The sequence below is a fragment of the Agrobacterium sp. rho-13.3 genome (genome assembly GCF_033957765.2).
Taxonomy (GTDB): domain Bacteria; phylum Pseudomonadota; class Alphaproteobacteria; order Rhizobiales; family Rhizobiaceae; genus Agrobacterium.
Genome location: NZ_CP192777.1, coordinates 57,672 through 114,629, shown reverse-complemented (window position 1 = coordinate 114,629; position 56,958 = coordinate 57,672). Strand labels below are relative to the sequence as shown.

Below are 56,958 nucleotides of genomic sequence, written 5' to 3'. Positions count from 1 at the left end.
TTCAGGCCCAGCTTGCCGAAGCGGGTATCAATATGCAGATGCAGGTGGTTGACCATCCGACCTATCACGAGCAGATCCGCAAGGATCTAAGCGACGTGGTGTTCTATGGCGCTGCGCGCTATCCAGTGGCCGACAGCTATCTGAGCCAGTTCTACCACTCGGATGCGTCGGTCGGCAAACCGACTGCGGTAACGAACTTCGCCCATTGTGACGCGGCTGATGCGGATATTGCGGCCGCTCGGAAAGCCACGACGGACGCTGAGCGTCTGAAACTCTGGTCGGCTGCCCAAAACAAGATCTACGATCAGGTTTGCAGCGTTCCTCTCTTCAGCCTGATGCAAGTCTGGGTTCACAGCAAGGCCCTGAACTACGGTTACGAGCTGAAGGGCTCGCTCAACCTTGCTCCGCCCATCACTGAACAGACGACCCTCAGTCGCTGAGCGGTTTCCCCGCCTTGCCCCGACTAAGGCAAATCGAATGTCGCAATTGGTCGGGGTACTTCTTCTTACAATGCGATCTTCGGCGTCTTTGCCGCGTTATGTATTTCTTCAACGAAGTCAGCGACGAGATGCCTGTTTCTGGCGCGGACGGGGTGGATAAGTACGTAGTCAAAATCGATGACGGGCGAAAACGGGCGCGGTGTAATCCGGCCGGCGACATGCTCCAGCGCTAGCGGGTCGGCCACCGTTACGCCCAATCCCGCCGCGACTAGCTCCGCGACATTCGGGGCGGTCGTCGCCTCGATGGCGACATTCGGCTTCAGCCCGAACTTTTCAAAGGCGGCATCGACCTTGTGACGCATTGTTCCGGTCGACGCGAATGCGATGAACGGTTCGTCCTTGAGATCGATCGGAGACAGCTCGGACTTCTCCGAAAGCCTGTGTCCTGGCGGCAGTGCCACCACGGCCGGCGGACATTTTACCTGCTCGACCTGAACCGACGAGTGTTCGAGGCCGCTGATTACAAGAGCCAAATCGAGACGACGAAGCAGGACAGCTTCCGTCAAAAACTGGGAGCTGCGCGCTTCAATGGAAATAAAGACATCCGGATGTCGCTCCTTAAAACACGCAATCACTCGCGTAATGAACGGTCCTGACAAAGCCGGCATAGCGCCGATCAGCAGGTGCCCATGTTCCTCACGCCGGATTGCATCCACCGCGCGCGCTAACTGGTGGACACCGCCGAAGATGCGTTCGACTTCTTCGTATAGACGCATTCCACGGCCTGTTGGCACGAGCCGGCCACTCTCTCGCTCAAATAGCTGCAGCCCGGTATCGGCCTCGAGATCCTGGATAAGCTTGCTCGCGGCCGGCTGCGAGATGTGCAGCACGTCGGCCGCACGGCTCACCGTGCCGGCTTCCACGACAGCCATGAGCGCCTCAAGTTGCCTTAAGCTTGGATCTCTCATCAGCTATAACCTTTACGAATACGCTATCGAACTAAACGACTTTGACTTTCTATCCTTGTTTCCTAATCTCGACAATAACGAATGGAGATAAAGGTGGACGCAGAAGTTATCGTTATTGGGGGAGCCGTCGTAGGTGCCGCGCTTGCCTATGGATTTGCCAAACAGGGACGCCGAGTGGTTGTCCTTGACGGGGAAGACCAGGACATGCGCGCAGCACGGGCCAATTTTGGGCTGGTCTGGGTTCAGGGAAAGGGATCGAACGCCCCAGCTTACCATCAACTGAGCCGGCAAAGTGCAGACCTTTGGCCAGTCTTTCTTCGCGAGCTCACCGAAATGATCGAGATGCGAGTCGATTATTCTCGCCCCGGCGGCATGACTTATTGTTTGAGCGACGCTGAATATGAAGCTCGCGAGGCGCTGAACAAGCGGACACACAACTACGTGCCGCAGAACGACACGCGGATGGTCGATCGCCGCGAACTCGAACGAATGATGCCGACAGTCGCCTTCGGTCCAGAGGTCGTTGGAGCCAGCTTTTGCGAGGCCGACGGCCATGTGAACCCTTTACAGCTTCTCGCCGCTCTCCAGCGAGGTATCGCGGCTGCGGGTGGAAAGATTATTTTTCGTAACACAGTCTCATCGATCAAACCGGGCGCGAATGGTTTCACCGTGACGGCAGCGCTTGGCACCTACACGGCGCCACGCGTCGTGGTTGCCGCCGGACTGGCAACGCCCTCTCTGACGGACCCTCTCGGCTTCAAGATCCCCTTGAGATCAGAGCGCGGTCAGCTTCTCGTCACCGAACGGCTTGAACCCTTCCTGCCTTATCCCGGGAGTGGACTGAGACAAACGGCAGACGGCACCGTCATGATCGGCGCGACGAAGGAAGATGCGGCCGATCGCGGTGTGACGGTTGCTTCCGCGACAAAACTGGCCCTTCGTGCGACGAGAATAATTCCAGCGCTGGCATCGGCGCGTCTGGTCCGCCAATGGAGCGGCTTTCGCGTCATGCCACCCGACGGTTCACCAATCTATGCCGAATCCGCGGACTACCCCGGCCTCCTTGCGGCGGCTTGTCATTCCGGCGTGACGTTAGCAGCGGCTCACGCCGCGATTGTGGCACCTGCGATGCTTGAGGGAAGGCTGTCGACAGACCTTCCCGCTTTTTCAAATGGAAGATTCGATGTTCAAAAGTGTGCTTGAGCGGCCAGGCAAGCCGTCTGATATGACGGTGCTCGTCAATGGTGTGGAGACGCCCGCCTGGGATGGCGAGACCGTCGCCAGCGTGCTGTTACGCGTCCCGAACGCGGGGCGCAGGTCTCCCGTCAGCGGGAAGCCGAGGCTTCCTTATTGTCAGATGGGGGTATGCTTCGAGTGTCTGGCGATCGTGGACGGCATCTCGTCCACGCAGGGCTGTCTGGTTCCCGTTCGTCCGGGGATGCAAATTGAAAGCCAGCGCGGCCCACGGGAGATTTCGCGATGAGCTACGATGTCGCAATCGTCGGGGCAGGCCCGGCCGGTATGAGTGCCGCGATACGTCTGCGCGAGCTCGGCGCTTCCGTGGTTGTCATTGATGAACAACCCTCACCGGGGGGCCAGATTTTCCGAGGGGTCGAGCGGAATGTCTCAAGTCCGCTTTTTCCCGCGCTTGGCACGGATTATAAAAAAGGACAGGCGCTCACGGCCGCCTTCCGCTCCTCTGGAGCTGAATACTTCGCGTTGACACAGGTCTGGCAGATCGAGGACAGCTGGAATCTGTTTCTGACGTCGGAGGGCAAAGCACGGCGTATCACCGCTCGCGCGGTATTGCTTGCCAACGGCGCGCAGGAACGGCCGGTACCATTCGCAGGCTGGACGCTGCCGGGCGTGATGACGGTCGGAGCCGCCCAAATCCTTCTTAAGTCCGGTGGGATGTTGCCCGAAGGCAAGGTCTGGATTGCCGGAGCGGGGCCATTACCGCTTCTTTATGCGACCCAGCTCCTCAGCCTCGGCGGACGAATTGCCGGCTATCTCGATACCTCGGCATCGCCGAGATTGTCGGCGCTGAGCCGGTTGCCCCGAGCCTGGCGTGATTTCGGCAGTTTGCTCAAGGGACTGCGCTGGCTTCGCGACGTGAAACGCAGCGGCATGATGGTGCGAGGTTTCTCGGACCTGCGGGCGGAGGGCGACCAGCGTCTCGAACATCTCACATGGGAGACAGGGGGAAAACGTCATCGCGTCGAAGCCGACGTGCTGCTGGTTCACGAGGGCGTCGTGCCGCGTATCCATGAGACGCTGGCGCTGGACTGTGCACATCAATGGAATGACGAGCAAGGATATCTGGCGGCGAAGCTCGACCGATGGGGAGAAACCAGCCGTGAAGGTCTTTTCGTTGCAGGTGACGCGGGCGGTATAGGCGGCTGGCTGGCCGCGACCATATCCGGAGAGATTGCGGCGCTCGGCATTGCCGGCCGGCTTGGAATCTCGTCCGAGACCGACAAGCTTCGCCAGCGGGCGCATCTCGATCAACGTCGTGACAGGGCCATCGCATTGCGGCCGTTCCTCGATGCTGTGTATCCGCCTCCGCGAAACCGCCTCGCCGATGAGGTTGTGGCGTGTCGGTGCGAAGAAATCACCGTCGGCGCCATCCGCGCTGCCGCCCGCAACAGCCCTGCCGATCCGAGCGCGGTCAAGGCTGCGACACGCTGCGGAATGGGCCCCTGCCAGGGACGCCAGTGTGGCTACACGGTTCAGGCGCTGCTGGCGGAGGTCCATGACCTTCCGATCGGAGACGTGAATTTCTTCCATATCCGTCCGCCGCTCAAGCCGATCACTCTTGGCGAAATCGCTTCGCTGGAAAACGCGGAGGGCGCGACATGAATGCCGACGTTCTGATCATAGGAGGCGGCCTTCACGGCCTTTCAGCTGCTCTGCAAGCAGCACGTCGAGGTGTATCTGTGCAACTCGTCGAGCGGCATTTCCTCGGACGCCATGCTTCTGGGGCAACTGCCGCCGGCGTGCGCGCACTCGGGCGAGATATGGCGGAACTGCCTCTCAGCCTCGAGGCAACTGAAAACTGGCATAACATGAAAGATCTCGTCGGCGACGACTGCGGTTTCGTCGCCTGCGGCCAGTTGCAGGTTGCCGAAGACGAACATGCGCTGAGCAAGATCGAGATGCGCGTCAAGCGGCTTCAGGCCATGGGCCATGTCCATGAGCAGCTTGTGGATCCCCACGAGATGCGAAGCCTCCTGCCTGGTATATCTGCCCATTGCCTGGGCGGGGCATGGGTGTCGAGCGACGGGTCGGCAGACCCGCATCGAACCATCCGGGCCTTTCGGGATGCGGCCATCGAGGCCGGCGTGAAGATCACCGAAGAATGCCTCGTGACCGCCTTGGCTCGATCCGCAACGGGTTGGCGTGTCCAGACCACGCGTGGGATATTCGAGGTCAAACTCGTCGTCAATGCGGCAGGCGCCTGGGCAGACCATGTTTCGGCTCTCGCGGGAGATTCCCTACAGCACGCGATCCGCACCTCGATGATGATCGTGACCGAACGCACCGCCCCCAAGATCAAACCCGTCGTCGGCTCGTTCGGCAAGAAGCTTTCATTGAAACAGACATCCCAGGGAACGCTTCTCATCGGTGGAGGGTCGCAAGGCAAGCTTGCCGCGGACAGGCAATCAGCAACTGTTGACGTCGTCGCGCTGGCGGCATCGGTTCAAGCGGCGGTCCGGGTGTTCCCCGAACTGCAGGGAGTACGGATCGTCAGGACCTGGGTGGGTATGGAGGCAATGACTTCCGACCACCGTCCGGTCATCGGATTTTCGCAAAAAATCGAGGGCCTGATCCATGTCTTCGGCTTTTCCGGACATGGGTTTCAGCTTGTACCGTCCGTTGGGCGGGTTGTCGCCGACCTGATCTGTCAGGGTCATACAAACCACAATCTGGACGCCTTCTGCGCAAGCCGCGTCTCCATCGAAAGGGTTGCCGCATGATAGGCTATGCGATCCGAAGACTCCTCCTCGCGATCCCGACATTGATTGCGATGCTCACCATGGTTTTTGTTCTGGTGCGCCTGGTGCCCGGCGACGCCGCCGTTGCCATGCTCGGTGACCGTGCCAGCGGCGCCGCTCTCCAGGCGTTGCGAACACAGCTCGGCCTCGACCAGCCCATCGGTGTTCAATACCTGCACTTCATCTCGGACATGCTGACCGGAAAATTCGGCACGTCGATGGTGAGCGGCCGCACGGTGCTTGAAGAGGTGGCGCTGGTCCTGCCCTATACACTCGAACTCGCCGCAGCCGCGATGATCATCGGGACGTTGCTCGGAGTACCACTAGGAGTGATAGCTGCCGTTCGCCGCGATCAATGGCCGGACTATCTCAGCCGCATCCTGTCGCTCGTTGGCTTGTCCTTCCCGGGGTTCGTCTCCGCGATCCTGATGCTCCTGGCTTTCGCGGTTTGGCTACAGTGGCTGCCGGTGATGAGCCGCGCTACCAGCGACCCGGTCGATCATCTTCGTAACCTCTTGCTTCCCGCGCTGAACCTCGGGCTGATCATGACGGCTTACATCGCACGAGTCACCCGCTCCTCCATGTTGGACGTCATGGGCGAAGACTATATCCGCACCGCCCGCGCCAAGGGTGTCCGCACACGAAACCTCATTCTCCGGCACGCCCTTGGCAACGCCCTCATTCCGATCGTAACGGTTGTAGGTCTGTATTTCGGCACCCTGATAGGCAATTCGGTTCTGACCGAGATCGTCTTCACCCGCCCCGGCCTTGGCAAGCTCATCCTGGGCGCGCTGCAGTCTCGTGACTACACGATGCTCCAGGGACTGATGGTCGTTTTTGCAACCTTCGTCATCATCGTGAATACGATCACCGATCTCATTTACGCCCTCGTGGATCCCAGAGTGAGTCTTGCCCAATGACCGACGTCACTGTTTCTCAAGCCGCGCCCGAGCGGCAACCAAACCCGGTCCTGAAGGCATTCCGTCGAAACCGCTTTTCGTGGATCGGCATTGGCCTTCTGACCTTGATTATTTTGCTCGCCGTTTTCGCGCCGCTTATCGCGCCATACGATCCCTTGAAGCAGAATATTCTTCATCGACTGACCCCGCCGTCCGCGGAGTTCTGGCTCGGAACCGACAGCTACGGCCGGGATGTCCTTTCCCGCCTTCTTTACGGAGCGCGTATCTCGCTATCCATCGGATTCCTTTCCGTCATGATTGCCATGGTGGTCGGATCTGCCCTTGGGATTCTGGCGGGCTATATCGGCGGGATATTCGATCAGATTGTGATGGGTATCGTCGACGTGATGCTGTCGTTTCCCACCCTTCTGCTAGGTTTGATGGTCGCCGCGATGCTCGGTGCCAGCTTCGAAAATCTCATTATCGCGATCGCCATCACGGAGACTGCTCCGTTCGCTCGTGTCGCGCGGGCGCCGACAATTGCCATGAAACGACGGGACTTTGTCGAGGCGGGCCGGTCGCTCGGCTTTTCGCCGCTCCGGATTATGGGCGTTCATATCCTCCCGAACATCCTGTCGGACATTGTGGTCGTCGCGTCGCTCTGGATGGCCTCCGCCATTCGAACGGAGGCGTCGCTGGCCTTCATCGGCCTTGGCGTCCTTCCGCCGACCGCTACATGGGGCGGCATGATCCGCGAGGGTTTCGAAAACATCCTGAGCGGATGGTGGCTCGTGGTGTTTCCTTCGCTTGCCATTCTCCTGACCGTACTCGCCCTCAACATACTTGGTGACGCGCTCCGTGACGCGATCGATCCGAAAACAAGGAGCGCGCAATGACCTTTGCAATTGCAGAAACCGTCACTGGCCGAACACCGCCATCCTTGGCCCCGATTCTCTCTGTCCAGGACCTCACAACCTCGTTCAAGGTCGAAAATGGCTGGAAGGATGTCATTCGGAATATCTCGTTCGATATCGCACCGCGCGAGACAGTCGCGATCGTCGGAGAGTCCGGATCCGGCAAATCCGTCACTTCGCTTTCCATCATGAGGCTTCTGGCGGCACGATCGAGCCGAGTAGAAGGAAAGGTCATGCTTTCCGGAAGGAATCTCCTCTCGCTTCCGGAAGAGGAGATGCGTCAGGTCCGCGGCAACGAAATCTCTATGATCTTTCAGGAGCCGATGACCTCGCTCAACCCGATCATCCCGATCGGCAAGCAGATCGCGGAGGCGCTCACTGTCCATAAGGCAATTTCCACGGCTGAAGCGAAGGGCGAAGTCCTGAGATTGCTCGAGAAGGTTCGGATTCCCAACGCCAAGGGCCGGTACGACGAATACCCGCATCAGTTCTCGGGGGGCATGCGTCAGCGCGTTATGATCGCCATGGCGCTGGCCTCTAAACCCAAGCTGCTGATCGCCGACGAGCCTACCACGGCGTTGGATGTGACCATCCAAGGCCAGATTCTTGATCTCATCAAAACCTTGCAGGAAGAGGAAGGGACGTCGGTCCTCTTCATCACCCACGATATGGGTGTCGTTGCGGAAGTGGCGGACAGAACGATCGTCATGTTCCGCGGAGACGCCGTGGAAACGGGACCGACTGGCGACATCTTCCATCGAGGAAAACATCCTTACACGCGTGCGCTGCTTTCGGCTGTACCGCGGCTTGGCTCTATGGCGGACCGGAAGCTGCCGTTGAGGTTCCCGATCGTCGACAACAAGACTGGAGAAGAGCAGCCGCTCGCTGAGGTGAACGATACTGTCGCCCGGCACAAGGCGCCGATCCTCGATGTCAAAGACCTGACTATGCGATTCAATATCCGCTCTGGCCTCTTCAGCCGAAAAGCAGGTGCGGTGCACGCGGTAGAGAAGGTCTCCTTCAACCTCTTCCAGGGTGAAACCCTTTCGTTGGTCGGAGAATCGGGGTGTGGCAAATCGACGACCGGTCGATCAATCACACGTCTGGTGACGCCGACCGGCGGAAACGTCGTCATTGATGGTCACGACGTCATGAAGCTCGATCATGCCTCGCTTCGCAAAATGCGTCGCTCGATACAGATGGTGTTTCAGGATCCGTACGCCTCGCTCAATCCGCGACTGAGCATCGACAGCGCTCTCGTGGAGCCATTCATTCAGCATCGGCTGGGAACGGCCTCGCAAGCCCGCGACAAGGCCGCCGCACTGATGGAAAAAGTTGGGCTGTCGCCCGACATGATGCGGCGCTTTCCCCACGAGTTTTCTGGCGGCCAGCGTCAGCGCATCGCCATTGCCCGCGCGCTCATGCTGGATCCCAAAATCATCGTTGCCGACGAGGCGGTTTCCGCGCTCGACGTGTCCATCAAAGCGCAGGTTTGTAACCTGTTGCTTGACCTGCAACAGAGCCTCAACCTCGCCTTCCTGTTCATCTCCCACGATATGGCGGTCGTCGAGCGTGTGAGTCATCGCGTGGCGGTCATGTATCTGGGCGAGATCGTCGAAATCGGCCCGCGCGCGGCCGTATTTGAAAATCCGCAGCATCCTTACACCAGAAAGCTTATGGCGGCGGTGCCTGTCCCGGATCCTGCCCGACGCAGGATCCGGCGGGGCATCGCAGGTGACGAGCTAAAGAGCCCAGTTCGACCGATCGGGTATGAGCCGCCTCCAAGGCAATATCGTGAAGTGTCGGAAGGGCATTTGGTCAGGATCGATGAGACGAACTGATATGACCTGCCCATCGAAGGGTGCGTCAACACCATGAAATCCGAGACACAGACCGACCACGGGATATCGTGGTCGGTCTGTGGTCAGAAAGGTCTTTTTTATCCAATGAAGGTATCAATCGCCGGGGCAGGCGCAATCGCCATGGGGTATGCCGCGTTTCTGCAGCAGCGTGGCCATGAGGTCACTGTTTGGTCTCCCTCGGGCCAAAGGACGAAAGCGCTTGCCGAAGGTGCCCCGTTGAAAGTCACCGGTGCGATCACCGGAGAATTTCGCCCGAATGTTTGCCGTGATGCTAAAGAATTGGCTGAGAGCGACGTCATTGTCCTGGCCCTACCTGCTTACGGCCATCGCTTCGTTCTCGACAGCGTGATCCCTCACCTTGAGCAACGACATACGGTCATAATCAGTGCACACCTCTCGTTCTCGGCTCTTTATCTTTCGAAGAAAATGGCAGAGCGCGGAATTGTGATCCCCGTAATTGTTTGGAACACGACCGTTCTGACATCCAAAGCCCAATCTCCGACCGAAATAAAGGTTGGGGCTATTCGTAACAAAGTCGACATCTCGACAGTCCCCGCATCGCTTGCTTCCCCCTCCCAAAAGACATGTGTGGAGCTGTTCGGCGATCGCTTTGTCGTCAAGGACGACATCCTCACGATCGTTCTGAGCAACATCAACCCTGAAAGTCATCTTGCAACGGCTCTTTGCAATCTCACCCGCATAGAGCGAGGTGAGCCCTGGGGGCAGCGCACAAATGTGACTCCAACGGTCGGCAGGCTTGTCGAAGCTCTCGATCGGGAACGCCTGATGATTGCAGAAGCGTTCGGAAAACCAGTCCCGTCCATCCTGGACCATTTTTCGAAGTCCTTCGGTCTCGCTGCGGGAAGCGTTGCGGAAATTTCCGCCATTCTTGTAGAGCGCGGCAATGATCCAATGGGACCGAAAGATATCGACACTCGGTATGTGCTTGAAGACGTTCCGTTCGGTCTCATTCCTGCGCTTAAACTTGCAGAAATGGCTAATGTCGACGCACCTTTGCACAAAAGCGGCGTCGAAATTCTGAGTGCCTGCTATGGCCGGAACTTTATTGACGACAACGACCTGCTCGGCGAGCTCGATCTCAGGGACGCCGAAGCGATGCAAGATCTGATTGTGAAAGGCTACGAGCCGTTGACGCATACCAGCGGTAGAGAACCCTGAACGCCGACCCCGAAAGCAAGATCGATCCCGAACGGGTGCCTCGGTTTCCGCGATTGGCGGACCACGAGAGACCGAAACCCGAGCGCCCAGCTATAATTGGTGAGCCTGAAACCGATGACTAGAGTTCCACAACCTTTGAGGTCGATTGACTGTCGGTGATTATAGCAAAGGGCGAGATACCGACAACGCTCAAAGGAGATAGAGAATGCAGCACTGGCTGGACAAGCTGACCGATCTCGCCGCAATCGAGGGCGACGAATGCATCCTGAAGACTGGGCTCTCCGACTTCGCCGAGCATTTCGGCTTCTCAGGTTATGCCTATCTCCATGTCCAGCACAGGCATATCACTGCGGTGAGCAATTATCATCTTGAGTGGCAGTCGGTCTATTTCGACAAGAAGTTCGACGCGCTCGACCCGGTGATCAAACGCGCAAGATCCAAGAAACACGTCTTCGCCTGGTCCGGTGAGCGGGAAAGGCCGACCCTATCGAAGGAGGAACGCTCCTTCTACGCCCATGCGGCCGATTTTGGCATCCGCTCCGGCATCACTATTCCGATCAAGACTGCCAACGGCTCGATGTCGATGTTCACCCTGGCATCGGAAAAGCCGGCCGTCGATCTCGATCGGGAGATAGATGCAGTTGCAGCAGCGGCGACTGTCGGCCAGATCCATGCCCGCATTTCATTCCTTCGCACCACGCCCAGTGCCGAGGATGCCGTATGGCTCGATCCCAAGGAAGCGACCTATCTGAGATGGATCGCCGTCGGCAAGACGATGGAAGAAATCGCCGACGTGGAAGGGATCAAATACAACAGCGTCCGCGTCAAGCTTCGCGAAGCCATGAAGCGCTTCGACGTTAGGAGCAAGGCTCATCTAACCGCGCTCGCAATCCGAAGAAAACTGATCTGAACCCTTGGCGATTTCTAACCAGCTCAGTTCACAACGATTTTCGGAATAAATCCGAGAATGCTGATTAGCGTGCTTACGGCGCTCATCTGCGCATGCATCTCGATGCTCGCTTCGATGTAGCGGATATGCTGAGGACCGCCAGCTTCTTTTCCCGTTTTGTAGGCTTCAGGAAGCGCCTGAAACAGTTCGTCAGCTTTCTCCACCAAATGCCGGTGCGTCCGGATAGCATCAATCGTGATGGTTTCCAACTCCGCCGGAGGTAGTCCGCGCGTCAGCCCGACCAGCGGGCGAAGCTCAACCTTTTTCGTCAATGTTGCATCTTTCGATTCCATTCGTGACCTAACCCTGGTTTTGTCCGCGGTGCGCCCCCGCTGACGTTGAACCCTGTGAACCCTTGCCCGGGGGTTAGAATCCGAGATGAATCGGCCCTGCGACCTTTAGCCGGAGCCTGGACATACGTCACAGGCCCCCGGACACAAGGTCAGAGGGTTCCTGGCGCCATTCCGGTCAGCGCCAACCGTTCATCTGCGGATTCTAAGCCGCAATGCAGCACGTACTGCATGCCCCTCTTATAAGAAAAATTTCAGAACGACGCCAGTGAGGATCGAAATCGCCGTGGTGCAAATCTTCACGTGCGATCTTCTGCTAAAGGCATCCTAGACCATGCCACGCTCTTATGGGACAAACCTGTTCCATCCTTAGGACAAGAGATGGACATTCCTTCTCATCTGAACTGGACATTGACTGCGGTTGAAGAAACACACCATTTCGCCGGGCTCTACTGCCGCATACACAGTCTTGCCGCCGCAGCGCCGGCTGGTGAAACGCGGGCGGGCGTGAATTATCGCGATGGCCCAAGGCAAACGTTCAACGCTAAGTGACCGGGACCAACATTTGTGCTAATGTGGGTTTGTGACAATATCAGGAGCTTGTTGTATGAGCCGACTGACAATCGATATTACCGACCAGCAGCATCAAGATCTGAAGGCAACTGCCGCTTTACAGGGAAAAACGATCAAGCAATATGCGCTCGAACGCCTGTTTCCCGGGGACGCGGATGGTGAAGTGGCATGGCAGCAGTTGAAATCGCTGCTGAGCGATCGCATCGGTGAAAGTCTGGCGGGAAAAGTGTCCACCCGTAGCGTAAGCGAGGTTCTTGACGAGGAACTGGCTAAGGATAGCCGCGGTTGACCACAACCTATGTTCTGGCGAATGGCGCGGAAACCGACATGCGCGAAATTATCCGATACACGCGCAAGCAGTGGAGCGATGCGCAGGTGCGCCGCTATATTACCAAGCTAGAGCAAGGTTTTGTCGCACTTGCCTCGGGACAACCACCTTTCAGGGACGTGGGCGTGCTTTACCCCACGCTACGCATGGCACATTGCGAACACCATTATGTGTTCTGCCTGCCGCGCGACAACGCGCCCGCGCTGATTGTCGGGATTTTCCACGAGCGCATGGACCTGATGACGAGGTTGAGCGAAAGACTGGGTGTGACCACCACATAAAATCCAGGGCCAATCCTATGGTTTGCGAGCGCCAATCCCCGACAGATCGATGCGAATGCCGGCACTGTTCGGATCGGACGGAGCATCGTCCTGTTTTGCTCGTTCGACGTCGTCACCGGCCGGAGCCTCAATGCTGGCCGGCTCAGTTCCGTCCTTTTTCACAGGCCCTGGATCGGCAAGTTTCATCTTACCGGGATCCTCCGCCCGAAACACCGCCGTTCCCTCGAAATATCCCGTCTGCCAGGCGATGATCGCATCGTCGAACACTTGCGGTAGAACATCTTTCTCGGTCGGGTTACCATACCACTTGGTGACGATCCGATAGACCTTCGCGAAAAGCGCCGTGCCCATGCGAATGTCCTCGCAAGCATCGACCAGGTCCGGCTTCATCTGGCCCGCCTCCACGATGCCGAGCCCGGCGGGATATTGTGTGATCCCGACGCGAACGGTATTGCGACCGACGTTGTTTCTGATAAGCACCAACGCCTCCTCCGCTGTCTTCGGCCTGGGCACCAGTATGACGCGGTTTCCGGAGCGGACCGTGACCGCGAGCGGGTCCGATGCCCCTGCTTGTTTGATGAACTTTTCGACAATCGCCGGCTTCAGGCCGGGATCGCTGCATTCCTTGATGAGGGCGGCATCGACCATCGCAAACAATTCCTTATCTGTTGAAAGCCGTGACGACGGGCAGTCCGAACAGCTTCGCCCAAGCGATCACGCTCGCGTTCTGAATGGCGACGATCGACGTTCCCGCGGTCCACCATCCGTTGCCCGGGGCAACGAGCGCGGTCGGGGAATGCAGCATCGACTGCAGGACCGGCCAAAGGAGGAGCTGTTCGTAGCAGATCAGCGCGGCGAGCTTCTGGCCGTCGCTTTCCACAACTGGATTACCGAAGAGGTTGGCGCGGGCTCCACCGCCCTGCCCGGTCCATGCCCGCCATGGCTGCCACATGGACACCGGGACCGGCATGCGTTGGCGATAGAGAATTCGTGCTTCGTCAGCCGAAATTGCCACCAAGACATTGTCGTAGCCGCCCGGATCGATGACATCAGCGCCGGCGATCACAGTGAGTGCCGAGCCTCGCAAGCCTTGGCTCCAGAGCTTTGCCAAGGTCGGCGTCCAGAAGCCCAGTGCACTTTCGGGAAGAACGATGAACCGGGTTTTCTCTCCCACATCCGTTAGCACCGTTGCGATCAGGTCACGGTGATAGTCTAGCGAGCCGTCTCGTCCGAGGCGCTCGCCCTGTTCGAGGTCGACGCCCTTCCATCCCTCGGGTATATCAGGTGATGTCCATGTAGCGGCGGACCAGAGCCACAATCCTCCCAGGACGATGGCGGTTGCTGGCCAATATCGCGATGTCATCATCGCGAGGCCGGCTGTCATCGCGACCAGCCCCCACCATCCCCATCCCGGAAAGAGCACACCAGTAGCGGTGAGCGGATGTGCCCAGCCGGTGATGCCGAAGGGCGGCAGTCCCATGAGCATCACCGCCGCCAGATAGCGCGCCGCCATTGCCATTCCCGTTCGACCTTCTCCCGGAGACTTGCCTTCCGGTCGCCCCTTCCAGAGCACCGCATGCACGCCGGCGAAGGAGAGTGAAGCAGCTGTCCAGAGCAGAAGTCCAGGCCAGAGATCGGCGCCATAGAAGTTGGCGACGCCCTGCGGCAGCCCACGCGAGGCAGCCAGAAAATATCCGGCCGACACGAGCACCGCCATCAGCCGCGACGGCGACATCGCCCAGAGCGTCGGGAACAACACAGCGACAGGAAGGGCCAGCACATGACCGCTCCAGGCAGTCCAGCCGCAAGCGACGGATACCGCAATGAGCAGGCAGGAACGCCACCAGTTATGGTTCGAACGTGAGGACCGGCCGCGCCAGGCCGAGAAGGCCCGTGTCGGGAACCGGCCCAAAGTACCGACTATCATAGGAGCTCGCAAATGATGAGTGAAGAAACAGATTTCTCAGTGGCACGATGCCGGTTTTGAACGGTGTGATCGGCCTGCCTTCTCCATCGCTCGCGCGAACGATCGATGAGGCAAGAGGCGTGCGATCGACAGTGATATTCCCGCCGATTTCGACATGCTGTCCGGGAAGTGCCACCACTGTCTTGATCAGCGGCGCATAGCCACCAGGGCAGAGGCCACGCCTGACATAGCCGCGGTGCCGTGCCTCCTCGAATGAGGCGGTCGCCGGTGGGCAGATGAACACGAGATCGCCGGCCTCGACCCGACGCTGCAGGGTCACGATACGCCAGAGCCCAAGCGGCTCGCTCGGCGTCAGGTTCAACCGAAAGCCGCCGAAGTATGCGATTGCCGCCAGAGCGGCGATCATCCCGCTCAAGCCGGCCGGGAATAGGAGAACGCGCCGCCTCATTGTTTCATCACCGGAGTCTGGCGCTGGGCGAGATGCAAATCTTCGGCCTGCCGCAAGGTCTGGACGGTGCGCTCGTGAGCACTAAGCTGCTGAGCCGTGCGCATAACCGGCCAGGCTTCTTTCAGCCGCTCCTTCAGGTCTGCCTGCATTCCGTCGGAGAGTTTGTCGAAGAGTTTTCCGGACGGTTCACGCGCGGCATTGGTGAGCAGTGTGCGTTCCCCGAACCGCTCAGTGACGGCCTGGTTGAACCCGTCGATCTCAGTCTTGGTTTCGCGATTACTGAGTGCATAGGCCATGGCCGCCGGCAGATCGTTGCGGTCGATCGCATCACGCACACGCTCCAGCACCAGATGTGCTGCCGGCGACAATGCTGGGATGTCGATCGACACGCGCTGACGCAATACCTGCTCGTCAGCCCGCAGCCGCTGCGCGGCGGTCTCGCGCATCCTCAGATACTGCTCAAGATCGCGCTTCAAGGCCGGAACATTGAGGTCTGCGACACGGCGGTCCTCGCGCTCAGTCTTGCTGGCAAGAATGCCGGTCTTGCCCCTTAGCGGTCCGATCGACGCCGGGGCGGTCGTCAGCGTCTGAAGCGCCAGTTTGGCCGTTTCCTTATCCTCTAGCACCGCATCGAAGTTCATCGCCCGGAAGGCGGCCTCGGGATCGGCAAAGACGTAGGCAAAACGGGTCGAAACCTCTTCCCATTGTCGTCTGAGGGCTGGATCGGTGTCGAGCTTATTCTCTACAGTGTCTTCAACGGAACCGGAAAATGTCTTGATGCCTGCGACCATGGGCACGGCCTCCATCGTTTGGGTTTTTAAGGGGTGGTGCAGACCGAGACGCTCTGCAAAGTCTGCAAGGCGCTGGCCGAGATCGACCAATTTCGTCTTTTGGCGCAGCGTCCAGTCAAGCCGGTCGCGGACAAGTGTGCGGGCCACCTGGATGATGTTGAGCCCGCGACTTTCCGCAAACCGCAGCGCCTCGCGGTAAAGCTTTCCGCGCTCGTAATCGAGCGTGGTCTCCTTAGCATTTTTTCGGGAGAGTACCTTGGCCAGGCCGCCGTTAAAGGCGAAGGATCGCGTCCCATAATAAAGCTGCAGATCCTCGCGATGGCGGGTCATCGCCACATAGGTCAGATGCCGGTCCAGCGAGAGACTTGCCAACACCTTCACGCGGTCGACGGTCGCGCCTTGGCTTTTATGGATCGTGGTGGCGTAACCATGATCGAGATTGCTGTAAAAGCGTTGCTCGACGATGACCTGCCGGCGCTGATCACCTTCTCCGACGACAGCAACGATCCTGTTCGGTGCGGCCTCAGTGACATGAGCGATCATGCCGTTCTTGACGCCGAGCGAGGTCTCGTTCTTCAAGAAGACGATCTGGTCGCCTGCATCGAACTGGCGAATACCGTCAGCCGTCTTGAAGACGTGGCCATCACCCACAATGCCGCGCTCGACCAGTTTTTCGCGGGCCATGACGTTCAGCATGCGGACATCGCGGCGCAGATGCGCGAGGATGAGCGCGGTCTTCGCCGGATCGTAGCTATGGTTCCAGTCAGCGATCAGGCTCTCGACTGCTTCCGCCTTCAAACGCTCGCCGGTAATCCTGGCATTTGAATTGTAGGCGGCCAGCGCCCTTTCGACATTCCCCCGCGCCAGATCAAGCGACGCTTTACGCATCCAGTCCTCGCGCTGGCGATAGATCGTCTCGAGTTCGGCATAGCCGATGCGGTCGACAATGGCGCGGAAGGCAGCACCCGCTTCGATCGGCTGCAACTGTTCGGGGTCACCGACCAGGACGATCTTGGCACCGGACCTGACCACGGCATCGACAAAGCCCGCCATCTGTTTTGATGCGACCATGCCCGCCTCGTCCATGACGAAGACTGTCTTCTCATTGAGAACGTCACGGCCACGGTTCCAGCGCAGTTCCCACGACGCAAGCGTGCGGCTCTGGATCCCGGCTTCCTTTTCCAGCCCCTCCGCTGCCTTACCAGCCAACGCGCCACCGACCACACGATATCCGGCCAATTCCCACACCTCGCGGGTAGCCTTCATCATCGTGGTTTTGCCGGCGCCGGCGCGTCCAACCACGGCGGCGATCCGGGCGGGACCGGCGATCCGCTCGATTGCGGTTTTCTGCTCGCCAGACAACCGCTCATGCCGACGGAACGTTGCGTCCAGAGCAGCTTCAGAGACAGCATGACCGTCCCGGTTCGACAGCCATAACGCCTGCCGCACCATCGTCGCTTCCAGCCGGATCATCCCCCGGGTCGAATAACGGGCCGGCACCTTTTCTCCGGTCGCGAACTCGATCGTGTCGCGCTGCAAACGCAAGACTTCCGGGTTCAGGATGATGCGTAACATCAGCTGCTGAAAAACAGCCGGGTCATCGACATAGCGATGCAGAACCTTGGCGACATCGCGTTCATCGAAGACGCTCTTCTCTCGCATGATCAGATCGAGCACGATGGCTGGATTGTTCAGAATGCGGCGGGTGTTTTCCGACCGCCGCTCTTCGTTCAAATCCATGCGCTCAAGCTCTGGCCGGACGCCCTGCTCCTGCGCCTTGCGCTCGATGGCCTTGGTGCCAACGCCGAGATGGATCGTCGGTTCGAGGTCTATACCCTGCTTCTCGTAGGAACGGCCGTCGATCTTGAGATCGATCCCGCCAAGCGCCAGATGATGGTTCAGCCGCTCGAACCATCCATCGCGCAGCACGTTGAAGTCATCCGTCGACCCGGCCCAGAGCTCATAGAGGATTTTGCCGGACTGCGTGCGGACCGGCTGGCCATCCTCGCCATTGACCGCAACCTTCTTTGATCCGAACCCTTCCTCGGTCAGCGGGCGCAATGTGGTCATCAGATGGATGTGCGGATTGCCTGGATTGTCGTGGTAAACCCAGTCGGCCACCATGCCCTTGGCGAGGATATGTTTTTCCACAAAATCCCTGACCAGGGCGATGTTTTGCTCGTGCGTGAGCTCCAGCGGAAGAGCGATTGTCAGGTCCCGGGCAAGCTGCGCATCGGAGCGCTTTTCGAACGCCTCGACCTTGTTCCAGAAGGCTTCCGAAGCTCCGGCGACAGAGCGGTCGCTGATCATCGCGCGGACCCATTTAGGGGCATCGGCCGGGAGCAAAAAATCCTCATGCACAAGCCCCTGTTTGCGGGTGTAGTCTATAGTACGGGCCTCGCGCTCGTATTCCATCTTCGCGCAGTGCCGGTAGGCCGCAGACAGCACCACGCTGCGGCCGCCGCCGCGGCTGACGATGCTGGCTGAGAAATGGGCGATGGCCACGGCGCAAGAAACTCCCTGTTCGAACTGCGTTCGTCAGGAGTGGTGGTCACCACGCGGCCCCCGAACCGGGGTCTTGAGCAAGCACGTCGCATCGCGACGTATAATTGCGCCCTTGGATCCGCTCCTTCGGAACGGCGGGATCATCCTCCAAAGTGTCGGCCGTGACGACGTGCAAATCTGCACATTCCTTCGGACGTGCTTTTGCGGGAATCTTGCAGCGTCTCAAACGACGCAAAATTTCCAGGGAGATGCGACCGGAATGAAGAAACCATCATCGAAGATCAGGGAAGAAATTGCCAGACTGCAGGATCAGTTGAGACAAGCAGAAACACGCGAGGCCGAGCGCATCGGCCGTATCGCGCTGAAGGCAGGACTTGGTGAGATCGAGATCGAGGAAAACGAACTACAGGCGGCGTTCGAGGAGATTGCAGGGCGGTTTCGCGGAGGTAATGCCGCTTCGACCGGAAAGAAAAATGCAGGTAACGGTAGGACCGCAGGCGAGACGGTCACGACGATCGAAACTGGCGCGCCTGCGGGCAGGCCTGGTGAGGCTTGAACGCATGGCCCGCACGATGACGGCTGACGCACGCAAAAAAGACACCCGCGAAAAAATCGAACTCGGTGGCCTGATCGTCAAGGCAGGACTGCGCTACGAGAAGCGGGTACTGCTGCTGGGCATACTGATCGATGCAAGCCGCCGCATCAGAGGCGACGATGCCGAGCGATCGCGCCTGACAGTGATAGGAGCGGAGGCGTTCGACCGTGAGGGCGAGTAGACTGGTCCTAACTGCCTTCCCGGCCACAACGATGATCGCCGTGGTGGTTTTTATGCCGGGGATCGAACACTGGCTGGCCGCGTTTGGGAAAACCGCGCAGGCCAAGCTGATGCTCGGGCGGATCGGCCTCGCGCTGCCCTATGCGACCGCGGCTGCTATCGGCACGATCTTTCTGTTCGCGGCGAACGGGACAGCGGCTATTAAGGCGGCAGGATGGGGGATCGTCAGCGGAAATGGTGTGGCAATCCTCATCGCGGTGCTACGTGAGGGGGTTCGCCTGGCCGGGATCGCTGGTGACGTGCCAGCAGGACAGTCCGTGCTCGGATACGTGGACCCCGCAACGATGCTTGGCGCATCGACAATGTTCCTCGCCGGCGTCTTCGCACTGCGCGTCGCGATGAAGGGGAACGCCGCCTTTGCCAAAGCCGCACCACGGCGGATCGGGGGAAAGCGAGCGGTGCATGGCGAGGCCGACTGGATGAAAGTGCAGGAGGCCGCAAAACTTTTCCCCGATCCCGGTGGCATCGTCGTCGGTGAACGGTATCGTGTCGATCGCGATAGCGTTGCGGCGGTGTCGTTCCGCGCCGATGATCCGTCGACCTGGGGCGCGGGAGGCAAGAGCCAGCTCCTATGCTTCGACGGCTCGTTCGGCTCCTCGCATGGCATCGTCTTCGCCGGCTCCGGCGGTTTCAAGACGACGTCGGTCACGGTCCCGACCGCGCTAAAGTGGGGTGGTGGACTCGTTGTCCTCGATCCATCGAGCGAGGTCGCGCCGATGGTATCGGAGCATCGCCGCAAGGCTGGCCGGAAGGTGGTCATTCTCGATCCCTCGGCGTCAGGCGTCGGCTTCAACGCGCTCGACTGGATCGGGCGACGTGGCAGCACGAAAGAAGAGGACATCGTCGCCGTCGCAACCTGGATCATGACCGACAATTCGCGCTCGGCGTCTGCCCGCGACGACTTCTTCCGGGCATCGGCGATGCAGCTCCTGACGGCCCTCATCGCAGACGTATGCCTGTCCGGTCACACGGACGAAGAAGACCAGACGCTGCGCCGTGTGCGTAAGAACCTTTCGGAGCCTGAACCCCAGCTACGGGCGCGCCTGACAAAAATCTACGAGCAGTCGGAATCGGGCTTCGTGAAGGAGAATGTTTCGGTCTTCGTCAACATGACACCCGAGACCTTTTCTGGCGTCTACGCCAATGCGGTGAAAGAAACCCACTGGCTGTCCTATCCGAACTACGCCGCGCTCGTCTCAGGCGACAGTTTCTCGACCGACGATCTTGCCGATGGCGGGACAGACATCTTCATTGCGCTCGATCTGAAGGTACTGGAAGCCCATCCGGGATTGGCCCGTGTGGTTATCGGATCGCTGCTCAATGCCATCTACAATCGAAACGGCGATGTGAAAGGTCGCGCTCTCTTCCTGCTCGACGAAGTCGCCAGGCTCGGCTATCTGCGCATCTTAGAGACCGCAAGGGATGCCGGACGCAAATACGGCATCACTCTGACGATGATCTTCCAGTCCATCGGCCAGATGCGCGAGGCCTATGGCGGTCGGGACGCGACGAGCAAATGGTTCGAATCCGCGTCGTGGATCTCGTTTGCCGCGATCAACGACCCTGATACTGCCGACTACATCTCGAAACGCTGCGGCGATACGACGGTAGAGGTCGAACAGACAAACCGCTCGTCAGGGATGAAGGGATCGTCGCGCTCACGTTCCCGGCAGCTCAGCCGCCGACCGCTGATCCTGCCGCATGAAGTGCTACGCATGCGCAGCGACGAGCAGATCGTGTTCACATCGGGCAATCCGCCGCTCAGATGTGGACGCGCGATTTGGTTCAGACGCAAGGACATGAGCGCGTCCGTCGGAGAAAACCGCTTTCACAGCCGAGCCACAGAAGGGATGAAGAGCTATAAGGCCGTTCCGACGACAGATACTGAGGAGACATGACATTGAGATTTTGTACGGCTATTGCAAGACTATCCCTCTTCGCCGTTGGCATCCTTGCATTTGTTGCCTTAGCGTCGCCAAGCAGCGCAAGTGAAACCTTCTCGATGTGTAATGGCGGCCATAGGATCACCTGCGTGGTGGATGGTGATACGTTCTGGTTTCGAGGTGAGAAGATCAGGATCGCCGACATCGACACGCCGGAGCTCAGCCCGCCAGGATGCCAGCGCGAACGCGAGCTGGGCCTTGCGGCAAAACAGCGTCTGCTCGAGATCCTCAATTCAGGTCCGCTCTCGTTCAAGACGACCGCCAGGGATGAAGATCGCTTCGGTCGCAAGGTAAGGATCGTCTACCGCGAGCGACGATCGGTCGGCGATATTCTCGTCGCCGAAGGCCTAGCCCGGAAGTGGGAAGGATCACGACGGAGTTGGTGCGAATGAAACGGACCACGACAGATCAAAGTTGTGAATCGATAATGCCCGACCGATTCAAAACTCTCATTGGACGGCGGAATCCGAACGCGCGATTCTGCTCTTATGATCAAGCAGCCCTACCACCTCTACGTCGAGCGTATCGCGCCGGAAAAAAATATGGCGCGGTTTTACACGCTCGCCGTTCAGCCGACATTGTTCGGCGATGTCTCGCTTGTACGCGCCTGGGGGCGGATTGGAACGCGCGGACAGCAGATGGTGCATCTGTTCGATAATGAGAGCCAGGCCATCAACCTGTTCCTCGACGTGCTTCGCGAGAAGCGCAAACGAGGTTATCGGCCAAAACGACCTGTGGACATCAAGCGGATCTGACACTCGTCTTCATCATCGCCGATGACAACTTGGTCAGAAGCTGACACGGATTTTATCTTTGATAAGAAGATGAGGAATTCCATGACCACCACCAACGAAATCGCCGACAAGATCGCAGCTGACAACGGCCTGACCAAGGTTCAGGCCAAGGGCATCGTAGAATCCGTCTTTCAGGCTATCGCCGATGCTGCAGGCTCCGACGCTGAAACGTCGATCCCAGGCTTCGGAAAGTTTAAGGTGAAGGCTTCGCCTGAGCGCGAGGGTCGCAATCCGGCGACCGGAGAGAAGATGACGGTCGCCGCATCGAAGAAGCTGACCTTTGCGCCTGCCAAGGCGCTCAAGGATGCGCTGAACAAGTGATCCCTGACGTGGAGAGCCCCGCCTTGGCGGGCGGGGCATCCAGTCTCAGTCCCGGTTCGACCGGGACCAGATGAGAGAGAGACCTTCCTCGCCTTCGACCTCGATCAGCGTTGCGTAGATCGGGGCCGGGAAGCTCGGGTCGTCGAGCTTGACGGAGAGGTAGTCGCGACCTTCGTTGGAGGTCTTCTTCCAGGCTGCGCCGAATTCCGTGGCTCCCGCGAGGATGCGGTAGTCAGGGCCTTTGTCGGAAGTGCGCTCGACGGTGCGGATGGTTGCCTTGACGTTGAGGTTGAGGGTCTTGATGGTGCCGGAGAAGCCGTTGCTGGAAGCGGTGAAAAAGCCGATGGTTGCCATTGTCGTATTCCTTTTCGGTTGTTCGGGCCGCGTCCATCGCGGCCTCGATGGCAGTCGATTGGACCAGAGGCGATCGGCCTGCACCTGAAAGGCCGAAACGGAGTGGAGGATGGCCAGGAAAAGGCTTTCTTGTCTCGCGAGGAATGGGCGCTTCAGCGCACAGGGGAAGAAAACGACCCGGCCGTTGCGGATGCCGATCGAGCCGAGCATCGCGAGGCGGTCTTTGGTCAGACATGCCCCATCGAGACCGCAGTGGACGTGCCAGCTGGCGGATCAAGGGGTACGGAAAGGGCACCATCGGGTGGCGACAATGGGAATTGATGCATAACGCTGACAAGCCCGAACGATTGGTCGAAGCCAATGACAATGACTGCATGTGGGAGATTGTTTCCTGACACAGCGACGAAGGCGTTCGGGATGCACAGGTCCGACCCGACCGATGCGGGCAAGCGTAGCGAGTAGGGTACATCAGTCGACGCGTACGCCGGCAACCTCGTTCCCACCACGATAGCTCTGTTACTCTATTGGTCGAACATCGACTTCAGGCTCTCGGGGAAGCGCGCACCTTCGATCTGGATGTGCGCCGCTGCTTCGTCGATTCTCTGCAGATCCTGAGACGTTAAATCAAGGTCGATAGCGCTTAGATTTTCTTCCAGTCTATGTAGCTTGGTAGTGCCCGGGATCGGCACAAACCACGGCTTCTGCGCTAGCACCCAAGCAAGCGCGATCTGGGCCAGGGTCGCCTGTTTGGCGGTCGCGATCTGCTGAAGCAAGTCGACCAGCGCTTGGTTGGCTTGCATGGCTTCGGGCGTAAAGCGGGGCAGCAGACGGCGTAGATCATTGTCGGCCAACGGTGTGCTGGCATCCATTTTGCCCGTCAGAAAACCCTTACCGAGCGGGCTGAAGGGTACGAACCCGATACCGAGCTCCTCGAGCGTTGGAATGACTTCCGCTTCGTGATCTCTCATCCAAAGAGAGTATTCGCTTTGCACGGCGGTCACACGTTGCACGGCGTGGGCGCGGCGAATGGTCGTCGCACTGGCCTCTGACAAACCGAAATGTGTGACTTTGCCCTCTGAAATCAGATCTTTGACTGTCCCAGCAACATCCTCGATAGGGACATTTGGATCGACGCGGTGCTGATAAAGCAGGTCAATGCGATCGGTTTTGAGGCGCTTGAGCGACGCTTCCGTCACCTGACGGATATGTTCGGGTCTGCTGTCCAAGCCCGAGAGAGGGGTTGGACCATTCTCGCCATGCCTGATGCCAAACTTCGTTGCGATCACCACTTGATTTCGTACAGGCGCCAGCGCCGAGCCCAGTAATTCCTCATTGGTGAATGGGCCATAGGTTTCGGCAGTGTCAAAGAACGTCACGCCGCGATCGACTGCCGCGCGCAGTAAGTGTGTCATTTCAGTTGGGGCGGGCGGCGTTCCATAAAAGAAGCTCATGCCCATGCAGCCCAAGCCCATGGCAGAGACTTCGAGTTCTCCAAGTTTGCGAAATTTCATTTGCGATTTCCTTCGTGTGTGGTTGTGGGCCGACTGTTTCCACCTTTGCTGAAAGCTGACGGTCTCAGGCCCCACGCGGTTCCTGCTTGAGTTGGTCACCACGGACCTTGCTCTGGAACTCGAATACCCAGCCGGGATATTCCGCGGGCAGCTTGCTGACCTCGTCGAGTGTTTTCAGTTCGGCGTCGGTCAGCGCCACCTTGGTCGCGGCGATGTTATCATCGAGTTGCTCTGGCTTCTTGGCACCGATGATTACGCTGGTGACAGCCTTCTGGTGGAGCAGCCAGGCGAGTGCTATCTGGGCGATCGAGACGTCCTTGGCTTCCGCGATCGGCTTCATTGCGTCGATGACGTTGTAACCGCGTTCCTCATTCACTGGCGGGAAATCGAAGGTGGCGCGGCGGTTGTCGCCTTCCTTGACGCCATCGCGGGTATATTTGCCTGACAGAAAACCGCCAGCCAACGGGCTCCACACCATCAGACCAAGGCCTTCGGATTCCATCATCGGCACAAGTTCACGCTCTAGGTCGCGTCCGGCGATCGTGTACTGTGCCTGAAGCGACGCGAAGCGGGCCAGGTTGAACTGGTTGGAGATACCGATCGCTTTCGAGATCTGCCAGGCGGCCCAGTTGGAGACGCCGATATAACGGACCTTGCCCTGTTGGACGACAGTTTCGAGCGCACGCAGAGTCTCCTCCATCGGCGTGATCTGGTCGAAACCGTGGATCTGGTACAAATCGATATGGTCGACCTGAAGGCGCTTGAGGCTCGCCTCCAGGGCGTAGAGCATATGCGAGCGAGACGTGCCGCGCGCATTCGGGCCGTCGCCCGTAGGCCCAAAGAATTTGGTGGCGACGATCACATCTTCCCGTGAGATGCCGACGTTCCGCAACGCTTGGCCCGTGATCTGTTCGGAATGACCTTTTGAGTAGACGTCGGACGTGTCGATGAAATTGATGCCAGCATCAATCGCCGTCTTAACCAGACCGTCAGCCTCTTTCTGCTGTAGGCCGCCCATGCTGCTGTAAATGCCGCTCCCGCCACCGAAGGTCATGGTGCCGAGGCAGAGTTCGGAAACGAACAGGCCGGTGCGGCCGAGGATGTTATAGCGCATGAAGCTCTCCTGAGTGAAACGAAACGGGTAGGCGTATGTCCCATTTATGGCACCCGCCCCCGGCTTCTTCGCGCCCGATTGTCGCAGATTTTTGCCTGATCCGATCATTGGCCGTTTTACTCCGGCGGAATCTTGCGCGGACGCTCCGTGAAATCTATATAGATTTAATGCACGAAACTCTCGCCGATCTAGCATATCGTCATGCCACCCAATTGGGAGGAGCGTCGATCCCGCGCGTTAGCGTCCATGCCGCGCAGAAGGAGAGCTGGCCGGTTGGGGTTCTATATCAGCCGATGCTTGGCATCGTCTTGCGAGGCACCAAGCGAGTCGTCATCGGGGACCGCACACTGCGCTACGATAGCAATCATTTTTTCATCGCTTCGATCGACGTGCCCGCATCGCGCGTCACCATTGAGGATTTGCCCGAGGCGCCCTACGTGGCAGTACGGCTTGCGATCGACCAAGAAATCCTTTCGAATCTGGTTGTTGATACACCGTCCAAAGCCGATGGGGATACCATAGCTTTTGCCGTAGGCGCTATGACGCCCGAATTGCTCGATGCTTGGTCAAGGATGCTGCGGTTGCTAGATGCGCCAGATGAAATCGATACGCTGGCACCAATGATTGAGCGCGAGATCCTGTTTCGCCTTTTGCAAGGCCCGCAGGGGGCGCTGCTACGCCAGGCAGCCCGAGCCGGTAGCAGGATCTCACAGGTGCGGGACGCTATTGCCCGTTTGCGCACCAACTTGGATCGCGTTGTCAAAATTGAAGAACTGGCGGAAATCGCCGGGATGAGTGTCGCGACATTTCATCGCCATTTCCGAGCTGCCACTGCCATGAGCCCCTTGCAATATCAGAAGACTCTCCGCCTGCAGGAGGCGAGGCGGCTACTGCTCGCTGACACCGACACGACAAGCGCAGCATTTGCGGTCGGATATGAAAGTGCGTCCCAATTCAGTCGGGAGTACTCGCGGATGTTCGGCACACCGCCAGCGCGCGATGCTGGAAGGCTTCGGGCTGGTAGAGACTGATGTCACCGTTCATTTGGCGTGAATCCGGTCGATCCTGTCATTGACGATGTAACCGAGTCGCCCAAAACAACATCGTTTGCGGGGAAGCTGCGATATCACTAACAAAGGAGCCTTTTTCGCCGCCTGTGCGGTCTTGCTAGCGCTGAGTGTGGATCTAAGTCCGGTTTTCGACCTTCATGCTAGATCAACTCACCACAATCGGTGGCTGCGCAAGTCTCCGTTGATCACCTGGTAGTGTTCGCCCGAAAAGCGCGCCGAAAAGATGCCGGAACACTGGGTTACGTTCCTTCAAGCCACGAACGCATAGCTGCACTGCACAAAAATTAGGTGCATGGCGATGAAAATTCATGCATACAGGCGTCAGCTGATGCACATGGCGGCTTCCTCCCAGTTCCGCCGCAGCAGCTGTTCCCCTCTGGAGGTCCATGACTTTCGCACTTTATGGGCCGCGGTTTTCCGTCGGCCCTTTTTTCTTTTTCCGAACCAGGTAGCAACGACGTTGCGGACGCTGAAGGAAGGCGGGGCCGAAGCCCCGCGATCGTCCTATTCGAATGCTGACATCTGGGCAGTGGCGGCTTGTCTGTCGACCGAGTTGGCAGGCTGCTCGACCGTGCGCTCGTAGGGCTTCCAGGTTTCGCCTGTGATGTCCTCGTAAGCCGATACGGCGCCTTCGGCTGCCATGCGAAGCACGTGGGCCTGCAGGCCCATGTCGGCTGCGAACTCGCGCTTCCGCTGGGCGCGACTGTCGAAACCGACCGGGCCGTCGAGGTCCTCGTCTCTGGTATTGTTGGAGAGTTTCGTGGTGAGATCGCGGGCCTCGGTGACCGCGCGGCTGTAGAATTGCCCGGCGCCGTAGGCTGAGCCGACAAAGGATCCGACGATGCGCTGCATGTGGATCTGCATGGCCTTTTCGGCAAGGCCCTCCTTCAGGGCATCGGCGCTCTCGATGAACTGGCCGCGGTGGAGATCGCGGATACCGTCGCTGTCGATGAGGGCAAGGCCGAAGCTTTCGGATATGCGCAGTGCCTGGGTCGCGTCGGGGCAGGCGAGCGTGACCATTTCGAGTGTGGTGGCGCGCTGGGATTTTGCGGGACGGTTTTTCTGGGTGGAGCGGTTGAGCGGTGCCATGATCGGATCCTTTATGAGCGATGTTTCAGCGAAGCCCGGGGTGCCTGACGTCGTCCGGCTCAGCCCCTCGGGTGCGGGCAAAAGGACATGGGCGTCAGCGGCCCGGCCCAAGGTCAGGGCGTCGCCAGGAGGAGCGGGGAAGGTTTGCGGATGGTGCGGCCCGCCCTTAAGCGGGCTGCGACAGACGCGGGCCTGCCCTGCGACGAGGCGATGATCCTGCCGCAACGCGGCGCGAAGCGGCCTTTGACCGGGACGCGCCCATGTCAGACCGCAGCAAAACCGAGGTGCTGTGTCGGCCGACGATCTGGTTCGCGGCAACATGATGCAATCGCAATCCGGATCCGACGTTGGCAACGCCGCGTCATCACAAAGGGCACTGACAAATCTCGATCCCAGCATACTCCAGTGCAAGCCGGTTGCCCCCGTGCCCTGGCTTCTGCGCTTCGATCAACGCTCTATCGCACCCTCACCTTGGCCGGGTTTTCCGCTCTCACCCGGCTCCCTTGATATGCGTGCAGTAGTCGATGGTGGGCCATGCCCTGCCTTGCATTTCCACCGCGCCTTCGTTCGCCTCGTCCGCTCTGCCCGCCGGGAGCGACAATCCTGCTGCCGTGCCCAGATCCTGCGATAAAACGTGATGATATCGATCACATGACTTCGGGAAGCGTCGGTGTCAGTGGACGCGGCTGTCATTGCCGCGTCGCCCAGGTCACGAAGCTGGACGGACCGTCATATGGCTGGTGCTTCTGTGGATCGATGACGAAGCCATGTCGGCCGATCGTGTAGTCGGAGCCTGGAACCAGGAACCGTCGTTCGCCGGTCTCGCCCCGGATCCCACCCAGCGTCGCGATGCATTCGACAAAGCCAGGCTGGTGATCGGAATTGAGGGCCGCGATGACGACCCAGTCATCGCGATGGCGGCTCTCGAATTCCTGCCTGTCCCGCATGTGAGACTGACTACCGTTCAGTATTGCGCCCGTGACGCGCTCGTAGGCATCAGGGAAATAGTCGCGAAGCGTCCGATCAGCCAACCGACGTTCATAGGTCGTGAATAAATGCGGGAAAGCATGGGCAACCTTCGCCCATTCACAATCCTCTTCGTAAAATTCGGTGTCATTACGATAGAGGGGATGGATGGTGGCATTGGCATTCTCGTCGAGATGGAAACCACCATGGCTGGCGGTCGAATGCAGAACGATACCGTCGGCGAATTGCCGCGAGATCTGCGCCATACCCCATGGCGTCGATGCTCCGGCCCGTATCGTCGGCCGGTCCAATGTCCGTAGTTCAGTCTCATGGGCCGCTTTTTCTGTGGCCACGGCATCATGGATCTCTGCCATGACAAACTCCTACTGTTTGCTCGAAATGAAAACGCCGCCGGCATCAGCCAGCGGCGTCGGGTTCAGACTCGTTCGACCGATGCTATTCGGCGGCCTCGCGGAAACCTTCGTCCGCCTCTTCGTCGGTGGCGGAATGGTCCACGAGGTCAACACCGGAAAGCTGATCTCCGAGAGCATCGGGATCGTCGCGAACATCCTCCGATCCGCTATCAACACTGGCAAAACGTCCAGCCCAGGACCGCACGTCCTCAGTCGAAGGCGCGAGCAGCGCTGCCGGATGCACAAGTTTTCCCTCGGCAAAATGCTCGACCAGAGCCGCACGGGTGTCTTTCACCTTGATCCGGCCGGGCACGCCTGCTGTTTCCGCTGCAGCCTCCAGTGCAGTGCGTGACAGGCATGAGAGGAAGTCTTCCGTCGCCATATTGGGCAGGAACTCGTCAGCACCGACAGCGTCGCCGGCAATACGGGCGATCAGTCCGCTATCGGAGCGATTGCGCCGCAGAGACAGGACTTCGATGAGCACCGAGCGCGCAGCCTGCACCAGCGTCTCGCGATCGAAGGACAGCTTGCCGTCCTCGCCGATCAGCCGAGCAGCATGCGGTGCGCATTTGGCATGACCGTAGGGATTGTCCGATGCACCGCTGGCGACCGTGACGTTCATGCCGGTGAAGGCCAGAATGAGCAGAGCCATCAGCGTATCGTCCTCGATCGGCGCACGGGCAAGCGCCTCGTGCAGAGCATCGGTGCGCAAGTCCCCGATCATGTCGAGACCCTTCTGGGTCACATCGGGCCGCACTTTCGGAGCTTCGACCTCCTCGACGACGGTTTCGACACCATCGGCACCCTTGACCAGCTTCGGCTTCTTCACCTCGGGCATGCGGTAGGCAACGGACTGGACCGACCCGTCGCGCGCATTGATGTACCAGCCGGTCAGGTCACCCTTGCCCGGTTTGCCGTAGACCTGTTGCGCCTTCGCGGGCAGCTTGGCCTGGCCGTATTCGTTGGCCTCGATGACCGAACCGCGCTTGGGCAGGTTGTTGGCAAGCCATTCCTGCTGGGCGCCGAGGAATGCCTCAACATCTGTCGTATAGCGGCTGTCCTCGTCAGCGGGTGCAAACAGGTCCTCGACCCAGGTGATGCCATAGGCCTGTGCCAGATCCTCACCGAAACTTGCATGCTTGGCGAGCATCCGGGTTGTGGTCAGTGCCCGGGCGACCTCCCACCAGGACACCTGCGGATCCTGCTTCTTCGGCTTGTACTTCTTCCAGACCTCGGCCTGCTCATCCTGACCGGCGGCGGCGATCGTGCGCAACTGCTGCTCGTTCGGCATATCGCCACGCGCCATCTGGTCGAGCATGGCGGGCAGAATATTGGCCAGAAGCCGCAACTTTCTGATCTGCCGGCTGGGGAGTGCCAGCGCCATGGCGATCGACTCCTCGGTCCATCCCAAAGCCACCAGCCGCTCAATGGCGCGCCACTGGTCGACAGGGTTCAACGGTTCGCGGGCGATGTTCTCCGCAAACGACTGCATGGCGCCGAGATCGTCGGATGGATCAGCCAGCAGCAGCGGGATTTCCATGAGATCTGCGGCGATTGCCTGGGCGGCGCGGCGGTGTCCGAAGACGATAACGTAGCTGTTTCCGCCCTCGGGATCGAGTTTGACAATCGGCGGCTGCACGACACCGATGGCCCTGATCGATGCGCACAACAGCGCGTCGGACTGCGGCGAGGATTTCGACTGACGGGACCGGTCGGGATTGTCCTTCAGACTGCGCGGATCGGCTGTAATCAACTGCATGGGAATTACCTCTTGAGCTTCGGGCGGACGGACTGTCCTTGCCTCCCCATCTTCTTCTCGAAGACATCTCCCGAACCGCAGGACGGACCGGCGGCTGCAATTGCGCCGGAGCAGACCTGGCTTGCGGGAGAGCGAGGCACACCTGCCTTGCGAGGCACGCTGGCCCGGTCTCGGCGACCGGCGCGATTGAGGGAACCGTCAGCCGTTGGACCGTCCTTGCGAACGGGTTTCCGTCTCCTTTTCCTCCCCCGTCTTTTCCTCCCCTTCTCAATTCCCAGATGATGTCACACGATTTTAAGCAATTGCTGCTGAACTCTGGCTATGACAAAGCCGCCGCGCAAAAAATCCCAGCCGCTTTTGCGGGAGACGGATCTCCCGATCCGCTCGCGACCGCGCAAACGACGCGATCCGGCGCAGCCGCAGCTTCCCTTCGACCCGATGCCAGATCGCATCGAACCGTGCCTGGCGTTGTTGAAGGCAAAGCCGCCGTCCGGACCGGACTGGATCTACGAGATCAATGGGACGGCTATCGTATTGCGGTTCACATCGAACCAAACTCGGTGCGGATCATCAGACGTGGCGGTCATGACTGGACCGACAGGTTTCCGGCGATCGCCGCCGCTGCGCGCAAGCTTGGCGTCGGGACCGCCATTCTGGATGGGGAAGCCGTCGTGCTCGATGCAGCGGGACGTTCGGATTTTGGGGCGCTGCAACGGTCACTGGGCGGACGCGGAGGCAGACAAGCGTCAGACGATGCCATCCTTTACGCATTCGACCTGTTGTATTTCGACGGTCATGACCTGACCAAGATGGAGTTGTCCGGACGTCGTCACCTGCTGGAAGACCTGATCGGCGAAAGCGAGGGAGTAATCCGCGTCTCCGAGGCGCTCGAAGCCGATGGCGCGACACTTCTGGCGGCCGCGCGCGAGCACGGCCTGGAAGGCATCATTGCCAAGCACCGCAACAGCACCTACCGCTCTGGCCGGCTTGGGGACTGGCAGAAGATCAAATGCATCCAGAGCGAGAGCTTTGTGATTGTCGGATACGAGCCGTCCGCTCTAGGCCGCGTCCCCATAAACGGGGTTCATCTTGTTGATGTTGTGTGATTCAATCTCTTTGGAAGGAGATTGGTATGCGCCGTCACGAATTAAGCGACGAGGAATGGGCGGTCATCGAGCCGCTTTTGCCGAACAACAGCCGTGGAATTAAACGCGTTGACGATCGTCGAGTGATCAACGGCATCTTGTGGCGTTTCAGAACGGGTTCGTCCTGGCGAGATGTACCGGAACGCTATGGCCCGCGCACGACGCTTTACAATCGGTTCTCGCGTTGGCGCAAGGCTGGCGTCTGGGACCGCCTTCTTGATGCGGTTTCAAAGCGTTACGATGGAGACATCGTGATGATAGATTCCTCCTGCGTTCGCGTTCACCAGCATGGTGCCAACGCTAAAAAGGGGGCACTGCCGATCCTTGCATGGGACGTTCGCGTGGCGGCCTGACAACCAAAATCCACGCGCTTGTTGATGCCGATGGCCGACCGATCCGACTGGTGCTTACCGCCGGTCAGGCCGCCGATGCACCCATGGCCGAAAAGCTGCTGAGCGACGTGAAGCCTGGAGCAACCCTACTCGCCGACAAGGCTTACGACACAGACGCTATAAGGAACTTCGTCAAGCAACGAAAATGTTGGGCGAATATCCCCGCAAAGGCCAATCGAAAACAGACCTTCAGCTTCAGCCGATGGGTATACCGCCAGCGCAATCTCGTGGAGCGTTTCTTCAACCGCATCAAACAGATGCGCGGCCTGGCCACACGATACGATCGACGCGCAGAAAACTACCTCGCAGCACTCAAGCTTGCAGCGGTAAGAATATGGATCGCTTCATATAATGAGTCCGCGTCCTAGCACGCGGTGGGATCGGCAGCCTGCTGCTGGCGGCCTATCAGGCCGACACGTTTGTCTATGTCGGCTCGGTCGGGACTGGCTTCAAAGAGAAAGATGCAGTTGAACTCCGCCGGACGCTGGACACGCTGAAGACCAAGCGTGCTCCGGTAGCGGTCGATAAAAAGGGTGTCGTCTTCGTTCAACCGACACTGATCGCCGAGATCGAATACCGCGCCTGGACCGACGATGGCAAGTTACGGCACGCCTCGTACAAGGGCCTGCGGGAACTGCAGGACAACGCGGCGATCTACAAACTCAGCGAATAGCGTCTGGATGCCATAAACGAAAGGGCGCTCGACCCTTTCGGGGAGCGCCCTTCCAACCCGGACAGTTTCAAACGCGCGGCAATCGCCACTGCAGGAAACTATCGAAACGGGTGATGACCGATAGATGTGTATGACCCGATCGCGTTTCAAGTGGCCGTTGAAATGCCGCTGTTTACGCAGCTTCCTTGCGATCCTCCTCTGGTTCGTCGGCGGTTGCCGCCAGGTCCCTCTCGATCTCGTCCAGTTGGCTCAGCTTGAGTTCAAGCTCGGCTTCGAATGAGAAGCTTTCCCCCAGACGCGGTGTGTAGGAGGCGAGGCGGCGTTTCGCATCGGCAAGGCGAATGCGATGGCTCTCGCGTTCCTGTTCAAACCCGCCAAGCGCATGCTCGAGCCGGGAGATCGCGCCGATCGGCGTGGTGGTGACGGCCAAATCGATCTCGTAGTCTCCACCTGTGCGTTGGAGCAGGGTGTCATAGCGATAACCATCCTTGCCAAACCGTTCGCCCTGATAGGCGAGATCGAAGCCGCCGATGGTGGCGATGATCACTTCTTTCTCCTGCTGAAGCTGAACCAGCGTCAGGATTTCCTTCATCAGCGCGCGGCCAGCGAGTTTGCGCTCGTCGAATGTGTCTTCGCCAACTTGCATGACAAAGGCGTCGCCAGATGTTGGGGCCAGCAGCTCGATATCCTTGCCCACATCCTCGCTCCGGCGGCTGGAAAATTCGATGTCCCGTTCGGCGTCGCGGATCTGCCGGCGGATCGCGTGCTGATCGTCGATATGGGCGGCACGCAACCGGTCGAGACGGGCGATCTCGGCTTCCAGTCCCGCCTTCTGCATGAGGCGTTCGTCGCCGGATGCGATGGCCTTGGCCATGGCAAATTGGTTGGCCTGCCCCTCACCCATATCCTCAAGACGCCGAACGCTGGTGTCGCCGGACAGAGCCGCCGCAATGAACCTAGCCTTGCGCTCGTTGTTCTGCCACATGGTGGCATCGAGACTGCCGAGTGTCGCATAGGCGAAGACATCGACCTCGTCATGCTGGTTACCCTGGCGGATGATCCGGCCCTCGCGCTGTTCGATCTGCGATGGCAACCACGGAACATCGAGATGATGCAGGGCTTTCAAACGAGCCTGGACATTGACGCCGGTACCCATGGTTTCCGACGAGCCGATCAGCACGCGGACCTTGCCGGCATTGAAGTCGTTAAATAGCCTCTGCTTGGCATCCGACTTCTTGTAATCCTGCATGAAAGCGATTTCGGAAGCCGGCACACCCAATCGGACCAGTTCATCGCGAATCCAGCGATAGGCGGAAAAGCCGCGCGTCGCCTCGACGGAGATGGTTCCCAGATCGGAGAAGATCAGCTGACCAGCGCCCGGCCGGTCAAATGGCTTGCCGTCCTTGCGACGATACTCCGCCTCTCCTGTTTCCTGCCAGATCCGGTGGGTGTTCGTCACCAGCGCATTCAGCTTGTTGGTGGTCTCATTTCCCATGACCTGATCGACCAGGCGCAGATCGATCGCCGCATGGCGTCCGTCGGTGATGACCGAGAGCAGGATATCGTCGCCGGGCTTGGCCGGACCGTCGCGCATTTCGATTACCTTGATCCGCGCGTCAAGTTGCTTCTGGTACGCCTTGAAAGCAGCGGTAGGCTCTGCGGTAACGATCTGGCGCTTGCCGCCGGAGACATCAGGGACTTTCACATAGGTCCTGAGATCGGCGGGCAGCACGACATCGGCAAACGACCGGAACATGGCGATCAGTTCCGGAACGTTGACGAACTGGCTGAAGCGCGTGACCGGCTTGTATTTGCCCGACGGCTGCAGTTCGAGTTCGGTCGAGGTGTCACCGAATGTCGAGGCCCAGGCGTCAAACTCGTGCAGACCACGTTCCGACAATGCTGCCGGACCCATCATCCGCTGTACGGAGAACATCTCACCGAGAGTGTTGGTGATCGGCGTGCCCGACGCCAGCACCAGCGCCCTGCCCGGGTTCTTCGTCTCGACGAAGCGGGATTTAACGAACAGGTCCCAGGCGCGCTGCGAGCCGTTCGGATCGACACCGCGCAGGGTCGACATATTGGTGGCGAAGGACAGCTTGCGGAATTCCTGCGCCTCGTCGACGATGATCTGGTCGATCCCAAGCTCGGAGATGGTCAACAGATCGTCCTTTCGGGTGGCCAGCGCCTCGAGCCGTTCCTTGTGGCCCTCCTTCATGCGTTCGATGCGCTTGCGCGACAGCCGATCGTCGCGTTCGACCTTGGTGAGCAGCTCCTCGTAAAGCTCGAGCTCATCCTGGATCATCTGCGCTTCGAACGCCGATGGCACCGCGATGAACCGGAATGCCGAATGGGTGATGATGATGGCATCCCAGTTGGCGGTTGCTGCGCGGGACAGGAAACGATGGCGCTTCTCCCTGACGAAGTTGGTTTCGTCAGCGACCAGGATGCGGGCATTGGGATAGAGTGCCAGAAACTCGCGGGCAGCCTGCGCCAGGCAATGGCCGGGCACCACCAGCATCGCCTTGTTGATCAGGCCCAGCCGCCGTTGTTCCATGATGGCGGCAGCCATGGTCAGCGTCTTGCCGGCACCGACGGCGTGGGCGAGATAGGTGGCGCCGGCGGAGATGATCCGCCAGATGCCGCGTTTCTGATGTCCATACAAAGAAAAGGCGCCTGAGGCGCCGGGAAGCTGGAGATGATCGCCGTTACAGGCGCGAGGTGCGATGTTGTTGAAAGTGTCGTTATAGACGCGCGCCAGCCGGTCGGTGCGATCTGGATCCGACCAGATCCACGACTGGAAGGCGGTCTTGATCTTGGCGAGCTTTTCCTTTGCAGCCTCCGTCTCCACCGTGTTCAGCACCCGACGCTCGCTCTCGCCATCGCGTATCGTATCGAAGATCTGCGGCACGGACGAGTTCAGCGCGTCGGACAGGAGCTGGCCGGCATGGCGGCGGTGCGTGCCCCATTCTGTCGTGCCGGATGCCGACCATTCCAGCTGACGGGCATTGACCGTCCAGGTCGCCAGTTCCGGCAGGTGGTGGATGGAGATCTCGGCCTCCATCGTTTGGCTGACGAAGGCAACGACGTCATCGGCCGGGATCCACGGCGCGCCGAGGCGTGCGGTGATGTCCGAGGGCCTGAGGTCAGCAGGCTGGACACGTTCGAGCGCCGTGACGTTTCGCGCGAAGACCGGATCGAGCTGGGCGGCAGCCCGGGCAACTGTGAGCTTCGAGCGGACTGCGCCGGATAGGTAGGCGTCAGCCATCTGCCAGGAGCCATCGGACGGATCGCGGAAGATGGCCTCCCCCAGTTCGCCGATGACATCGTCGACGTCACGATGCAGCAACTCGGCAATATGATCGGGGTCGACATGACCGCGTTCGTTGAGAACCACAGCGAGCGCGTCTATTGCAGAGGTGATCAGGGGTGTGGGCGGAGGCGCGATCACCCGCTCGGTAAAGATCGGTCCTGGCTTCGCGGTGTTGGTCTCCAGATCATAGTCCTCGATGGAGGCGACCAACCAGCAATCGGGATCGTCGAGGAAAGGCGCAAGATTCGGCCGGCGATGGACCTCCCTGACCTCACCGGTTTCCGGATCCTCCGATGTCAAGACGGAGGTGAAGTTGATCGGACCGAACTCGCGCACGAAACTGGACCAGGCGATGCGCAGCGAGACCTGCGCCTGAGTCCACGGCTGGTCGCGTTCCTGAAGCTTGAGAATGAGCCGGACCGCATCGCGGATCGGGATCAGCTTTCGGATGATCAGGGCGTGCTTGGCAAAGATGCCATCAGTGCTGCGGCCCTTCCTGACCTTGACCGGGACAGCGATCCCATCCACCAACTGCATCAGCGCCGTGGCCTTGCCAATGAAATAGCTTCCCTCGCGCACCTTGGGATCGTCTGGCCGCTCTGCCGTCGCCTCGGTCACCTCGTCCTCGAGCGCGAAATCGATCGGCGTGACGTCACCGTCGTAGAGGTCGGCCGATAGCCGACAGATCGCGTCGTTCAGGCTCGTTTCGAGATCATTACCGAACGGGAGGCAGGTATAGGTCTCGCCGAATGGACCTGACGTCATCGCATGGCGGCCCAGCACCATGTCGGGGTGATCAACGAACCACCTGTTGATACGGACGCTGTCGCCCTCACCTGCGGACTGGACATCCGCGAGATCAAGCCAGTTGCCGCTTCCAGCCTGGTCGTCGGCTCGTCGCTTCCGGAAAAAGAGAATATCGACGACCACATCCGTTCCGGCGTCGGCGCGAAAGCTGCCTTCGGGCAGGCGGATTGCACCAACGAGATCGGCCATGCCAGCGATGTGTTCGCGGGCGCGGGCGTCGGCCTTGTCCATCGTGCCGGACGAGGTCACGAAAGCGGCAAGACCGCCCGGCTTCAGCCGGTCGAGGGACTTGGCAATAAAGTAATCGTGCAGCCGGAAACCGAGAGACCGGAAGGCCGGATCGCTCTTCACCGTCCTGTCAGAAAACGGCGGATTGCCGATCGCCAGATCGAAATGGGCTGGCAGATCCGTCCGGGCGAAATCACTTGTGATGATCGTGGCCCGCGGTTGTAGCAGCCGAACGATGCGGGCAGTGACGGGATCGAGCTCGACGCCGGTGACGTGGCTCACCTTGGAGAGCGCCTCGGGCATGAGCGCCGGAAACATGCCCGTCCCGATACCCGGCTCCAGGATCCGACCGCCCTTGAACCCCATGCGGATTAGGCCCGACCAGATGGCACGAACGATAAATTCCGGAGTGAAGTGGGCATATTGCGTGCACCGCGCCAGAGACGCGTAGTCCCCTGCCGCAACGGCACTTTCCAGATTGCCGCCGAGCTCCTCCCAGCCTTTGCGAAACGCCTTGTCGCCGGGACGCCGGAAAATGCCGTTGGCCAGATCCGATGCACCGAAACCGGTGAACTTGATCAACCTTTCCTGCTGGTCAGGTCGGGCCGGCAATCCGTGACGTTCGATCTCGTTCGCCAGCAGGATGGCGGCGATATTGTCGCGCGCACGGTCGCGCCAGGTTTTGGCGAGACCGCGAAAACCCTGCAGCCGGAAATCCACCTTCGCCCGCATCTCCGGTGTGGGCTTCGGTACTTTGCGGACCGGAGCGGCTGGCGCCGGCGTCGATGGCGGCGGGTCGATATCTATATCGGTCCCGAACTCTGCTGCGAAACTCGGCACTCCGAGATCGAAACCGGACGCGAGAGCTGTATTACCGAACAGGTCTATGGTGAAAGGATCGTCATGCGCCATTGGAAAACTCCTGTGAGTGGGCGCGCCGAGGCACACTCGCCGGAAGAAGCGGTGTTGCCAGGCTGCTGATGGTGGAAGGTTGGAAATGAAGGCCGCCGTCAGGCAGCGATGGTTTCCGGCAAAAGACGGAATTGCACGGGCAGCTTGGCGGCGATCTCCTCGTCGGTCAGATCATCAAGCAGCTTCCAGATCTTGCCCTGAGCAGAGGGGTAGACGAGCACAATCTGGCGATTGCGCAGGTCAGCCGGAAAGCGACCGTCGGCATAACCACGAAAATCGGGACCGGTCGCGCTCCAGATATGATCGAGTTTTTCCTGTCGGTTCATCGCGCGCACCGGACGGGATTCGCGGGTGATGATCTCGGCGCGTGTGCGGTCGGGTGACTGTCGATCACTTAGATCGCAATAGCCGTGAAACCATCGGGACCGATTATCGATCGTCAGCGCGAAGAAAACACTGGTGACGCTGGCGGCCAGAAACTCGCGCATGGCGAACATGTCACCGCGGTAAAACAGCGGCGGGAGGATCTCGAACATGTGGTCGTGATCGGCTTCGGATATCTCAAACCACTCGCCGACATATCGCCTGCCGGAAATACGGTCATCGTCGAACGGCGATTGGCTATGGCGATTGAACAGAGTGTACATTTCGTGGCGACTGGCGACACCTTCGAACACTTTACGGATGGTGGGAGGATTGAACATCGGCTGCACCTTTGGGGTTGGGGACCGAAGCGGAAGCCTGATCGACCTCTTCTTTCAGTCCTTTGATCACCCCTCCTCAGCCGGCGCCTCGCGGGCAGCGGGTCAAGGGCCGCCGGCAGGCGGGCGGCAGCTTCACCCTTGATGCGCTGGCCGCGTATGCGGCAGCTCTCCTCTCTCCCTCCTCTCCTTCAATTCCTCATTCCAATCCTCAGCTTCCGGCCTCAGCCGCGAGAAATCGCAAGCAGCGCGATCCGCCATCTGGCGCAGGCGATCGGCAAAGACCTCACCCTGAACATTGTTGTCGGTCGCGGCCACAAGCCACGCGCCCACCCCGGACGCTAAGTTTTCCAACGCGAGCGCGGTTAGCGGCGACCACCCGCCTCCAGTGCTGACATAGAGCGTGTCGGATCGTGTCTGCTCGATCGCGGCCAGGCTGAGCGCATCGATCGCCGCCTCCGTCACACAGATCCGATGAGCGTCATTCATCCCAAACTGGAAGAGCGCCTTGGCGCCGCCGGTGGAAAACCCGCGCCAGTCCGGACCGCGCTCCTCCCAGCCGATGACGGCACCAGCCTCATCGACATGCTTTGCCCAAATTGAGCCATATGGGCCTTCCCGAAGAACGTCTGCATCGATCGCCGCGGAGATGACTTGCCATGGCAGCGTCCGGCATCGCTGGAGGTAAGTCCACGTCGCCGATCCGCGCCACGGCCGTTTTCGGTGGTTCCAGCGGTCAGCGACCGAAGCAATTGGCTGCGTTTGATGTTGAGGCTTCTCCCATGTCGGTGCGGCTGGCTGGAACGCGATGAGAGCCCCGACAACTGCCAGGGCCTCGGCAAATCCGATCCCCTGCAGATAGCCTGCAAGAGCGAACACATCGCCCTTGGCATCCGAACGAGCGTCGAACCAGCCCCTGTCGTCGTGGATTACGATGACGATGTCGTCGTCGCGCCGGAATTTGACCGCCCGGCGCGTGCTCTCTTTTCTGTCTATCGCGAAGCCCTCATGCTCAAGGACGACTGCGCAGCCCACCCGGGTACGCAGCTCTTCGATGTCATTCTTTTCCATATCACTTCCTTTAGCTTTCCTGACTGTTCTGGCTGTCAGCGCCCAGGCCGCGAAGATGGAAGCGCGCAAGGGCGCGGTTCGCAATGTGCAGATCTGCCGGGAAAGATCGCGGCGAAGCCTCCCTTGCGCGCGCATCAGCGCAAGCGGCACGCCTTCCCCCCGAAGGGGTGATCGGCTCAATGAGCCGATCCATAGGCAAAGGGGTCATATTCGTTGATGATGGCGTCTTCATCGCCGTCATACTCGGCGGAAGGCATGACGCCGATCTCGCCATCGATTTCGAAGAGGGTGACCGGGACCATCAGGGTCCGGGCAAGATCGAGTGCGTGGTTTTGTGCGAGGCTGAGATCCGACATGTGAGGCTCCATCCAGTGGCGGGGCCAATCCCCGCTCGATGGCGCCCGTTCGATCCGGGCCCGGCCGCGGTCACCTCCGCGGTGCAGCCAGAGAGGTCGCAGGAACTGCGAACCCCCTGCGGGTTGACCGTCCAAGGACGGGACTGGATTAGGGATGCCAGACAAGAGAGCTAGGTTTGGCAACGCTGGCGGGTGAAGCACGTTGATAGAAACGACCGACCAAAGTCTTGCTTCGAATGTAGCGGACTCGGCTCCGGACGGAGTTGGTAGTCATGACCGGTGGACCCTGCCGCTCAATGAGGGAAAAATGAGAAAGGTTGATTGTATGGCCTGCTCGGCTTTGTCAGCCTGTCAGGTGCATGACGCACGCTACCGACCAACGTTGGCAGTTCTGCGTTTGCAGTGGCGCGGTCTAACTCAAACTGAGATCGGCCAGGAGAGTGTCCAGGAAGAGCTCCACGACTCGGACCTGCGCAGGCCACCTGCGGCGATCGTCGCCACGTCTCTTTCAGCTGGGATTTGCGTTGTTTAGCTGGTCCACTTCGCTGCCGAAGCGGTCAGCGTAAGGCGCTCAGGTGGGTGTCAATATCGGTTGACGAGAGAGCCAGCCAACACTATGTTGATAGCTAACAACTAACCCAGCATCCTGAGAGACATGCGCTCCGGGCGGTTGGGGAAAAAAGCCGGCGCAAGCCGGTTTTTTTATGTCTTGGGAGCAAGGGGTGCCAGCGTTACGAACAAGAGTCTACATCGACGGCTACAATCTCTACTATGGTTGCCTTCGCAAGACCGCATTCAAATGGCTCGACGTCCTGACCTTGTTCGAAACGCAAATTCTGCCGTCGATCCTTTTCCGGCCAGCGCCGGACGCCAATCCTGCAACGATGACGCTCCATCCGGACTGCGCGATCAAGTATTTCACCGCGAAGATCATCGAAAGCGCGGCCAAGGGCGAGGATTCCGTATCGTCACAAGCCCAATATCACAATGCCTTGACGACGCATTGCGGTGGTCGGCTTTCCTTCGTGATGGGCAATTATTCGCTCTACAAGGCCAATCAGCATATTGTTCCAGCCGACGATCCGAAGCGCTGGCCACGCGACTGCGACAAGATCCAGGTCTGGAAGCTCGAGGAGAAGCAATCAGATGTCAATTTGGCACTTCATCTCTATGACGACGCCCTGAGCGGCTACGTAGACCAAGTGGTTCTCGTCACCAACGACACCGACCTTACGCCGGCGTTCGAGATGTTGCAGGCGCGTTGCCCGCAAATCATCCGCGGCTTGGTGATCCCAACGCGCAAAGTCGGTGAGGGCGGGGATGTTGAACGCGAGGCAAACGTGTCGCTGGCGAAGCTGGCACATTGGGTCAGGCGCCATATCTCCGATGACGAGCTGCGGGCGTCGCAATTGCCGGATGTCGTTGCCGGGCGTCGGCGGGCCAGCGTCAAACCGTATTCATGGTACGCGAAACCGGATCACCTCGCGAGGATGCTGGAGATGGCTCGCCCGGTGCTGCGCACCGATGGCGAAATCCTTAAATGGGCTCGCAGAGAGAGCGCACGTCTCAACGGCCGTCGCCCGATCGATCTGATCGAGACGGATGCCGGCGCGGTCGAGGTCTTCGAGTACATCGAAGCCTACATCCGCGTCCAGCTCGACAAATCCGGCGATCAGAACGATTTGTCGTCGAAAACCTGAATTCGCGGGTGGGAAGGGCGTGCGGGCAATGGGGCTTCGGGGCACCCTTGTCCCAGCACGCGCCGCTTGGATAGCGGGTGAGAAACAGATAAACGGCAAACATCGGTGGCCAGGACTGATCATCTCGCAGGTACAAGCAACCGAGCGATGCACAGCCGCCCCCGGAGCTGCCGTTGAGCATGGGCGACCCGCGTGAAGGAACGCGAATCGCGAGTTCTCTACTGTCTTGATGCTCGTCTAGCGAATGACGCGCGGCCGCGAACCAGGTTCCTTCAACGGGGCTCCCCTCACTAGGGCTGGTAACGCTTTGCCATATCAGCAAGAGGAATGGGCTTTATAGAAGAGGCATGCCCTGCGGCGCCGAACTGCTCGTAGCGATCGCGGCAGATCGCTGCCATGGCTTCGATTCCTGGGGCCAAATATTTGCGCGGATCGAATTCGGCGGGATGAAGGGCAAACACGCGCCGGATCGCCCCGGTGAAAGCCATTCTGAGATCAGTGTCGACGTTCACCTTGCGAACGCCGTAACGGATCCCCTCCTGGATTTCCTCGACCGGAACACCAAAGGTCGGTTTGAGCTCTCCACCATGGGCGTTGATGATCTCCTGTAGTTCCTGGGGAACGGACGACGACCCGTGCATCACGAGATGAGTGTCCGGCAGGCGCGCGTGGATCTCCTTCAGGCGCTTGATCGAAAGGATGTCGCCGTCCGGTTTGCGGGAGAATTTGTAGGCGCCGTGGGATGTGCCGATGGCGATGGCCAGTGCGTCCACTTTCGTTAGGCGCACGAATTCGGCTGCCTCCTCGGGATCGGTCAGCAGCATGTCGCGGCTCATGTGACCGTCAAAACCATGCCCATCCTCAGCTTCGCCGCGGCCGCTCTCTAGCGAACCAAGATGACCGATTTCACCTTCGACCGAAACTCCGACTAGATGCGCCATCTCAGACACTTTTGTAGTGACGGCGACATTATCCTCGAAGCCTAAGGGCGTGCGTCCGTCTTCGGACAGAGATCCGTCCATCATCACCGATGAGAAGCCGGCCAGAACGGCGGACAGACAGGTCGCCGGGGAGTTGCCATGGTCCTGGTGCATGCAGACAGGGATATGAGGATACTTCTCGATCGCTGCACGTATCAGGTGCGAGAGCGTTTCGTCGCCGGCAAAGAGACGCGCACCGCGGCTCGCCTGCATGATGACCGGACTGTCCGTGTGATCAGCCGCCTTCATGATGGCGAGCATCTGCTCCATGTTGTTCACGTTGAAGGCCGGGACGGCGTAGTGGTTCTCGGCGGCGTGGTCGAGTAGTTGACGTAGGGTAACGAGAGCCATTACGAGGCGATCTCCACTTGAGCCTGATTAAACTGTACCAGGCGACGGACCTCGTCACTTGAGCCTAGCAATACAGAGATGCGTTGATGGTGGCTTTGAGGCTGAACAAGAAGAATATCTTCATACCCCGTAGAAGCTAGGCCTCCGGCCGCATTCACGAGAAAGGCCATTGGATTGGCCTCATACATTAGGCGGAGTTTGCCTCCACTACTGCGATTTGCTTCGTCCGCAGGGTATAGGAAGATCCCTCCTCCTGTGAGAATACGATGAACGTCAGCGACCATGGAAGCCGTCCATCGCATGTTGAAGTTCCGACCGCGAGTCCCCGCAGACCCAGCCAAACACTCATCGACATAACGACGGATCGGCTCGTCCCAGAAGCGCCGGCGCGAAAGGTTCACCGCAAACTCCCCCGTCTCCGGGGGAATTTGCATACGCGCATTGGTCAACTTCAACGAACCATCGGAAGGATCAAGCGTAAAGCCGGCGACACCGACCCCAAAGCTGATGACGAACAGCGTCGACGGCCCGTATATTGCATATCCGGCGCAGAGATATTCCCGCCCTTGTCTGAGGACGTTGCGATCACCATCCGCATGGACTTGGGCCACAGCGAAAATCGAACCAACCGAGAGATTGACTCCCAGGTTGGATGAGCCGTCGAGAGGATCGACATAGAGAATGAGATCCCCTCCAACGGGGTCCTTTAGCCAGGTGACATCCTCAACCTCTTCGGACACGTAGGCCGCCAGCGACGGTGCTTGCGCACATGTTTCCCGAAACACACAATCTGCCAGGACGTCGAGCAACTTCTGGTCTTCACCCTGGATATTCGTGGTGCCAGCGCTTCCAATCTGGCTATGCAGCGCTGCCTGGTCCAGATGTTGAGCGACTGCGACCGAAGACGCCGCAATCTTCTCAACCAGGAAGGTAAGAGCAGGATCGATTTTCTTATGGTGCAGATACGCATCAAGCGAAATGTCAGGTATTGTGTTCATCGCTGCCAGTCACCCCCTACGCCGATGGCAACAGAGCGGTCACTGGTCGGCTGGGCTTCCAGGTCAGGCCGGACAGCTAGATATTCGAACAGCCGGGCAACGGCCTCCGCACCGGGATCGACATGACCTTGGAGTTGCTTGGCATTGACATATGCGGCACGCCCCGCCTTCGCATGGAGGAGCGTGGCCGTGAGGTCAGCTCCCGAACGCGCCGCTTCTGCCGCGGCTGCAAAACCTTGTTCGAGTGCGTCAAGTGCCGGGGAAAGAGCATCGACCATTGTACGATCGCCGAGACCCGCGCCGCCGATCTCCTGCATCCGGGAGAGACCTGCTTTCAATGCGTCCCGAATTGTCAGCCCGCTGGACGCGCCGTCGCCGGCGGCGGCAAAGAAGATCGCGAGCAAAACGCCGGACGAGCCCCCCATGGTCTGGCTGAGTTCCTGACCCATGGCGCGGAAAAGCTGCGTGTGATCGGAAAGAGGAAGACGGTCAAGCGCGCCGATGAGAGCACGGGCTGCCCCCGCCAATGTCGAGCCGGTATCACCGTCACCAGATTTCGCGTCAAGGGCATTCAAATCCTTTTCCGCTTGGATCAGGAGAGAGCAGCAGTCATCGAGAAGTTGGCGGGTCGGCTGGTGCTTTGAAGGAACCGGTGCAATTGGCGTCAGGCCATCCGGGAGGGCAAGGATCGAAACGGGTTTGACGGCTCCCAGCCCGGGCCAGGCCGGAAGCGCAACTGGCGCAGACAAAAGCGCGAGCTCCGCCTTTTCGGCGGGAAATATGGTGATCGAAAATCCCTGCATGTCGAGCGATGTCATCATCGGCGCCGGACCAATAATGTGGGAAAGCCGTTCACCGATCGTCGATTTCATTAGCTCGTGAACCACAACGGACATTTCCAAGAACGAGGTGCCGCCAAGGTTGTTTACGAGGGCCACGTGCGGTCGGTCGGACATGGACGCAGCAAGACGCTCAACCATTGCCGCAACGGCACCCTTGGCGCCGGAATATTCGATCTGCTCGACACCAGCTTCGCCGTGAATGCCGAGGCCGAGTTCTGCATAGCCCGCGGGAATCCGGTTCTCCTTTGGCGAGCCCGGCACAGTGCATGTGTCGAGCGACATGCCAATAGAGTTGGTGTTTTCGATGACCCGGCGGGCGGCCTTCGTTATCGCTTCGAGATCGGCTCCGCGCTCCGCAAGCGCACCAGCAATTTTGTGGACAAGCAGTGTTCCAGCGACACCTCGAGCCTGCGGCAGTTCCGGAAGTGCGATGTCGTCATCGACTATAACCATGCTGACATTCAAGCCGTAAGCGCGGGCACGTTCGGCGGCGAGACCAAAATTGAGACGGTCGCCGGTATAGTTCTTGACGATGAGCAGGCATCCGGCCGGTCCGGTTACGGAGAGGATGCCGGCGAGGATCGCATCCACGCTCGGCGAGGCAAAGACGTCGCCACAAACGGCTGCGGTGAGCATTCCCTTTCCGACAAAACCGGCATGTGCGGGCTCATGCCCCGATCCCCCGCCCGACACGAGCGCCACCTTGGCCTTGTCCCAATCGGATCGGACGATGACGCGAATATGAGGATATCCATCCAGGCGGCTGAGCGCACCGTCAGACGCAGCAAGCAGGCCCTCCAGTGCTTCTGTGACCGCATTTTCCTTGCTGTTGAGGAACTGTGACATTCTAGCCTCCCTTAAACTAAACGCATGCCGGCCGCGTCGAAATAGAGCGGCTTGTTCGGCTGGATCTTGATGGTTTCGCCGCCCTTGAGCTCGGTATGGGCGTCGGTGACGGTGATCAGGTTGTGTGTCCTAAACAGCAGGTGCAGACGAGTTTGATCGCCGAGATGTTCGACGCGTGTGACCGTTGCATCCTGGCCGTCGCCCTGATCGATATGTTCCGGTCGCAAACCAAGGGACTTGGCCTTGGCGGGCACGCCCGGAAAGAGCTCGGCGGGGACGATATTGATGCGTGGTTGGCCTAAGCGGGTCGCCGCATAGATGCTGACGGGTTGTTCGTAGATGTCCCGCGGTGGGCCGAACTGGACCAGCCTACCTTCGTGAAGAACGCCAACATGTGTCGCCATCGTCATCGCCTCGACCTGGTCATGCGTGACATAGAGCAGCGTCGCACCAGATTTGGCCTGGATCTTCTTGAGCTCGATGCGAAGATCGGCCCTGAGCTTGGCATCCAGCGAGCTCAGGGGCTCATCCATGAGGTAAATCTGCGGGTTCCTGACCAAGGCGCGTCCGATGGACACGCGCTGCATTTCGCCGCCCGAAAGTGCTGTCGCCTTATTATCGAGCTTGTGTGAGATCTGCAGGATTTCGGCGATCGCGTTTACTTTTTCGTCGATGATATTTTGCGGCGTCTTCAACAGCGGCGACTTCAGGGGAAACTCGAGATTCTGGCGCACCGAAAGGTGCGGATAGAGCGAATATTGCTGGAACACCATCGCAACATTGCGCTGAGCCGGCGTCAGCCCGCGCATTGATCGCCCACCGATCAGGATCTCTCCATTATCCGGGGTGTCGAGCCCCGAAACCATGCGCAATGTCGTCGTCTTGCCAGCTCCCGTCGGCCCGAGAAGAACCACAAACGATCCGTCCGGAATGACCATCGAAACCTCGTCGAGTGCCCGATGGTCGGCAAAGGATTTCGTAATGTTGTTCAGGATGACTTCAGCCACGGTGCAATACTCCTCTATTGGCCTCGGAAACAAGTGCGTTCCCGGTTGACGAATCGAAGATGGTCAGGGTCCTTGAATCGAAGTCCAAACCGATAAGTTCGTCGACACGCGCGGATTGGTTTGAAGGGGTGCGAGCCTTGATCTCGCCGTGAGGCGTATCGATCGTGACGATTTGTGTCGTTCCGAGATATTCGACGGCCACAACCCGGCCCCGATAGATCGAGTTGTCATCGAACCTGACATGTTCAGGTCTGACGCCAACTGCCAGCTTGCCCTGACGTTCTTCATGAGATTCCGGCACTTTGACCTTATGGCCGGAGAGCGCCACGGAGTTCCCTCCAGCTGCAATCGACCCATCGAACTCCAGGAAGTTCATCGAGGGCGAGCCGATGAACTTCGCAACGAACTTCGTCGCCGGCCAGTCGTAGATCTGCTGGGGCTTACCGAATTGTTCGACGACGCCATGGTTCATCACCACGATCTTGTCCCCCATCTGCATTGCTTCCAGCTGATCATGCGTCACATAGACTGTGGTGGCACCCATGCGATCGTGCAGAGCCCGCAATTCTTCGGCCATATGCTCGCGGAACTCGGCGTCGAGGGCGCCGAGTGGCTCGTCCATGAAGAAGGCTTTCGGATTGCGCACGATGGCGCGGCCGAGCGCGACGCGCTGCCGATCGCCGCCGGAGAGGCCTCCGACGGGCTTGTCGAGGATATCTTCGATCCTCAGGATCCTCGCCACTTCCGCGACACGCGTGGTGACTTCGGCCTTCCTCATGCCCTGGCTGACAAGCGGATAGGAGATGTTCCCGCGGACGTTCATGTGCGGATATAGGGCGAACATCTGGAAGACGAATGCGATGTCGCGCTGGCTCGCCCGCTTCATGCCCACCTCTTCGCCACCGATGTAGATTTCACCACTGGTGGGAAGCTCAAGGCCCGCCATCATCCGCAGCGTCGTCGTCTTGCCGCATCCGGAAGGCCCGAGAAGCATGAAGAACTCGCCATCCTCAACGGTAAACGTGGAAGATTTCACCGCGTTGAACGCCCCGAAATCCTTGCGCACATTCTGAATTCTGATCTGTGCCATGGGTTCACTCCGGGAAATGGCTGACGATGATGAACATCACTGTTCCGACCAGCGTCACGAGGAAAGAATACGTGTAGAGCGATAGCGACAGGGGCTGCATCAGCATGACGACCCCGAGCGCGATCAGGACCGATGCTAGCATTTCCCATGCGTCGCGGCGCAGGCGGAACAGGCGATTAAGAAACGTTGTCATTTGCGTACCGCTCCGAAGGTAATGCCGCGCAGGAGATGTTTGCGAAGCAGGATCGTGAAGACCATGACCGGTACCAGGAAGATCGTTGCGCCGGCGGCGACAGCTGGCCAGTCCTGACCGCTGACGCCGATGATGGTCGGGATGAACGGCGGAGCCGTCTGGGCGTTGCCCGATGTCAGCAGCACAGCGAAGGCATATTCGTTCCATGCGAAGATCAGGCAGAAGATCGCAGTCGACGCAATGCCGGTGACGGCCTGGGGCAACACGACCTTATAAAAGGCCTGGAAACGCGTGTAGCCGTCGATGAGTGCCGCCTCTTCGTATTCGATCGGGATTTCGTCGATGAAGCCCTTGAGAAGCCAGACTGAGAGCGACAGATTGACCGCCGTATAGAGCAGGATCATGCCGGCGTGGGTATCGCTGAGGCCCATTGAGCGGAACATCAGGAAGATCGGGATCGCGACTGCGATCGGCGGCATCATGCGCGTAGAGAGAATGAAGAAAAGGAGGTCGTCCTTGAACGGCACTTTGAAGCGGGAAAAGGCGTAAGCTGCCGCAGTGCCAAGTGCGATGCAAAGGACAGTCGAGCTAAAGGCAATAATGACAGAGTTGGTAAACCGCTCGGCAAAGCGCGACGCACCGGTGATCACCACACCTTCCTTGCGAACCAGCTTATCATACCACGTCGTCGGTTCGCCGAGTGCCTTGAGTTGATCCTCGGGCACGCGGGTGCGGGTGGTGAAAAGGTTGACATATCCTTCGACCGTCGGCTCGAAGATCATCTTGGGCGGGTAGGCGATCGCGTCTTCAGGCGACTTGAACCCGGTACCAACGATCCACAACAGTGGAAGGAGGGTGATTGCTGCATAAAGAACAACCAGGATACCGGCAAACCATTTCTGACGCCCTGAGGGCTCGGTTACGGAATAGCTGCTCATCTCTGTTTCACCTTGTTCAGTGCTTTGACATAGATCGACGCAAGGCCGAAGACGGTGACGAATAGAATAACGGCGTAGGCGGATGCGTAGCCGGTACGCCATTGCTCGAAAGCGGCGCGCTTCAAATTGATCGAGGTCAGTTCCGTGATAGATCCGGGACCGCCGCCGGTGAGTTGGACCACGAGGTCGAACATCTTGAAGTTTTCGATGCCGCGGAAGAGGACGGCCAGCATCAGGAACGGCAGTACCATCGGGATGGTGATCGTCCAGAACTGGCGCCACTTGCTTGCACGATCGCATTCGGCCGCCTCATAGATGCTGCTCGGGATGGACCGCAGACCGGCCAAACAAATCAGCATGACGAAAGGCGTCCACATCCAAGTGTCCACGATGACGATGGCCCACGGTGCCAGCGTTGTGCTGGCGATCATCGAGAAACTGGACGGATCGTTGCCGGTGAGGAAGCCGACCACGTAGTTGAAAAGGCCTATTTGCGGCTGGTAGAGAAAGGTCCAGAAGTTGCCAACGACGGCTGGACTCAACATCATAGGAAGCACGATGATCGTCGTCCAAAGGTCATTGCCGCGAAACTTCTTGTTGATCAAATAGGCGAGAGAGAAGCCGATTAGCACCTGCAGGACGATGGTCCAGATGAGAAAGTGCGCGGTCGCCTGCATGCTTTGCCAGATGTCGTTATCCGTCAGAATGCTGATATAGTTGCGCAAGCCGACGAACTCGACCGGTGCGTTAGGCCGGTTGACCCTGATATTCGTGAAACTTAGCCTAATCGTCCAGACCAATGGAAAGATGTTGATGGCGAGCAGCAACACGATCGACGGTGCTACGAAAAGCCAAGCTATTGCGCGATCAGATAGACCTCTGACGCGAGCCGCGATTGCGGGCGGAGTCGCGCTGGCGTCCCGATCGATCGGTGATTGGAGCATGTCCGTCTCCTTGGTATGAAGGTGGTAGGATGCAGGGCCGGCACGGTCCGCGTGGCCGGCCCTGCGTGACGCTCACAGCTGGGAGGAAGCGTGCGTAAGCGTCAGTATTTGCCTTCGTCCTCGAAGACGGCTTTCCAGTCCTTCGCGAGGCCATCGAGGGCTTCTTTTGGGGTGCCCTGATTTGCGATCACATAGTCGTGGAAACGCTTCTGGGATGCCTGGAGGAGAGACGCGTAGGAGGGCTCAGCCCAAAAATCCTTTACGATCGCCATAGAATCGAGGAACGGCTTCGCGTAAGGCTGACTGGAGGCAAAGCCCGGATCTTCCACCACCGCCCTCAGCGCAGAGTAACCGCCAAGCTTCCACCATTTCTGCTGGATTTCGGGCTGGCCGAACCACTTGATATAATCAAGGGCTTCTTTCTGCTTCTCGGACGCCGCGACGACCGAGATGCCCTGACCGCCGAGCTGGGCGAACTGCACGCCCTTCGGGCCGGCCGGATTGGGGAAGTAGCCTGACTTATCGCCACCGACGTTGGGGTCGGCATTGATGCCCGGCCAGGTAAAGGTGAAGTTCATCTGCAACGCGACCTGACCTGATTTATAGGCGTCAACGTCCTGAGTCATGTATGCGTCGGAGTGCCCCGGAGGCGTGCAGCAATCGTAGAGCTTCTTGTATTCTTCGAGGCCTGCGACAGCATCGGGGGAATTCACGAAACCTTCGAGGTCGTAGGGCTTGTTCGGATTCTGGTATTCGAAGCCATAGCTGTATAGCGCGTTCATGGCGCCCATGGTGATCCCTTCGGAACCACGCTCCGTGTAAATCGCCGCACCGTAAACCTTTTTGCCGTCGATTTTACGGCCTTGGAAGAACGTGCCGATGTCGATCAGTTCGTCCCAATCTTTCGGGACTGCGAGATCACGGCCATACCTCTTCTTGAACTCGGCCTGTAGTTCAGGGCGTGAGAACCAGTCCTTTCGGTAGGTCCATCCTACGACGTCGCCGAAGGCAGGCATCGCCCAGTAGTTAGGGGTATTCTTCGGCCACTCCGCGTATCCGACGACCGTCGCGGGGATGAAGTCGTCCATCTTGATTCCTTCTTTATCGAAGAAATCGTTGAGTTTGACGTACTGGCCGTTCTCCGCTGCGCCGCCGATCCACTGGCTGTCGCCGATCAAAAGGTCGCAGAGTTTGCCGCCGGAATTCAATTCGTTGAGCATGCGGTCTGCGAAATTGGGCCACGGCACGAATTCGAAATGCATCTTGTTGCCGCTTTTCGCCTCGAAGTCCTTGCTGAGCTCGACGAGAGCATTGGCGGGATCCCATGCTGCCCAGCACAAAGTGAGATCAGCGGCCTGAGCAGGAAAAACCGTTGCCAAAGAGACAGCAGCGTACGCCCCGGCAGCGAGTGCCGAGTTCATAAAAAGGGACTTCATTTGGGATCCTCCCGTTGACCTCTCGACCTCCATCGAGAGGAGTAAACAAGTGATACGGCAAATGGCGCAGTGTTCGGAAAGCGCTTTGGCCGGGCTAGTCAACCATCCTCTCGGCTTCTGGCCGCTCAGGCGTCGCCATTTCTCATTAACTGAGGTGCGGACCTCAATGCAAGCTTATTTTGAGGTCCGCACGTCAAATCTTGCTATTTTGGAATTTTTGGAGGAAATGTGGCAGAGTTAATCGATTGGAGTGCACATGCGGCCCACAGCAAAAGATCTCGCGGAAGCAGCTGGCGTGAGCCTCGCAACCGTGGATCGCGTCCTGAACGACCGCCCGAACGTAAGCAAGAAGGCGTCACGGAGTGTCCAGGAAGCTATTGAGCGGATCGGGTTTATTCGTAATCCAGCCGCCGTCAGCTTGGCGCGCAACAAAAATTACCGCTTTCGGTTCGTACTCCCCAAAGCAGGAGACCTCTATCTTCGCGAGCTTTTGCAGCGCGTGAAGGAGTTGAAGGAGGTCCTCAAGGGCGATCTCACCGAGATTGACTACACGCAGATTCCCATCAGCGACGCCCATTTCGTCGCAAAATATCTCACAGAGCTAAGCGAGAACGAGGTTGACGGGGTCGCGCTGATGGCTCCCGAGTCACCACAGGTGCGTGATGCCGTGGCCCGGCTCCTCGAAAGAAATATCCAGGTCGTCCAGTTTCTGTCAGGGCAGGAGAAACTTCCTGCCGCCGATTTCGTAGGTGTTGATAATTTTGCAGCCGGGGCAACCGCCGGCAAGTTGATCGGCAGGTTTGTCTGCCGAACGCCCGGCAAGGTGATGGTCATCGCCGATACGATGCAATCTCTGGACAGCATCCAACGGCGACACGGCTTTGACAGCGTGATCAACGAGCAATTTCCTTACCTTAGATCCCTGCCTTCCATCGAAACGCATGCTGACGAGAAACGCGCGCAGCAGATTATCGCCCGGGTGCTCGATAACAATAGGGATATTATCGCGGTTTACGTACTAAGCTCGGAGGCACGCGCTCCTCTCACGGCAACCGCCGCGCACGTAAATCTCAGCGATCTTGCCGTCGTTGTTCACGAGCGAACTCCCTTCACTGAGGAAGCGTTGCGCGACAACCGTATCGATGCTGTCATAGGTCAAGATCCGGGACACGCCGTGCGCAGCGCTGTTCGCATCATGCGGGCTCGCGCAGATTCGAAAGAGCCCCTGGCAGCACAAGAAAAGATAAGAATCGAAGTCCTTCTTAAGGAAAATCTTTAAAATTGGCCGTGCACGCGCTGGACCGGCCCGCTACGTTTGACGTTCGCACCTCACATTCAGAGGGCCGAGGGGCCGATCTGGCGTATCTTTCCTCGAAATCGCAACGGTTTTAGGATATAGCCTTCGCCAACATTTCTTTTTCTGTGCTCAGCAGTCCGCACCAGAGAAGCATGACGGAGGTTGGCAGTCGTTCCCACATTGAGAGTTCGGCCGTCCATCTTCAGACGCAGGTAAAAGTGCCGATTGCGGCGGAACCAAAGCCTGAATCAGTATTTTTTTCGAAGGCGCCGCAATCTCGTTGGTCTTAATTGGTCAAGCTGCTTTTCTGGAAAGGTTGTCACCCGCTTGGGTGCCGGCGGTTGTCTTGAATGCGCGCATCAGCTCGGCAAGTTGGGTTGTTTCCAACAAAAGGTTCTGCGTCGCGGCTGTGGTCTCTTCGACCATCCCCGCGTTCTGCTGCGTAACCTTGTCCATTTGGGCGGCCGCTGCAGATACCTGATGGAGGCTGGCAGCCTGATCTTGGGCGCTGACTGAAATTTCGTTTATCGCACTCGATACGCCGTCCACCTGAGTTAAGATGCGCTCGAAGACGATGCCTGATTCCGTAACGAGTGCTACGCCGTCCTTAACCTGACTATTAGCGCTCGATATTAGACCCTTGATTTCTTGCGCCGCACTCGCCGACTGTTGGGACAGCGCCCTAACCTCTTGTGCGACGACAGCGAAGCCCTTTCCGCGATCGCCCGCCCGAGCTGCCTCAACGCCCGCATTAAGTGCAAGGAGATTGGTCTGGAAGGCAATCTGATCGATAAGGCCAACGATGTTGTTTATCTTGCCCGAGGACCGTTCGATCTCAGACATTGCCCCAATTGCCTCAGCCAACACTGCTGCGCCTAGCTTCGCTTCATTATGAGCACCCTCTGCCAATTTTGTCGCTTCGACGGATTTCAGCGATGTTTCCTCAACCTTTTTCATCAGCTCTGAGAGCGCGGCTGAAGTCTCTTCAAGGGCAGCCGCTTGCTGCTCGGTCCTTCTGGAGAGATCGGATGCGGAATCTGTGATCCCGTTCAAGTCGGCCTGCATTGAGCTGATGCCAGCATCAACAGCGGCTATGGCGTTTTCGAGCCGTTCAACTGAAGAATTGAAGGCGGTCCGAATAGGTTCGAACTCTTGGGGAAATGCGCCACCGATGCGCGTCGTCAACTCACCAGTCGCAAGTCCTCCAAAGGCGATCTTCACGTTGTCGATAAGGTCGCGCAAGCGCTGCGTGCGGGCGTTATCCTCTGCCGCCTGCCGCTTCTGGATCTCCGCGCGCTCATTGTTGGCGATCTCTGCTTCATTGGCGAGCCTGCGGTTTTCGTTGGCAGCTTTTTTAAATACTTCAACGGAACGGGCCATGTCGCCAATCTCGTCCCGGCGCTGACGCCCATCAATCTCCACATCCAATTCGCCGGCGGCGAGGGTACTCATAGCCCCGCCAAGCTTGCGCAAAGGCCCGGTTATGCCTTTGGAGGAAACAAGGAGCGCTATGACAATTCCAAATGCGATACCCGCAAAGGATCCCGCCAGGGTGAGATAGATCACCCTGTTGGTTGTGCGGCCAAGGCTTTCGGCATGATAGGACGCGCTGGAGGATATTTGGTCGTAGAGCTTGGAGTAGGCCTGATTGAAATCAAAATAGGATTTGTCGAGTTGCTGAAGTGAGGATCGCTGACTTTGATCATCCGGATTTATCGCCACCATCGCAGCTCTCTCGCTAGCGGTGTCGACCAGTCGCACTGCCTGCCGCAAGGCGTCGATGTCTGCTTTATGGTCCGGGAAACGCCGCAATGCGCCGTCCAGCAAAAATGAGGCGCGGTTCAAACTGCGTGTCCTCAGCGCCTTCGATGAAATGACCACCCCAGAATTCCTTGGGTATGCGGAGACCCTGTGGGTGGCAAAAGCTGCATCGCTCACGCTTTTGGCGACGCCAACGAGTTTCAAGACCCCAGGATCTCGCTGATTCACTAGCAAGGAATAGTTCGAACCTATGTCCTCGATCTGGTCACTGGAGAACACCGCTAAAGCGGCGCTGACCAAACTGACCCCTAATACGATTCCCAGGATCTTGGTTCTAATTTTCACGCGACTGAGCATAGGAATTCCTGTCGATTGTAAAAACGCGGTTGCCTGCGGACGGGCCGCGCCTCTGCTGCTCGTTGGTCCGCATCGTGGAAAAGGCAGATTAACGTGAATTCCTTAATAATTTTTGACGTCCGCACGTCATTTTTGCGGTAGTACCACTAAAGACAAGATTATTCGCTTGTTTTGATGTTCGAACCTCAATAGATTTTGATCGATCCGGGGCTGCCGGATTTTTTCTTTAGAGGAGGAGATTAGAATGAGGTTGTTTCTTGCAGGGGGAGCGATGATCCTCAGCGCAACAGGCGTCGCTGCGGCCGAAACCAAGCAGTTTTTGACGCTTGCAGACGCGACGACGATGGCAGAGGCGTGCCTAAAGCATCAGTCAAAAGCGAAGTATAAGCCTATTAATGTCGTGATCGTCGACGACGGTGGAAACATCGTTCTGACGAACCGGCAGGATGGTGCATGTAAGGCTTGTGGGGACATTGCCGAAAGCAAAGCCCGCACAGCCGCACTTTTTGACGACGCTACAAGAAGCTTCGAACTGAAAGCCTACGGCAAAAACAAAGATGGCGAGGCAGCAGAGATGCCGGGCATTGCTCTGGTACCAGGTCTCATCGCGTTCCCCGGCGGGGTTCCCATTCACTCGGGAGGAACGGTTATCGGCGGCATTGGAGTCAGCGGAGCGAGTGGAGACGAAGATGAGCAATGCGCTATTGCTGCCATCGGAGCCTTTCAGGCCAGCCAGCACTAGCTTCTTCGGTCCTCACGCCTCTATGGGCGTGAGGACCAGTAGCGGAAACCAGAAAATTCTTTGAGTTCAGATCTATGCCAACGGGCCTTGAACCTGTGTCAGCCGACTCGATTACATTAGGAATGGAGTACATTCCCGGTCCGAAAACCCTTTCCGAGCATCCCGATCACTTTCTGAACTGTCAGGAAGCGATTGCGGACGCATTCAGACAGTTGGCCGAGCAAGCGGTGATGGCCGGTTGGGGAGAGACCGAAGTCGCCGGCGACTGGTGGATTGCCGACTGCCACATGCTTTCGCTGGCATCCAATCTGGAAACAGAGCGAATGTTAGACCAGGCGATCAAAGGCGGGCGCTAGGAGAATGTCGGACCGATATCCTCAGACGCCGGAATAGACTGGTCAAGGATTTGATGTCCGCAAAAAGGGCTGTTCGCGACGCAAAGGGCGACCCCGATGCGATGGCAAAGGCTCGACATCTGGTCGATGATGCCAAGGTTGCTCTCGGCGAGCGCGGTGCGCCCTGGTGGGAAGATGGCGCACCGGATTATAATCGGCACATGGCAAAAAACACGCCCTATGCCGAGTGGTTCGCCAACCTCGGAAAATAGGCTGGCGTCAAAGCAGCAGCGGTGCCTCGGGTGCAGACTTCTTTTTCGCCCACAGCTCGCTGGTCCGCTCCATTGTCACCAATTCAGCCGGAAATGTCCGTTTCTGGAATGCTAGCGCATCATCGAAGGTACCGTGCAGCCATTGTTCGTACTCATCGGGCTGTAACAGAACAGGCATCCGGTTGTGCACGGGTTGGATCGCCTCATTGGCGTCCGTCATGACCCCGGAATAGACCGGACCCCACTCGTCACTGATCCGCCACAGCCCTGCCCAAGCGAAGACCGGCTGGTCCTTCAGGGCAAACCAGGTGCGGGTCATTCTGCCCTTCTCCCCCTCGGCTTCGGCAAAACCCGTCACGGGGATCAGGCAACGCCATTGGGGTTTTCGAGCAAGACCAATCCACATGCCTTTCGCAAGGTCAGCGATATTGTTGACCGGCTTTGGCTTGGCTTCCGGCTTCATGCCTTTCAGGCGCAGCGGAAAACCCCACACCATCGAGCGGAGCTCGCGAACACCGTCATTCTCCGTCACCACCATCCCGGGCGTGCCCGGATAGACTTCCTCGGGAGCGTTCGATTGCATCGGGTTTGGCACACGGAAGTGTGCGGCCACTTCCGCGGCGGAAAGACGGACGGTGTACAAGTTGCACATGTGACGGACCTTTCAACACGAACCCCGGCTTACTTAAGCATGTTGTCCCGACGGGGTGAAGCCTTGGAGGGTGCAACGCCGCTTTGCCAGCGGTCGCGGCT

The 56,958-nt window shown here is 58.9% G+C and carries 55 protein-coding genes and 2 pseudogenes (2 of these 57 running past the window's edge); 29 read left to right on the top strand and 28 right to left on the bottom strand.

Translation table 11 applies throughout. The features are described 5' to 3' along the window. Positions 1-440 carry the 3' portion of an ABC transporter substrate-binding protein gene (locus tag RMR16_RS26015; RefSeq protein WP_265615116.1) on the top strand. 1,120 nt of this gene lie to the left of the window's left edge, so only the last 440 of its 1,560 coding nucleotides appear in the window; the start codon falls outside the window, past its left edge; the stop codon is at positions 438-440. Positions 441-505: 65 nt separating this feature from the next. Here RMR16_RS26015 and RMR16_RS26010 read toward each other — a convergent pair whose 3' ends face one another. After that, positions 506-1,408, bottom strand: a complete 903-nt coding sequence (locus RMR16_RS26010; RefSeq protein ID WP_265615115.1) for a LysR substrate-binding domain-containing protein — start codon at positions 1,406-1,408, stop codon at positions 506-508. Between the two features lie 93 nt (positions 1,409-1,501). Here RMR16_RS26010 and RMR16_RS26005 point away from each other — a divergent pair, with 93 nt between their 5' ends. From RMR16_RS26005 to traR, 9 genes are all read left to right on the top strand, one after another. After that, complete coding sequence (locus RMR16_RS26005) at positions 1,502-2,611, top strand: NAD(P)/FAD-dependent oxidoreductase (RefSeq protein WP_265615114.1); 1,110 nt, start codon at positions 1,502-1,504, stop codon at positions 2,609-2,611. Then, entirely contained in the window at positions 2,592-2,891 is a 300-nt protein-coding gene (locus tag RMR16_RS26000; protein WP_265615113.1) for a (2Fe-2S)-binding protein, read from the top strand. Before RMR16_RS26005 ends, RMR16_RS26000 begins: the two co-directional genes overlap by 20 nt. After that, complete coding sequence (locus RMR16_RS25995; RefSeq protein WP_320188843.1) at positions 2,888-4,267, top strand: FAD-dependent oxidoreductase; 1,380 nt, start codon at positions 2,888-2,890, stop codon at positions 4,265-4,267. Before RMR16_RS26000 ends, RMR16_RS25995 begins: the two co-directional genes overlap by 4 nt. After that, a complete protein-coding gene (locus tag RMR16_RS25990; protein ID WP_320188842.1) occupies positions 4,264-5,385 on the top strand; it encodes an NAD(P)/FAD-dependent oxidoreductase in 1,122 nt (373 codons plus the stop codon). Before RMR16_RS25995 ends, RMR16_RS25990 begins: the two co-directional genes overlap by 4 nt. Then, the gene (locus RMR16_RS25985) at positions 5,382-6,323 is read left to right on the top strand and encodes an ABC transporter permease (RefSeq protein WP_320187988.1); all 942 of its coding nucleotides are present in this window, start codon (positions 5,382-5,384) and stop codon (positions 6,321-6,323) included. The genes RMR16_RS25990 and RMR16_RS25985 overlap by 4 nt, the downstream gene beginning before the upstream one ends. After that, a complete protein-coding gene (locus RMR16_RS25980; RefSeq protein ID WP_265615109.1) occupies positions 6,320-7,198 on the top strand; it encodes an ABC transporter permease in 879 nt (292 codons plus the stop codon). Before RMR16_RS25985 ends, RMR16_RS25980 begins: the two co-directional genes overlap by 4 nt. Further along, complete coding sequence (locus tag RMR16_RS25975) at positions 7,195-9,057, top strand: ABC transporter ATP-binding protein (RefSeq protein WP_320187987.1); 1,863 nt, start codon at positions 7,195-7,197, stop codon at positions 9,055-9,057. The genes RMR16_RS25980 and RMR16_RS25975 overlap by 4 nt, the downstream gene beginning before the upstream one ends. Before the next feature lie 105 nt (positions 9,058-9,162). Then, positions 9,163-10,257, top strand: a complete 1,095-nt coding sequence (locus RMR16_RS25970; RefSeq protein ID WP_320188017.1) for an NAD/NADP octopine/nopaline dehydrogenase family protein — start codon at positions 9,163-9,165, stop codon at positions 10,255-10,257. Positions 10,258-10,462: 205 nt separating this feature from the next. Next, positions 10,463-11,167 carry an autoinducer-binding transcriptional regulator TraR gene (gene traR / locus RMR16_RS25965; protein ID WP_320187986.1) on the top strand — a complete coding sequence of 235 codons (705 nt, stop codon included), beginning with the start codon at positions 10,463-10,465 and terminating at the stop codon, positions 11,165-11,167. 23 nt (positions 11,168-11,190) lie between these two features. On the opposite strand, the gene RMR16_RS25960 is transcribed toward traR, so the two are convergent. Then, positions 11,191-11,499 (bottom strand): transcriptional repressor TraM, encoded by a 309-nt coding sequence (locus tag RMR16_RS25960; protein WP_320187985.1) that lies wholly within the window; start codon positions 11,497-11,499, stop codon positions 11,191-11,193. A gap of 378 nt (positions 11,500-11,877) precedes the next feature. Between RMR16_RS25960 and RMR16_RS25955 the strand changes: the two genes are divergently transcribed. From RMR16_RS25955 to RMR16_RS25945, 3 genes are read left to right on the top strand one after another with little or no spacing between them, the layout of a single operon-like run. Then, positions 11,878-12,048 (top strand): hypothetical protein, encoded by a 171-nt coding sequence (locus RMR16_RS25955; RefSeq protein ID WP_320188841.1) that lies wholly within the window; start codon positions 11,878-11,880, stop codon positions 12,046-12,048. A 55-nt stretch (positions 12,049-12,103) separates the two neighbouring features. Then, on the top strand, positions 12,104-12,358 hold the full coding sequence (locus RMR16_RS25950) for an antitoxin (protein WP_320187984.1): 255 nt from the start codon (positions 12,104-12,106) through the stop codon (positions 12,356-12,358). Then, positions 12,355-12,678 carry a type II toxin-antitoxin system RelE/ParE family toxin gene (locus RMR16_RS25945; protein WP_320187983.1) on the top strand — a complete coding sequence of 108 codons (324 nt, stop codon included), beginning with the start codon at positions 12,355-12,357 and terminating at the stop codon, positions 12,676-12,678. Before RMR16_RS25950 ends, RMR16_RS25945 begins: the two co-directional genes overlap by 4 nt. A gap of 15 nt (positions 12,679-12,693) precedes the next feature. On the opposite strand, the gene RMR16_RS25940 is transcribed toward RMR16_RS25945, so the two are convergent. From RMR16_RS25940 to traA, 4 genes are read right to left on the bottom strand one after another with little or no spacing between them, the layout of a single operon-like run. Next, entirely contained in the window at positions 12,694-13,326 is a 633-nt protein-coding gene (locus RMR16_RS25940; protein ID WP_320188840.1) for a TraH family protein, read from the bottom strand. A 13-nt stretch (positions 13,327-13,339) separates the two neighbouring features. Next, positions 13,340-14,509 carry a conjugal transfer protein TraB gene (locus RMR16_RS25935; RefSeq protein WP_320201340.1) on the bottom strand — a complete coding sequence of 390 codons (1,170 nt, stop codon included), beginning with the start codon at positions 14,507-14,509 and terminating at the stop codon, positions 13,340-13,342. A gap of 16 nt (positions 14,510-14,525) precedes the next feature. Further along, a complete protein-coding gene (traF, locus tag RMR16_RS25930) occupies positions 14,526-15,053 on the bottom strand; it encodes a conjugative transfer signal peptidase TraF (RefSeq protein ID WP_103660263.1) in 528 nt (175 codons plus the stop codon). Continuing rightward, positions 15,050-18,349: a Ti-type conjugative transfer relaxase TraA gene (gene traA, locus RMR16_RS25925; RefSeq protein WP_320201336.1), complete on the bottom strand. Its 3,300-nt coding sequence runs from the start codon at positions 18,347-18,349 to the stop codon at positions 15,050-15,052. Before traA ends, traF begins: the two co-directional genes overlap by 4 nt. Before the next feature lie 259 nt (positions 18,350-18,608). Here traA and traC point away from each other — a divergent pair, with 259 nt between their 5' ends. The 6 genes from traC to RMR16_RS25895 all read left to right on the top strand — a co-directional run bounded on the left by traC (position 18,609) and on the right by RMR16_RS25895 (position 22,242). Continuing rightward, positions 18,609-18,905, top strand: coding sequence for a conjugal transfer protein TraC (traC, locus tag RMR16_RS25920; protein WP_077122605.1), 297 nt, complete (start codon positions 18,609-18,611; stop codon positions 18,903-18,905). 4 nt (positions 18,906-18,909) lie between these two features. Next, positions 18,910-19,125, top strand: coding sequence for a type IV conjugative transfer system coupling protein TraD (gene traD, locus RMR16_RS25915; RefSeq protein WP_077122606.1), 216 nt, complete (start codon positions 18,910-18,912; stop codon positions 19,123-19,125). A 31-nt stretch (positions 19,126-19,156) separates the two neighbouring features. Beyond that, entirely contained in the window at positions 19,157-21,082 is a 1,926-nt protein-coding gene (traG, locus tag RMR16_RS25910; RefSeq protein WP_153367005.1) for a Ti-type conjugative transfer system protein TraG, read from the top strand. Beyond that, entirely contained in the window at positions 21,079-21,519 is a 441-nt protein-coding gene (locus RMR16_RS25905) for a thermonuclease family protein (protein ID WP_080803310.1), read from the top strand. Before traG ends, RMR16_RS25905 begins: the two co-directional genes overlap by 4 nt. Before the next feature lie 96 nt (positions 21,520-21,615). Then, positions 21,616-21,882: a WGR domain-containing protein gene (locus RMR16_RS25900; RefSeq protein ID WP_103588107.1), complete on the top strand. Its 267-nt coding sequence runs from the start codon at positions 21,616-21,618 to the stop codon at positions 21,880-21,882. A gap of 81 nt (positions 21,883-21,963) precedes the next feature. After that, the gene (locus RMR16_RS25895; RefSeq protein WP_003518435.1) at positions 21,964-22,242 is read left to right on the top strand and encodes an HU family DNA-binding protein; all 279 of its coding nucleotides are present in this window, start codon (positions 21,964-21,966) and stop codon (positions 22,240-22,242) included. A gap of 45 nt (positions 22,243-22,287) precedes the next feature. Here the strand turns inward: RMR16_RS25895 and RMR16_RS25890 are convergent, their stop codons facing one another. After that, complete coding sequence (locus tag RMR16_RS25890) at positions 22,288-22,596, bottom strand: DUF736 domain-containing protein (protein ID WP_077122629.1); 309 nt, start codon at positions 22,594-22,596, stop codon at positions 22,288-22,290. A 129-nt stretch (positions 22,597-22,725) separates the two neighbouring features. Here RMR16_RS25890 and RMR16_RS25885 point away from each other — a divergent pair, with 129 nt between their 5' ends. Next, a complete protein-coding gene (locus tag RMR16_RS25885) occupies positions 22,726-22,917 on the top strand; it encodes a hypothetical protein (protein ID WP_320189037.1) in 192 nt (63 codons plus the stop codon). A gap of 200 nt (positions 22,918-23,117) precedes the next feature. Here the strand turns inward: RMR16_RS25885 and RMR16_RS25880 are convergent, their stop codons facing one another. Further along, on the bottom strand, positions 23,118-24,107 hold the full coding sequence (locus RMR16_RS25880) for an aldo/keto reductase (protein WP_320189036.1): 990 nt from the start codon (positions 24,105-24,107) through the stop codon (positions 23,118-23,120). Between the two features lie 64 nt (positions 24,108-24,171). Further along, positions 24,172-25,221 (bottom strand): aldo/keto reductase, encoded by a 1,050-nt coding sequence (locus RMR16_RS25875; RefSeq protein WP_320187976.1) that lies wholly within the window; start codon positions 25,219-25,221, stop codon positions 24,172-24,174. 35 nt (positions 25,222-25,256) lie between these two features. Between RMR16_RS25875 and RMR16_RS25870 the strand changes: the two genes are divergently transcribed. Further along, a complete protein-coding gene (locus RMR16_RS25870; protein WP_320187975.1) occupies positions 25,257-26,252 on the top strand; it encodes an AraC family transcriptional regulator in 996 nt (331 codons plus the stop codon). A gap of 543 nt (positions 26,253-26,795) precedes the next feature. Here the strand turns inward: RMR16_RS25870 and RMR16_RS25865 are convergent. From RMR16_RS25865 to RMR16_RS25855, 3 genes are all read right to left on the bottom strand, one after another. After that, entirely contained in the window at positions 26,796-27,380 is a 585-nt protein-coding gene (locus RMR16_RS25865; RefSeq protein ID WP_320189039.1) for a hypothetical protein, read from the bottom strand. Positions 27,381-28,069: 689 nt separating this feature from the next. After that, positions 28,070-28,720, bottom strand: a complete 651-nt coding sequence (locus RMR16_RS25860) for a DUF7007 domain-containing protein (protein ID WP_320189034.1) — start codon at positions 28,718-28,720, stop codon at positions 28,070-28,072. An 82-nt stretch (positions 28,721-28,802) separates the two neighbouring features. Continuing rightward, positions 28,803-30,518 (bottom strand): ParB/RepB/Spo0J family partition protein, encoded by a 1,716-nt coding sequence (locus RMR16_RS25855; RefSeq protein WP_320189033.1) that lies wholly within the window; start codon positions 30,516-30,518, stop codon positions 28,803-28,805. Positions 30,519-30,839: 321 nt separating this feature from the next. On the opposite strand from RMR16_RS25855, the pseudogene ligD reads away from it, so the two are divergent. The 3 genes and pseudogenes from ligD to RMR16_RS25840 form a co-directional block, all read left to right on the top strand. Further along, a pseudogene (gene ligD / locus RMR16_RS25850) lies at positions 30,840-31,609 on the top strand (non-homologous end-joining DNA ligase); the annotation flags it as partial. A 41-nt stretch (positions 31,610-31,650) separates the two neighbouring features. After that, a protein-coding gene (locus RMR16_RS25845; RefSeq protein WP_413786034.1) for an IS5 family transposase occupies positions 31,651-32,423 on the top strand; the annotation gives its coding sequence in 2 pieces (ribosomal slippage) (positions 31,651-31,987 and positions 31,987-32,423; 774 coding nt in all). An 11-nt stretch (positions 32,424-32,434) separates the two neighbouring features. Further along, positions 32,435-32,728, top strand: a complete 294-nt coding sequence (locus RMR16_RS25840; protein ID WP_320201339.1) for a hypothetical protein — start codon at positions 32,435-32,437, stop codon at positions 32,726-32,728. 172 nt (positions 32,729-32,900) lie between these two features. Here RMR16_RS25840 and RMR16_RS25835 read toward each other — a convergent pair whose 3' ends face one another. The 4 genes from RMR16_RS25835 to RMR16_RS25820 all read right to left on the bottom strand — a co-directional run bounded on the left by RMR16_RS25835 (position 32,901) and on the right by RMR16_RS25820 (position 40,116). After that, positions 32,901-37,988, bottom strand: coding sequence for a helicase-related protein (locus RMR16_RS25835; protein WP_320188360.1), 5,088 nt, complete (start codon positions 37,986-37,988; stop codon positions 32,901-32,903). 98 nt (positions 37,989-38,086) lie between these two features. Continuing rightward, positions 38,087-38,692 (bottom strand): DUF1419 domain-containing protein, encoded by a 606-nt coding sequence (locus RMR16_RS25830; protein ID WP_320187971.1) that lies wholly within the window; start codon positions 38,690-38,692, stop codon positions 38,087-38,089. A 132-nt stretch (positions 38,693-38,824) separates the two neighbouring features. Then, positions 38,825-39,760 (bottom strand): DUF3991 and toprim domain-containing protein, encoded by a 936-nt coding sequence (locus RMR16_RS25825; RefSeq protein WP_416409728.1) that lies wholly within the window; start codon positions 39,758-39,760, stop codon positions 38,825-38,827. Positions 39,761-39,936: 176 nt separating this feature from the next. After that, positions 39,937-40,116 (bottom strand): hypothetical protein, encoded by a 180-nt coding sequence (locus RMR16_RS25820; RefSeq protein WP_020046815.1) that lies wholly within the window; start codon positions 40,114-40,116, stop codon positions 39,937-39,939. Positions 40,117-40,838: 722 nt separating this feature from the next. Between RMR16_RS25820 and RMR16_RS25815 the strand changes: the two genes are divergently transcribed. Next, entirely contained in the window at positions 40,839-41,816 is a 978-nt protein-coding gene (locus RMR16_RS25815) for an NYN domain-containing protein (RefSeq protein ID WP_320187969.1), read from the top strand. A gap of 290 nt (positions 41,817-42,106) precedes the next feature. On the opposite strand, the gene fba is transcribed toward RMR16_RS25815, so the two are convergent. The 9 genes from fba to RMR16_RS25770 form a co-directional block, all read right to left on the bottom strand. Then, positions 42,107-43,147: a class II fructose-bisphosphate aldolase gene (gene fba, locus RMR16_RS25810; protein ID WP_320187968.1), complete on the bottom strand. Its 1,041-nt coding sequence runs from the start codon at positions 43,145-43,147 to the stop codon at positions 42,107-42,109. Continuing rightward, entirely contained in the window at positions 43,147-44,145 is a 999-nt protein-coding gene (locus RMR16_RS25805) for a class 1 fructose-bisphosphatase (protein ID WP_320187967.1), read from the bottom strand. The genes fba and RMR16_RS25805 overlap by 1 nt, the downstream gene beginning before the upstream one ends. Beyond that, positions 44,142-45,833 (bottom strand): dihydroxyacetone kinase subunit DhaK, encoded by a 1,692-nt coding sequence (locus RMR16_RS25800; protein WP_320187966.1) that lies wholly within the window; start codon positions 45,831-45,833, stop codon positions 44,142-44,144. The genes RMR16_RS25805 and RMR16_RS25800 overlap by 4 nt, the downstream gene beginning before the upstream one ends. An 11-nt stretch (positions 45,834-45,844) precedes the next feature. Beyond that, positions 45,845-46,840: an ABC transporter ATP-binding protein gene (locus tag RMR16_RS25795; RefSeq protein ID WP_320187965.1), complete on the bottom strand. Its 996-nt coding sequence runs from the start codon at positions 46,838-46,840 to the stop codon at positions 45,845-45,847. Then, entirely contained in the window at positions 46,833-47,930 is a 1,098-nt protein-coding gene (locus RMR16_RS25790; RefSeq protein WP_320187964.1) for an ABC transporter ATP-binding protein, read from the bottom strand. Before RMR16_RS25790 ends, RMR16_RS25795 begins: the two co-directional genes overlap by 8 nt. A 4-nt stretch (positions 47,931-47,934) precedes the next feature. After that, a complete protein-coding gene (locus tag RMR16_RS25785; RefSeq protein WP_320187963.1) occupies positions 47,935-48,123 on the bottom strand; it encodes a hypothetical protein in 189 nt (62 codons plus the stop codon). Then, positions 48,120-49,061: a carbohydrate ABC transporter permease gene (locus RMR16_RS25780; RefSeq protein WP_320187962.1), complete on the bottom strand. Its 942-nt coding sequence runs from the start codon at positions 49,059-49,061 to the stop codon at positions 48,120-48,122. The genes RMR16_RS25785 and RMR16_RS25780 overlap by 4 nt, the downstream gene beginning before the upstream one ends. Continuing rightward, positions 49,058-50,005: a carbohydrate ABC transporter permease gene (locus tag RMR16_RS25775; RefSeq protein ID WP_320187961.1), complete on the bottom strand. Its 948-nt coding sequence runs from the start codon at positions 50,003-50,005 to the stop codon at positions 49,058-49,060. Before RMR16_RS25775 ends, RMR16_RS25780 begins: the two co-directional genes overlap by 4 nt. Before the next feature lie 101 nt (positions 50,006-50,106). Then, on the bottom strand, positions 50,107-51,441 hold the full coding sequence (locus tag RMR16_RS25770) for an ABC transporter substrate-binding protein (RefSeq protein WP_320187960.1): 1,335 nt from the start codon (positions 51,439-51,441) through the stop codon (positions 50,107-50,109). A 256-nt stretch (positions 51,442-51,697) separates the two neighbouring features. On the opposite strand from RMR16_RS25770, the gene RMR16_RS25765 reads away from it, so the two are divergent. Next, complete coding sequence (locus RMR16_RS25765; RefSeq protein WP_320187959.1) at positions 51,698-52,720, top strand: LacI family DNA-binding transcriptional regulator; 1,023 nt, start codon at positions 51,698-51,700, stop codon at positions 52,718-52,720. 312 nt (positions 52,721-53,032) lie between these two features. On the opposite strand, the gene RMR16_RS25760 is transcribed toward RMR16_RS25765, so the two are convergent. Next, positions 53,033-54,856, bottom strand: coding sequence for a methyl-accepting chemotaxis protein (locus RMR16_RS25760; protein ID WP_320187958.1), 1,824 nt, complete (start codon positions 54,854-54,856; stop codon positions 53,033-53,035). A gap of 271 nt (positions 54,857-55,127) precedes the next feature. Here RMR16_RS25760 and RMR16_RS25755 point away from each other — a divergent pair, with 271 nt between their 5' ends. The 3 genes and pseudogenes from RMR16_RS25755 to RMR16_RS25745 form a co-directional block, all read left to right on the top strand. Continuing rightward, a complete protein-coding gene (locus RMR16_RS25755; protein ID WP_320201335.1) occupies positions 55,128-55,598 on the top strand; it encodes a GlcG/HbpS family heme-binding protein in 471 nt (156 codons plus the stop codon). A 122-nt stretch (positions 55,599-55,720) separates the two neighbouring features. Then, complete coding sequence (locus RMR16_RS25750) at positions 55,721-55,954, top strand: hypothetical protein (RefSeq protein WP_320187956.1); 234 nt, start codon at positions 55,721-55,723, stop codon at positions 55,952-55,954. A gap of 29 nt (positions 55,955-55,983) precedes the next feature. Then, positions 55,984-56,205 (top strand): annotated as a pseudogene (locus tag RMR16_RS25745) (hypothetical protein); the annotation flags it as partial. 7 nt (positions 56,206-56,212) lie between these two features. On the opposite strand, the gene RMR16_RS25740 reads toward RMR16_RS25745, so the two are convergent. Continuing rightward, the gene (locus RMR16_RS25740; RefSeq protein WP_320187954.1) at positions 56,213-56,857 is read right to left on the bottom strand and encodes an SOS response-associated peptidase; all 645 of its coding nucleotides are present in this window, start codon (positions 56,855-56,857) and stop codon (positions 56,213-56,215) included. Positions 56,858-56,886: 29 nt separating this feature from the next. Beyond that, a protein-coding gene (locus RMR16_RS25735; protein ID WP_320187953.1) for an SOS response-associated peptidase family protein crosses the window boundary here: on the bottom strand, positions 56,887-56,958 show its 3' portion. 594 nt of this gene lie beyond the right edge of the window; the window shows 72 of its 666 coding nt (coding positions 595-666); its start codon lies off the right edge, out of view; its stop codon occupies positions 56,887-56,889.

Bases quoted from the DNA above. Each gene is read 5' to 3' on its own strand.
- RMR16_RS25960 (WP_320187985.1), bottom strand. From the start codon at position 11,499: ATGGAATCGAAAGATGCAACATTGACGAAAAAGGTTGAGCTTCGCCCG.
- RMR16_RS25765 (WP_320187959.1), top strand. From the start codon at position 51,698: ATGCGGCCCACAGCAAAAGATCTCGCGGAAGCAGCTGGCGTGAGCCTC.
- RMR16_RS25900 (WP_103588107.1), top strand. From the start codon at position 21,616: ATGATCAAGCAGCCCTACCACCTCTACGTCGAGCGTATCGCGCCGGAA.
- RMR16_RS25825 (WP_416409728.1), bottom strand. From the start codon at position 39,760: ATGGAAAAGAATGACATCGAAGAGCTGCGTACCCGGGTGGGCTGCGCA.
- RMR16_RS25975 (WP_320187987.1), top strand. From the start codon at position 7,195: ATGACCTTTGCAATTGCAGAAACCGTCACTGGCCGAACACCGCCATCC.
- RMR16_RS25770 (WP_320187960.1), bottom strand. From the start codon at position 51,441: ATGAAGTCCCTTTTTATGAACTCGGCACTCGCTGCCGGGGCGTACGCT.
- RMR16_RS25800 (WP_320187966.1), bottom strand. From the start codon at position 45,833: ATGTCACAGTTCCTCAACAGCAAGGAAAATGCGGTCACAGAAGCACTG.
- RMR16_RS25905 (WP_080803310.1), top strand. From the start codon at position 21,079: ATGACATTGAGATTTTGTACGGCTATTGCAAGACTATCCCTCTTCGCC.
- RMR16_RS25985 (WP_320187988.1), top strand. From the start codon at position 5,382: ATGATAGGCTATGCGATCCGAAGACTCCTCCTCGCGATCCCGACATTG.
- RMR16_RS26000 (WP_265615113.1), top strand. From the start codon at position 2,592: ATGTTCAAAAGTGTGCTTGAGCGGCCAGGCAAGCCGTCTGATATGACG.
- fba (WP_320187968.1), bottom strand. From the start codon at position 43,147: ATGGCTCTCGTTACCCTACGTCAACTACTCGACCACGCCGCCGAGAAC.
- traF (WP_103660263.1), bottom strand. From the start codon at position 15,053: ATGAGGCGGCGCGTTCTCCTATTCCCGGCCGGCTTGAGCGGGATGATC.
- RMR16_RS25775 (WP_320187961.1), bottom strand. From the start codon at position 50,005: ATGCTCCAATCACCGATCGATCGGGACGCCAGCGCGACTCCGCCCGCA.
- traG (WP_153367005.1), top strand. From the start codon at position 19,157: ATGATCGCCGTGGTGGTTTTTATGCCGGGGATCGAACACTGGCTGGCC.
- RMR16_RS25760 (WP_320187958.1), bottom strand. From the start codon at position 54,856: ATGCTCAGTCGCGTGAAAATTAGAACCAAGATCCTGGGAATCGTATTA.
- traC (WP_077122605.1), top strand. From the start codon at position 18,609: ATGAAGAAACCATCATCGAAGATCAGGGAAGAAATTGCCAGACTGCAG.
- RMR16_RS25870 (WP_320187975.1), top strand. From the start codon at position 25,257: ATGTCCCATTTATGGCACCCGCCCCCGGCTTCTTCGCGCCCGATTGTC.
- RMR16_RS25860 (WP_320189034.1), bottom strand. From the start codon at position 28,720: ATGGCAGAGATCCATGATGCCGTGGCCACAGAAAAAGCGGCCCATGAG.
- RMR16_RS25820 (WP_020046815.1), bottom strand. From the start codon at position 40,116: ATGTCGGATCTCAGCCTCGCACAAAACCACGCACTCGATCTTGCCCGG.
- RMR16_RS25830 (WP_320187971.1), bottom strand. From the start codon at position 38,692: ATGTTCAATCCTCCCACCATCCGTAAAGTGTTCGAAGGTGTCGCCAGT.
- RMR16_RS25895 (WP_003518435.1), top strand. From the start codon at position 21,964: ATGACCACCACCAACGAAATCGCCGACAAGATCGCAGCTGACAACGGC.
- RMR16_RS25755 (WP_320201335.1), top strand. From the start codon at position 55,128: ATGATCCTCAGCGCAACAGGCGTCGCTGCGGCCGAAACCAAGCAGTTT.
- RMR16_RS25940 (WP_320188840.1), bottom strand. From the start codon at position 13,326: ATGGTCGATGCCGCCCTCATCAAGGAATGCAGCGATCCCGGCCTGAAG.
- RMR16_RS25790 (WP_320187964.1), bottom strand. From the start codon at position 47,930: ATGGCACAGATCAGAATTCAGAATGTGCGCAAGGATTTCGGGGCGTTC.
- RMR16_RS25835 (WP_320188360.1), bottom strand. From the start codon at position 37,988: ATGGCGCATGACGATCCTTTCACCATAGACCTGTTCGGTAATACAGCT.
- RMR16_RS25750 (WP_320187956.1), top strand. From the start codon at position 55,721: ATGGAGTACATTCCCGGTCCGAAAACCCTTTCCGAGCATCCCGATCAC.
- RMR16_RS25875 (WP_320187976.1), bottom strand. From the start codon at position 25,221: ATGCGCTATAACATCCTCGGCCGCACCGGCCTGTTCGTTTCCGAACTC.
- RMR16_RS25890 (WP_077122629.1), bottom strand. From the start codon at position 22,596: ATGGCAACCATCGGCTTTTTCACCGCTTCCAGCAACGGCTTCTCCGGC.
- RMR16_RS25980 (WP_265615109.1), top strand. From the start codon at position 6,320: ATGACCGACGTCACTGTTTCTCAAGCCGCGCCCGAGCGGCAACCAAAC.
- RMR16_RS25740 (WP_320187954.1), bottom strand. From the start codon at position 56,857: ATGTGCAACTTGTACACCGTCCGTCTTTCCGCCGCGGAAGTGGCCGCA.
- RMR16_RS25805 (WP_320187967.1), bottom strand. From the start codon at position 44,145: ATGAACACAATACCTGACATTTCGCTTGATGCGTATCTGCACCATAAG.
- RMR16_RS25970 (WP_320188017.1), top strand. From the start codon at position 9,163: ATGAAGGTATCAATCGCCGGGGCAGGCGCAATCGCCATGGGGTATGCC.
- RMR16_RS25785 (WP_320187963.1), bottom strand. From the start codon at position 48,123: ATGACAACGTTTCTTAATCGCCTGTTCCGCCTGCGCCGCGACGCATGG.
- traD (WP_077122606.1), top strand. From the start codon at position 18,910: ATGGCCCGCACGATGACGGCTGACGCACGCAAAAAAGACACCCGCGAA.
- traR (WP_320187986.1), top strand. From the start codon at position 10,463: ATGCAGCACTGGCTGGACAAGCTGACCGATCTCGCCGCAATCGAGGGC.
- RMR16_RS25865 (WP_320189039.1), bottom strand. From the start codon at position 27,380: ATGGCACCGCTCAACCGCTCCACCCAGAAAAACCGTCCCGCAAAATCC.
- RMR16_RS25950 (WP_320187984.1), top strand. From the start codon at position 12,104: ATGAGCCGACTGACAATCGATATTACCGACCAGCAGCATCAAGATCTG.
- RMR16_RS25990 (WP_320188842.1), top strand. From the start codon at position 4,264: ATGAATGCCGACGTTCTGATCATAGGAGGCGGCCTTCACGGCCTTTCA.
- RMR16_RS25880 (WP_320189036.1), bottom strand. From the start codon at position 24,107: ATGAAATTTCGCAAACTTGGAGAACTCGAAGTCTCTGCCATGGGCTTG.
- RMR16_RS26010 (WP_265615115.1), bottom strand. From the start codon at position 1,408: ATGAGAGATCCAAGCTTAAGGCAACTTGAGGCGCTCATGGCTGTCGTG.
- RMR16_RS25780 (WP_320187962.1), bottom strand. From the start codon at position 49,061: ATGAGCAGCTATTCCGTAACCGAGCCCTCAGGGCGTCAGAAATGGTTT.
- RMR16_RS25995 (WP_320188843.1), top strand. From the start codon at position 2,888: ATGAGCTACGATGTCGCAATCGTCGGGGCAGGCCCGGCCGGTATGAGT.
- RMR16_RS25855 (WP_320189033.1), bottom strand. From the start codon at position 30,518: ATGCAGTTGATTACAGCCGATCCGCGCAGTCTGAAGGACAATCCCGAC.
- RMR16_RS25955 (WP_320188841.1), top strand. From the start codon at position 11,878: ATGGACATTCCTTCTCATCTGAACTGGACATTGACTGCGGTTGAAGAA.